This window comes from Sphingobacterium sp. UBA6320 (assembly GCF_002440335.1).
GTDB lineage: Bacteria > Bacteroidota > Bacteroidia > Sphingobacteriales > Sphingobacteriaceae > Sphingobacterium.
Window position 1 is genome coordinate 1 of sequence record NZ_DJTA01000009.1, and the last position, 57671, is coordinate 57671.

Consider the following 57671-nt stretch of genomic DNA (forward strand, 5'->3'; position numbering starts at 1 on the left):
CCAATATTTTGGGGGCAGTCCAGTAGACAGCCTTTCAAATTAAATTTAAGCGTTACTATTTCGTAACAGTCGTCACTGTTGGTGTGTAGATACCAAATGTGATTGCAGATAATAGACCATTTACAAAAGATTGTCTCGTATGTACGGTGTAATTTTCAGCACCTTCAGCCATTGCTTTTGAATCTGAAACTCCAACTGGAGCTAACCCGGCGATCACATAATGGTTCCATTTTGTTACTTGTTGACTTCCTTGTGCACCTTTTCCTACTACACTGGTGTAAGAATAACAAGAGGTTAGCATAGCAGAAACTGTTAAGACAGCTGCGAATTTGAAAAACATTTTCATTTATTTATAATTTAGTAATATATGTAGCTGATTTATTGTATATCTATATAGTTTAATTCCAAATATCGGTAGTCATTAATTTTTGGGATTATAAAATATAAATAGTGCAGCAAGATATTAATTTTAATTAATATTTATTGATAATCGTGATATTGAATTTAAATCTGTTATTCTACTGTAGTTGATAAGCTACAGTGGTCATATGAAGATGAAAGCTCAATTCATTTTTATTTTACTTTAAAATAGCCTATTATTCTTTTCTTATTTCTCTGAATTTTAACACATTTCGATTGTTAAAGTGTAATTATATCTGACATTTTCGGTATCCCACCGATACCGCGTACAAAACATAGATATCCGGATTTTTTGTCTCATCACTGCTCTACTTTTGTAGTAGATATTTCAAACTAGTATAAAATAAAAATGAAAGAGAAAATTTCAGCAGCCCTTACAGCCCGATATAAAGAGCTGGGTTTTGAAGCAAAAGCAATTTCGGAAGTAGCCCATTATTTGGCTAAAAAAGTAATCTATGAAGAAGATATTGATGGTGCGATCCAAGATGTAAAAGGGCTGCTGGAAGTCTTTCAGCGTAATGCAAGTACACCAATTCGATGTGCTGTTATTAATCACAGCAAGTGTATCGGTCAAACTTCCATTTCATGCAAATAATCTAGGCGTTGGAATAGACGGCCATTAATTACAGATAAGCTCTCCGTCAGGGAGGGCTTTTTTTGACAAAAAGAAATGATTATGAAGATAGGACAAAAAGGATTACAACTGATAAAGGATTTCGAGGGTTGGTACAGCAAACCTTATCTCGATCCTATTGGGATACCCACTATAGGTTATGGATTTACCTATTATCTTCCCAGCAGACGGCGGGTCGCCATGCAAGATATTCCACTTACAAGAGAAGAAGGTGATCGGATGTTAACCGATATCCTTACATATTATGAAAATGATGTGCTGAGACTAGTGATGAAACCCCTCAAGCAATCACAATTTGATGCATTGGTATCTTTCACATACAATTTGGGTGCGACAAACTTAGGTAAATCAACATTGTTGAAGAGGATCAATCAAGATCCAAATGATAAGCGTATTGCAGACGAGTTTATGAAATGGGACAAAGCAGGAGGGAAGGTTTTACCTGGTTTGGTACGACGTAGAGCGGCAGAAGCAAAATTATATTTTAGTTAGGCATGATGGAACTATTGGAATTAGTGGAACGATTTGGTACGCCTGTGATCACCGGAATAATTGGTTATTTCGTTGGGCGTCCAAAGCAGCAAGCAGAGGTGGAAGCCACCAATGTCGAAAATGCAGGAAAGGTGATTGATAAATGGGCAGGTTATGCAGATCGCTTGGAGAAGAATATCGAACAGCTACGCGCCGTAATTGAAGATTTAAACGATGCTTTGCGCATTGCAAATGATGAGCATATAGCTTGTGCAAAAACATTAGCGAAGCTACAGGCGGAATATGATGACCTCATGAAACTTTTTAATGAATTACAAATTGAATTAAAGAAAATTAAAAATGAAGATAATAGCAGGAATGATCGTAGTCATACTTTTAGTTAATGGCTGTGGTTTATTTAAAAAAAACACAAAAATAAAGCAATCGGAAATAAATGAAAACATAAGCGCCATACAGCTTGATTTAAAAAAAGAGAATGAAACACTGGTGACAACGGAAACAGATTTGCAATCTTTTGTATGGCTGGATGGAGAGACTATGATACAATTAGAAGGAGAAAATGTTAGGATTGAGAAAGATGGTACCGTCCTTATGGGTAGAGGTAAAGTCCATCAGAAAAGCCGAGAGCAATCCAGTGCAGTGCAGTTGATGAGTAAAGCTACAAAATTGGAACAACATGAAAAGAAACAGACAGCGATTGAAACAAAACAAAAAAACACTTTCGAAAAGAAAGCTTCCAGTCGTGTCAGTAAGCTAGAATCGAGTATGATATTCTGGTTTTGCATCACTCTTTTTATACTAATTTTCAGTTGTGTACTCTGGATCAGGAAAAAGATCAGATAGAAATTGCACGATGTAAAAAAAGACCACTTACCTTTTGTTAAGATGGTCTTTTTTTTGTGTTCATGGACTACGAGTTTTGGACTTCTCGGGTTTTTACTTGCTCCATATTTCTGATATAATTTTGGAGATAAACTCATTTTTAATTGTATATAATGGGTGTTATCGTCTTCCGTTTCAGATTAAAAGTACCTGATGTTTTCGAACGATCACTTAAGGGCTCTATTTACTGTTATACCTCGTATGTATGAGGTAATAATTTGCGATCTGTTTAATTTCTTTTTTAAAATCACTGTACATGTCGTATTGATTACAGGCACAGATAATGGATTTTTGTAGAGTATCGTTACTAATATTCAGGTACGGGATAGTTTCCTTATAGATCGTGCTTTTTACTTTAGTCTTCAACGAAACCAATTTTTCTGGCTGAAAGATTCTGAGTACCACAGAAATAGCTTTGTACCGATGTTGGATGTCTTTATAGTTGATGAATTCACCTTTTATCTGTTCAGGATTGATTCCAACAAATGCGCAATAGCAATCTATTACTGCATGGATTTTGGATAGATCAGGTTCGTATATGCTATTGATCGTTTTGAGTACATCCGGGTGATTTTCTGTTAAAAAGTTCATAATAAAAGAATGATATAGTGTGTTCATGTTTTCAATTGTTAATGGTTTTATAACGCAGTTAGTGGGCTAAAAAGCTTTGGTTATAGTATGTATGCTGATCGCTTTGCTTGTTCAACTAATGCCCGCAATAGGAGGAACATATTTTTTGAAGCTGCTTTCATACAAGGATGTTATTGATTCTTTTCATCTGCTTATTTTTTTTGTGCTGTATACTGTTTTTATCGTTCAATGTAATTATTGAGTTAAACAAAGTTAAACAGAAAAGTTAAACTTCAAAGATTTTTTTAAATTATTTTATACACATATAGCTTTAATATAAATAATATTAAACTTTTTTGTTTATATTTAATATTCTTATAATCAGTGTTTTAAATGATTATTATTGCTTATTGTTTGTTTAGGTTAACTAGATTGTGTAACTTAGCGTCAGGTTGTTATGTTTTTGTGTAACAATTGATTAAATACTATGAAAATCATGGAAACTTACCTAAATAATAATTTTGAGGTATTACGCTTGGAAATGAAAGTGACCAATCGCGAATTTGCGGCTATTTTAGGTGTGCGGGAACAGGTGTATTCGCGCATCAAAAAAGGCGAATATCCCATAGGTTTGACCATGAAAACCCGTATAGAAAATGCATTTCCGCAGGTCAAGTATGATTGGTTGCTTTACAATCGTGGAAATCGTGAAAAGCCCGAATCCTTTGTTCAGTCGGATGCGGTTTCTATGGTCAGTGTAGGAAACGGAAAATCCATCGGTTATTTTTCTGATGAAGTGAAATTTATGGATGAAAATAAAAACAACATCTTTTTTGAAGTTTCCCCTGGCCGCTATTTGATGCAGACCAAATTGGTGACCGAAAAAGCAAAAGCGGGTTACTTATCTGGTTTTTCCGATTCTGAATATATGGATGAGCTGCCCGCACATTTTATCACGGTCAATGAGTTTCATAGGGGTGTATACCGTTCTTTTGAGGTTAGTGGTGATAGTATGACTGACGGTACAGATGCAAGTGTCTTGGATGGCGATATCGTTACTGGACGTTTGATCAAAAGGGAGTTGTGGCTATCTAAATTCCATACCCATAAATATCGCTATTGGGTTATTGTACATCGTTATGAAGGGGTCATTATTAAAGAAATCAGCCATCATGATGTAGAAAAAGGTATCCTTACACTGCATTCCCTGAATGCCGATAAAGTCAAATATCCGGACTTTACCATTACACTCGACGATGTCGATCAGATTTTTAATGTCGTGGATATCAGTCGGTCTTTATAATTCGATATCATAAAATGGCTTATTTATGCACTGAGATCCGATTGATTGTGCTGTAGCTGTTGTTGTATTATAAATAAAAATACATCGATTTTAGAGCTGTCTTGCTTTCTTAAATTAATTATTAAATATGTGGAATAAGCAGCATCTCTATTTTATCAAATAAATATACAGCAGGTGCAAGTTTGGGGTAGTCACTCGTAGATTATATGTTATTTGTAAATTTATTAGTTATAGACGAATGAAAAAAGAGCTGTTTTATAACCTTATCTTACTTTTTATTATCATTCCATAGAGTGGCTTGTAAGCCACAATTTTTGATTTAAAACTTGGATATTTCCGAGCTTTATTTAGTTTTGCGAAGATTTTGAATGAATATAAATCTTTGTGAAAGGAAATGGATTTAGTGATCAATATAAAATTAAATTAACCCCTATAGTATATATGAAAAAAATAGTAACAATTATTGTTCTTTTTGTAACGGTGTTTGTTGCATCTTGTTCAAAAGATGAGGCTTCCATAGATGGATCTGAAAGTATTGTTGGACGTTGGGTTCTGCAAGAGATGCAAGAGTTAAATACAATGAAAAAAGTTCCTTATACCGATGGAATCGAATATTCGTTTAAAGCTGACGGTACCTTCACAGGTATTACAGTCGAAATCGATTTTGACGAAATTGAACCCGTTTGGATAAAAGTCCCAGTTTCGGGTAAGTACAAATTTTCTTCGGATAGACAAGAAATCACAATAACAGAAAATGGTCGTCAACAAGAAGTATTTGATGTCTATACTCTGACAACAAAAAAGATGATTCTACGGGGTAAATATCAAGATTTTGAAGTGCAATCTACATTTACTAAAAAATAGATCAGCGTATCAAATTTTGTATAATTCTTAAATTTCATCAGTTATATTTCTTAAAAAAATCTTAGGTTTACTTCTGCATTAATATGATTTTTGGAGAGGAGACGATTGCTTACGCTAACTTCGATAAACATATCTTTTATTTTGATCATACATATTTAATTTATCTATATCATTGGTTTATATACTTTTGTAGAATAATAGGGGACTATAAAAAGTAAAGTAATTTGAATATCTTGAAGAGAATGTATTGATAAGGCTAAGTACGTGTGACTATTCGAACTTGATCAGATCCGGTTCAAATCGTTTTTCAAATTAGAAAGTGCCTCAAAGTTGGACTACTTTTTAGCTTTGTCCATCCCTTAGTTGTGAAATAGTAAAACCTTTTTACAAATTTGCGAACACTTCTTGTCTAGAAGGGGATGATTATTTAGAAATTTCGATCCTTTATGGTAAAGTAAGGTTTACTATTTCCTAAAGTTGGTTCCCTATTTCGCAAAGTTGGTTCCCTATTTCTCAAAGTTGATTCCCTATTACCTAAAGTTGGTTCCCTATTTCCTAAAGTTGGTCCCCTATTTCCTAAAGTTGGTTCCCTATTTCCTAAAGTTGGTTCCCTATTTCTCAAAGTTGGTTCCCTATTTCTCAAAGTTGGTTCCCTATTTCTCAAAGTTGGTTCCCTATTTCCTAAAGTTGGTTCCCTATTTCTCAAAGTTGGTTCGCTATTTCCCAAAGTTGGTTTGCTCTTTCCCAAAGTTGGTTCGCTGTCACGATAGTTTATTCCGACTTATTTTATCTAATGAGTTATTTACATGTTAGTTGGGTAATTGTTTCTACGCTTTTACCCCACCATATCAAGACTAATACATGTTGTTAAATATCAGTAGATGAGCATTAATTGTCATCGTACTTTTTAGAGGTCGTCTTTATAAGGATTTTTCATATGACCTATTAAAAGTTTAATAGACAAAACGAAGATTATCCTATTTCGTGAAACAAAATTCAAGATTTGTGCTATTTTACTTCTCATTTTTTGCTGTAAATTTGTTGAATTAAAAACAATGAGTTTTTAGAATCGTTATTTATGATGTTGAGACTAGTTATTTTTGTGCTGTCAGTATGGTTTTTTCCTTTGCAATCTTTAGGATCAACCACTCATGCTACAGTACGGAATCTTGCTAGTTCTAGCTCCTTCCAAAGGAGATTTGATCCTGTGGATCAGTTGATCGATCATGCAGACGACAAGCTATCTGACAAGAAAAATTCTCTTTTTCAAGAAATGTATTTTTGGGATATCGATTTCGATCTGGATAAGGATTTTAAATATGACACATTATTTGCCATCTACGATTTAACTGTTCGCTTGTTATTTCCCCATCAGACAGCATATCTGGATACCTATTCATCACAAGCTGATCTTCCGGTCCAATCCCGTAAATTCCTACTTTTTGAGCAGATAAAGATACCTTTTTAATCTGCTATCCTGACGTATATGTTATAGCGTCAAAAACCTGAATCGCTACACACAAAAATCAATTCTATATTATCTAAGATTAAACACTATTATGCACGAGCTTAGTATTGTAAAGGATATCTTCGATACACTGGAAGGCCATTATGGTTCTCGAGTGGAAGATGTTCAACAGATTCAAGTAACCGCAGGTCTGCTGTCAAATGTGCAGCCTGTTCTGATCCAGAATGCTTTTGATGCCTTTATTACTGAGAATAGGGGGTATGCAGATATGGAACTGGAAGTTATCGTTAACGATATCTTAGCATATTGTGATGACTGTCAAAAGAATTTTCCAGTTCATTACCACCGTTTTGTATGTCCCTGCGGACGCTCTTCATCAACAATTGTTCAGGGAAACGAATTGTATATTTCAAAAGTAATTTTTAAACAAGAAAAATAAGAAATTATGTCAACTAACTCATCTAATCCAAAAAGTGCTGGAAACCGCGTCGGTTCAGTACAATGTGATAACACAACATTACATTTATTAAAAGCCAATGATTATGTTGCAAATGCTATCCGCGAACGTTTAAAAGACGTTTGTGTCATTAATGTTTGTTCTTCTCCAGGTTCCGGTAAAACAACTCTGATGCAAGAAACTGGAAAACTACTTGCAAATGATCTTAATATTTCGGTATTGGTCGGTGATCCTGAAACGGAGCGCGATGCGATCAGAATGCGTGAGGTTGGTCTCAATGCCTTGCAGATCGTGACTGGTGGTATGTGTCATATCGAGGCGCAGATGATTTTGCAGGCGCTTGACCATATTGATATCACAGGGACAGATCTCTTATTTATTGAGAACGTCGGTAATTTACTTTGTCCTTCAGCTTTTGATTTAGGCGAAGATTACCGTGTTACATTATTAGCAACAACTGAGGGTGATGATAAACCGAAAAAATATCCACGTATGTTTCTAACGAGTGAATTGATGTTGGTATCAAAATCTGATTTATTGCCCTATGTGCCTTTTTCAGTAGATGCTGTAACGAAAGATGCTCGTGAGGTAAATCCGAATATTGAAGTGATTACTATCAGTACATTAAAGCATGAGGGTATTGAAGAGTGGTGCAACTGGTTGAAAGAAAAAGTGAAGCAAAAAAAAGAATCTAGACTTCAACCGGAAGTAAAATAGGAGCTATGCAAGCAGAGTCTGTATATATTGATGCTGTACTGCCACAGGGAGAGTTTGTTCAGGTTACTGAAGCGCTGCTTCAGCTGGAATGGTTTGAAGTGAATAAAAAAAGATTGACCAGGACAACAACTACTGGGCAAACTATAGTGATGGAATTAGGGAAAGGTAACGAATGGTGTTTTGGAGATGGTCTTTTCCATGACGGTAAATTGATTGCTACTATTGCGATCAAACCAACGTTGACCATTTGTTTTAATCCTGTCAATGCTGTGCAGGCAGCGGACTTTTCTTATTATTTAGGGAATAGGCATTTACCATTGTTTATGGATCCCGAAAGAGAGATGTACCGTGTTCCTTATGATGGTCGTTTATATGAACAGCTGCTGGCAAAATTTCAATCTCAGGTACAGTTGGAAGATGGGATGTTACTGTCAGAAAATCTCGTTAGGCAGTTGATAAAAAAATCAAGAAATGAAAATGAGTTATAAATTATTTTGCCTAGTAATCCTGTTATCAATAGTGACTATTGGTGGGTGTCGTCATGCTACTAAAAATGATCTATCGAAACCGATTAGTGCTACAGATAGTCGTGGAAAAGTAGTCAAGTTACCGGAGGTGGCGAAAAGGGTAGTGGTTTTATTTCCATCTTTACTTGATGAGGTGTATATGCTTCAAGCCGGTGATCAGGTTGTTGGTATTCCACAGCAGGTATATCAAATGGAAGATACTTATACCTTTTTATCAAAACTTGATCCGAGGATAGCCGCTAAAACATTGCCAACACCAACTTATGGGGGGCAGTCCAGTAATGTAGAGCGTATTATTGCTTTACAACCTGATCTGGTGATTACTTTCAATACCGATCAGGATCATATCCAACAATTAGAAGATCTTGATATCCCTGTTTTTACCTGTTCTTCTGCAGATGATAAAAGTATCATGGCTGAATTGCTTGGTATGGGAAAGCTTCTTGGAAAAGAAGAAAGAGCACAGGAAATCGTTGATTATGTTGATGCTGAACTCGATCGCATGCAGGTTCCATCGATTGAGAATGCGAAGTCCGTTTACTATGCTTGGTCAAAAGGTCGTGTGATGTCCACTTCTGGGAAAGGAAGTCTGATTGATATGGCAATCCGCCTTTCTGGGGCTGAAAATGCGTGTCTTTTACCGATGGAAGCGCCAAATATCAGTGCAGAAACGATGTATAAATGGAATCCTGATCTCATTATCTTGTGGAACTCTAAATTGTCAGATGTTTATGATCTGAAAGAGTTAGCAGATCTTCCTGCCGTGAAAAATAAACAGGTTTTCGTCATGTCACCATCGTTTCCTTTTGATCCACATACCGTTAAGTTTTTATTGTTTTCGAAACAAGTGCGTCATTGGAGCTTTCCAAGTTATTCGGAAGGTCAATTGAACACAGAAATGCAGGAAGCTTTTGAAGTCATGTACGGTAAAAAGGGTTTACTATAATCATGAAAAATATAAAAATCATCGTCCTGTTGATCCTATTTCCACTGCTGCTTTTTGTGCTGTCGCTTACCATTGGCTCTACACAACATATCGGTTTGGTCGAATTGTTCCAACGGATGTGTGTGCAATTGGGGTTGATACAAGATCAACATCTACTTGCAGATGGAAGTCTGAATACCATCTTATGGCAGGTGAGATTACCGAGAGTGCTGTTGACTTTTATGGTTGGTGCAGCTTTGGCTTCGTCAGGAGGAGTTCTACAAGCTATTTTCCGTAATCCAATTGTCGATCCGTTTACATTAGGTATTTCTTCGGGATCTGCTTTTGGAGCAGCACTCGCTATGTTGTTCCCGATTATGTCTGTTAATCTCTCCGCCTTTATTTTTGGGGTTTGTGCAGTGGGGCTGACTTATTTGGTTTCGTACTCTGGAGCAAGGACTTCCATTGTAGGGATGGTATTGGCAGGGATGGTGATTTCGGGTGTTTTCACAGCTCTTTTAACCTTACTACAGTATTTAAGTGATCCATATAAACTGCAAGCTATTGTCCAGTGGACAATGGGTAACTTACATACGGCTTCTTGGTCTAAGGTATATCACGCTATCGGACCAATTTCAGTTGGTTTATTTGTGATCGTACTCTATCGATGGAAGTTAAATCTTTTGTCTCTAGGCGATCAGGAAGCTTTAGCTATCGGTGTCAATCCTAGAGTGATCAAATTGATTTTGATCGGAGTAGCCACCATGATAACAGCATCTGCAGTAGCTGCAGTAGGGGTGATCAGTCTTTTTGGGTTGATTGTTCCACATATCAGCCGTATGATATTTGGCCCTAATAACAATATTTCGGTATGGGCTAATATCAGTATCGGTGGTAGTTTTCTACTCTTAATTGATGATTTTTCTCGTGCTGTCATGCCATTTGAGATTCCGATCGGTGTGTTTACCATGATCGTCGGAGCGCCCTTATTTATTTATTTGATGCGTCGAAACGCGATGAACTGGAACTCATGATACCTACGATTGCTACACAACAATTATCTTTCTCATATGGCAACGACGTCATATTGCGCGATGTAAATATCTCTTTTCCAAAGGGAAAATTATCGATCATACTGGGTCGAAATGGCAGTGGGAAATCGACCTTGTTTAATGTGATTGCGGGGTTGGAAAAACAATACAGCGGTCAGGTATTTATAGGTGATGTGGAACGGAAAAAGATCAAGGTCGGTAACAATGATCAGTTGCGCTTGGGTTTTCTCAATCAATTTCATCAAATGACTTTTCCTTATCAAGTGTTTGATGTGATCTTGACAGGAAGGGCTTCTTTTTCGCGGTTCTCACCAAGTCAAGAAGATCGTGAAGCGGTACATGCGATTTTAAAAAAGTTTGATCTGGAGCATTTGAAAGATAAACCGTATACCGAACTGTCTGGTGGAGAACGGCAGCTGATCTTGTTGTGCCGTGTGTTGGTGCAGCAACCTGACGTGCTGATGTTGGATGAACCTACCAATCACTTGGATCTCAACTATCAAATGGCGGTTTTACGAACAGCTAGGGGGCTTGTTAAAGAAGGTACAACAGTTTTATGCATTATGCACGATCCTAATCTAGCTTTTATGTTCGGTGATCAATTTTACCTCATGCGTGATCAAACTGTTCTTGATATTAACGGTCTGGAACGTGAAGAAGTGAAAAATTTGTTGGAAGAAACATATGAATTGCCTTTGTTGAGTTTAGAAAAACAAGGGAAATGGATTTTTGTTCCAATGCTTAATGAAAATCAATAATGAAAAATATTTCAATATATCATGTTGGATCCGAACATGTCGCGGAGGTACTACCCTATGTTCTGAATTTCAGAAGAAAACTATTTCCGATGTTGGATCCGAATCAGGTGCCTAAAGACCTAGCGGTATTTGAATATGTTTACTTACAGAACAGCGCCGGAACTTTTTTACAGGCAAGAACAGAGGATGGTAGATTAATCGGCGTGATCGGTATGCTCAATTACGATTACCGTTTTCCACACGTGGATATTGATGCTAGAAAAACGGTTGAAGTAGCCCGTTTATTTGTAGATCCTCACTATCGTAGGACTGGACTGGGGACAGCGTTGTTTCAAAGCTTACTCGTGGTAGCAAGGGAAAAACAGATCGAAAGACTTTATTTACATACCCATCCATTTTTGGAAGGTGCATATGAATTTTGGATGCGGCAGGGTTTCCGACTGATAGAGTATTGTGATGAATCCGGATTTCCCACTATGCACATGGAGCTGATGGTGAGTGGATTGAAAGATCTTAACGCGTCGGATGAGGATTTGAAACTCGGAAGCATGCCATCAATAGAAGTTTGTAAGCTCGTGAAATAAGGACGATGTGTAGTATAAAAACAAATAATAGATAATTATCTCCCAATGAAATATAATATAATGACCTTGGCTTTTTCAATGGCTACAGGTGCTCTTTTCCCAATGGTTTTGCATGCGCAAAATAGTACTCAACTATTTGGCAAAACATATGATGAGGCAGGAGCTCTTGTCTCTGGAATAACATTGACTGTTAACGGTTCAAAGCAGGTGACAACTTCCAACGAGTCAGGGGAATTTACTTTTGGCGAAGCGATCACTTTTCCAGTCATCATCCATGCTTCTGCAATTGGTTATGTGGATCAAAAAATAACACTTTCGGCGAGTAACTGGAATGTAAAAAAAGGTCTATCTCTTGTCTTGATTAAAGATAATAAAACTTTGGATGAGGTGTTGATTACCGGGAGACGTAACAAATCATATCTCACCAATGATCTGGAATTGGGGGGTAAGTTTTCTGGGAAATTAAAGAATCTACCACAATCTGTTTCTGTTTTAAGTCGAGCGTTTATTGAAGATAAACAGGCTTTTACGACAGGTGCATTGTTTCAAGATCTGGCAGGGGTGACCGAAGCATCTTCTTATGATGACGTGGTTATCCGTGGTTTTAAAAGTGGATATGAAACCGGTGTGCGTTTGGTTAATGGTCTGCGTTCGGGATATGGTTATGGTAACAGTTACTACAATACACCATTGACATTGAACCTGGAAAGTCTCGAAGTCTTGAAAGGTCCGGGAGCTTCTTTGTTTGGTGATGTAGTACCAGGTGGTACGATTAATATGACCACAAAGAAACCTTTGGACACTTTTAAGGGGAATATCGGTTTTGCATCTGGAAGTTTTCAGACGATGCGTACAACACTGGATCTGGGAGGGCCTTTGGATAGTGCTAAGCGTATTTTATACCGTTTCAATGCGGGTTATGAGGACACGAAAACTTTTCGTGATGTCAATCGTCAAAAAAGAATTTTAGTCGCACCATCTTTTACTTTTAAACCAGTAGCTGGTACACAGGTGGACGTTGATGTGGTTTATAATCAATTTAATGGTTATCTCGATCGGGGTATGGGAATTAAAGCAAATGATTTTTATGCTTTACCACGTTCATTTACATTAAGTCAACCTTCGGATTTTTATAATGCGAAGACATTTTCACTGAGCGGTAGGTTGTCCCAACAGCTTACGGAGAATTTAAGCTTTCACTTGAGCTATATGAAATCTGTGTATGAAGAAGATGTCAATGAACATCGGACCTTGAATACATTTGCTGATGCTCCTAAAAATACAATCATGAATATGCGTTTTTTTGATCGTCATGGTAAAGATTATACGGATAATGTCGTTGGTTATTTTAAATGGGATCATGATGGTGCTGTGGTAGATCATCACATCGTAGCGGGAGTTGATTTTGCGGAGTACAGAGGTGATCAGGAAAATCAGTTGCGGGAAGCTAGACAAAAGACGGTTAACGGACAGGTGGTACCTCTGACATTTGATTTGAACAATCCAACTTATACGACACATGATCTAACTTCTTACGTATGGCGAGAGCATGTAGCTTATCCATTTTTAAGTCCTTATAAAACTACAGGAAAATACATACAAGATCAGATGTCGATTGCTGATAAACTTAAAGTTATCGTAGGATTACGTCACGAGCATTATGCTTCCGAGACTATCGACGGGCAGAAGCGTTATCATGCTACACAAAATGCCTGGCTACCTAGAGCGGGATTAACGTACGAATTGAATAAGCAGATCAACTATTTTGCGAGCTATTCTCAGGGTTTCGTCCCGGTAGGTGCAAGTTTTATTCAGAATTACCAAGATTATGGTGCAGATAAACCTTTTATTCCGGAACGCAGTTTTCAATTGGAAACTGGCTTTAAAACTGGTTTTTTTAAAGATCAGTTACAGATGGACCTTTCCTTATTCCGTATAGAACGTCAAAATATGATGATCGCAACGGGTGTGATATTAGATTCTGGATTTTCTGAATATCGTCAATCTGGAAAAGCCATTTCTGAGGGTATTGAACTGGATCTTCGTGGGCAGTTGACCAAAGAATTTCAGATTATGGCAAACTACACTTATAATCATACTGATGTGAAGGCATCATCGATCGCTTCTGAGGTTGGACAATCATTACCGGGAGCTCCTGAAAATATGGCAAGTGCTTGGTTAAAATATGTGTTTTCACAACATGCTTTGAAAGGTCTTGGTTTTGGTGCAGGGGCTTATTATGTGGATAGTCGTCGCATGGATAATAGTATCGGTAAAGATAGTGATGGTCAAGCGATGTGGGGTTACTGGCCTTCTTATACTACCGTGAATGCTGCGGTATATTACCATATCGGTGCATTGAAGATGGCTGTTAATGTCAATAATGTGTTTGATAAGTATTACTTTTTGGGTGGCTTTGATTATACACGTGCCTTTCCTGGAGCACCACGCATCGTGATGGTTTCGTTAGGTTATGCTTTTTAATAAAAAAACAGTTAAATCGTAGTTTAATACATAATATAGACTATTTTATTCAAGATTTGTGCTATTTAAAACTTGTTTTAGTTGGTACTTTTGTCTTGGTAATTAATTTAAAAATGAAAGCAATGTTTCGGAATGTATGGATACTTTTTGTGATGCTGTTCGCTTTGGCTACTGTCAATGGGAATACGCGATTGCATCTAGATGTCGATCAGTACAATCAGCTGGAGTTTTTATCAACACCTAATACTTCAATTCAGCTACCTGAAATCAGTTCCAATAGCCATCATATCGCATTATTTTCAGGTATGCTTGAAGCATGGGAGTGTAGTGATGCGCAAGAGCTCAAGGAAGTTGACCAATTGCTTTATTTTACCATCATTCCTATCTGGCTATCGGCAATGGGAGTCAGGTATGACAAAAAACAGGATTTCAGTTTCCCGACTGAACACATAGGTGTCATCCTCAATCCGAGATACATATTGTTCAAGTGTATCAAAATACCCATCTAATTTATTATCATTTTTTTCTTTTGCTAGGAGTCATGGAGGCTGATTAGGTCTTGTCATGTACTGTCTGGCGCTATCTGCACGTTTTTTTGCTCTAAACATCAAATCAGGATGTTGTGGATCAATGATATATATTTTAATTTTTACATATAAGTTAATATAAAACAGTAATTAAATGCATTTATTACCTAGAGAGACGGAGAAGCTGTTGCTTCATGTAGCTGGTGAACTCGCAAAAAAGCGTATGGCCAGAGGTGTCAAATTAAATTATCCAGAATCTATTGCGTATATCAGCAGTGAACTTATGGAGGGTGCACGTGATGGTCGAACTGTTGCAGAACTGATGCAATATGGAGCCACTTTGTTGACTCGTGAAGATGTGATGCAGGGTGTTCCTGAGATGATCCACGATATACAGATCGAGGCAACTTTTCCTGACGGAACCAAATTGGTGACCGTACATAATCCTATTCGTTAATTTAATAAGAACATTGAAAGTATGATTCCTGGAGAATATTTCATTCAAGATGGTGATATCATCTGTAATGAAGGTAGAGAAGTAACAACGTTGACAGTTGTCAATACGGGAGATAGACCGATTCAGGTGGGCTCTCATTATCATTTTTTTGAGGTCAATAAAATGATGGAATTTGATCGTTCGCTAGCGTTTGGAAAGCGATTGAATATTATCGCGAGTACTGCTGTTCGTTTCGAACCAGGGGAATCCAAAATTGTAGAATTGGTTCCTTATGCTGGTGCAAAAAGAGTATATGGTCACAACGATTTAGTGAATGGCGATACGGAAACAGAAGTAGGGAAAATGAATGCTTTGAAAAAAGCAGATGCAAATGGCTTTAAAAATAAAAAATCATGAGCTTAAAAGTTAGTAGATTAAATTATGCGGCGATATTTGGTCCAACAGGAGGAGATAAAGTTCGCTTAGGGGACACAGAAATCATCATTGAGGTCGAGAAAGATTATGCATACTATGGTGATGAGGCAAAGTTTGGGGGCGGTAAAACTATTCGTGATGGTATGTGTCAATCTTCGGTGCATACGCGTGATGAAGGTACATTGGATTTAGTGATTACAGATGCGATTATCATTGACCACTGGGGTATTGTAAAAGGTGATATCGGGATCAAAGACGGAAAAATCGTTGGTGTAGGTCGTGCTGGTAATCCGGATACGATGGATAATATCACACCAAATATGATTATTGGTGCTTCGACTGAAGTGCATGGTGGTGCTGGATATATTGTCACTCCAGGTGGTATCGATACACATATTCACTATATCAGTCCTACCCAAACAGAAACAGCTTTATACAGTGGTATTACGACTATGATCGGTGGTGGTACTGGCCCTGCTGATGGTACGAATGCGACAACGGTAACACCAGGTAAATGGAATATCCGGAAGATGATGCAAGCAGTGGAGGCTTTACCGATGAACTTTGGTTTCTTCGGTAAAGGTAATGTGGGTACAGAACAACCGATCGTCGAGCAGATCGAAGCGGGTGTACTGGGAGTGAAAATTCATGAGGATTGGGGCGCTACTCCTGCTACTATTGACCGTGCGCTTTCTGTAGCCGATAAATATGATGTGCAGGTAGCGATTCATACCGATACGTTGAATGAAGCTGGATTTTTAGAAGATACGATGGCAGCGATCAATGGTCGTGTCATCCATACTTTTCATACGGAAGGTGCTGGTGGTGGTCACGCACCGGATATCATTAAATCGGCGATGTACCCGAACGTATTGCCTGCGTCTACAAACCCGACTCGTCCGTTTACGAAAAATACGATTGACGAACATCTGGATATGTTGATGGTGTGTCACCATTTAAGTAAAGATATTCCTGAAGATGTTGCTTTTGCGGATTCTCGTATTCGTCCTGAAACGATTGCTGCGGAAGATATTCTACAAGATCGAGGTGTTTTCAGTATCATGAGTTCTGATTCTCAAGCAATGGGCCGTGTGGGTGAGGTGATTCTCAGAACATGGCAAACTGCGGATAAGATGAAGAAACAGACTGGTGCACTTCCAGAAGATGAGGGTACCGGAAATGATAATTTCAGAGTTAGACGTTATGTGGCTAAATATACGATCAATCCTGCCATTGCACATGGTATCTCTAAATACGTGGGTTCAATCGAACAGGGTAAAATAGCGGATATGGTGATCTGGCGCCCAGCTTTGTTTGGGGCTAAACCTGAAATGATCATTAAGGGCGGAATGATTATCGCTTCGAAAATGGGAGATGCTAATGCTTCTATTCCTACTCCTCAGCCCATCATTTTGCGCACGATGTATGGTGGTTATGGTAAAGCATTGACGGAGACTTGTTTCAACTTTGTTTCTAAAATTTCAATTGAAAAAGGAATTAAGGAGGAGTATGGACTAAATAAAACATTACTACCTGTGGAAAACTGTCGGAATATCTCCAAAAAAGATATGATCCACAATGATGCTACTCCAGAAATCATCGTGAATCCAGAAAACTATGAAGTGAGTGTCGATGGTGAGGTGATCAAATGTGAACCGATTGATCAGGTTGCTTTGGGACAATTGTATTTCTTGTTTTAACATGATCGCTAATTTTTATGGTGTGACACTAGGTCACACCATAAATTGTGAATAAATAATAATGAAAAATTTGAAACTATTATTAGCAAGCTGTTTAGCAATAGCATGCTTTTCGATACCATCTGCCTACGCACAAAAAGGTGGTGTTATGCTTTATGGTTCATTCAACTACCATGAAACTGAAGCAGGTCATCAGCTCAGTGCGGCACCACTGGGGATCGGTTATTTTTTTAATGATAATATGAATGTGGGGCTGAACTATGGTTTCAGTACTTCGAAAAATAAGGCATTGGATTTTACTGATCATTTTCATGAGGTCGGACCATTTTACAGCAATACTTGGCCTCTAGGTAAATATTTTAATTTAATCGGTCAGGTTGAGGCTCATTATATATGGGGAAATGAGCATGTTGTTAATGCTGGAGATGTGATGACGGACGGTAGCTATAACGGCTACTTGCTAAGAGCTTATCCTTTGGTGGGTATTAGCTTGGGTAAAGGTTGGGCATTAAAAGCAAAGGTTGCAGAGCTTTCTTATAAGAAGAAGCATAGTAAAGATGTTTCTATACCGAATGATCATGAAATTATCACTGGCATCAATGGTTCTACGGTTGGTCTTGGGATATCAAAAAATCTATTTATTAAGGGATAATAATGATTATTACAGAAATCACAAGAAATATCAAAAACGAGGTGGTCAATAAGCGTTGTGATCTGCTCATGATTGAATGGTACGAATCTACCAAACGTATTCAACGTTTGCGTACGGAGGAGGGTATGGATATCGCCTTTAAATTATTGGGAAACACTTCGCAATTGCATGATGGAGATATTCTGTACGAGGATGCTGACAAAATTGTTGTCATCGCCATCCGTGCTTGTGATGTGATCTGTATAGAAATGTTGAATTTTTTGGAGATTGCTTTTATAAGTTGTGAAATCGGAAACAAGCATTTGCCCTTATTTGTGAAGGGCAACGAATTACTGATTCCTTTTGAGCGAACGATGAAAAGCTGGCTGGATAAGCAAGGTATTTCTTATACACTTGCCTCTCGCCAATTACTGCGTCAGTTGAATGCTCATGTCGATGCAAATTATCATCGTCGGCTCAAATCTTCAACAAAGGGGATCCCTTTATTTATTAAAGCATAAAAAATATGGAAAATAAATTTCTAGGTAAGCTTCTTCATTTGTCAGATCCCACGTTACCGATTGGTGGATTTACACATTCTAATGGATTGGAAACCTATGTGCAAAAGGAGATCGTGCATAATAAAGCTACCGCGGAGTCGTACGTGAGACACAATTTGTGGTATAACTTGAAGTATAATGATGCGGCTTTGATGCGCCTTGCTTATGATGCTACCCGCAATCTTGATATCGATCTGTTGCGGTCTTTGGATGAGGAGTGTACGGCATTGAAGAGTCCGAAGGAAATCCGTGAAGCGAGTAAGAAATTGGGTGTGCGCTTGTATAAGATTTTTTCACGATATCAGCAGCAACCGATATTGATTTCTTGGGGTGAATTGATTAAACAGAAGAAAGTGGATAGTCATTACTGTTTGGTGTATGGTATGTTGGCAGCTTTACTTGACATCCCAATCCGGGAAGCCTTGCATGGCTACTATTATAATGCCGCCATAACGATGGTGACCAATGCTGTAAAATTGGTGCCTCTTGGACAGTTGGATGGTCAGGATATTTTGTTTTATCTGCACGATGATCTGATGACTTTATGTGATGAAACGCTGGAAGTGGATCGTGATCTGATCGGTCTTTGTAATGTTGGATTTGATATCCGCTGTATGCAGCATGAACGGTTGTATACACGGGTTTACATTTCTTAATTAAATATGAACAAATGGAAAATAGAAAATATGTTAAGATAGGTGTGGGTGGTCCAGTTGGATCTGGAAAGACGGCACTGTTGGAGTGTTTATGTAAACGTTTGAAACATGAATTGAATCTAGCGGTTATTACCAATGATATCTACACGAAGGAGGATGCCGAATACATGGCTAAAAACAGTACGTTGTCTCCAGATCGTATTATTGGAGTAGAGACGGGTGGTTGTCCGCATACAGCTATCCGTGAGGATGCGAGCATGAATCTGGAGGCTGTGGAAGAACTTGCTGAGCGCTTTCCAGATCTTGAATTGATCTTGATCGAGAGTGGCGGTGATAATTTGACTTCAACTTACAGTCCTGATCTTGCGGATATCACCATTTTTGTGATCGATGTGGGTGAGGGAGAAAAGATGCCCCGTAAAGGTGGACCGGCGATTACCCGTTCAGATTTATTGCTGATCAATAAAATGGATTTGGCTCCTTATGTTGGTGCTAGTCTGGAGGTGATGGAGCATGATGCTCGTAAGATGCGAAAGGGGGCTCCCTTTTTATTTTCGAATTTGAAAACAGGAACGGGATTGGATGAAATCATTGGATGGATCAAAAAATATGCATTGCTGCATGATGTAGCTGAACCTAATTTATTGCGTTAATATGATCTGTTCTTTAAATATCAACGTTGCCCATCGTGAAGGAAAGTCTTATCTCAAGGATGCTTATGTCACACAGCCTTTTCGTATCGTTCCGGTAGGACAATACAGGAGGGATAAAGGGGCATACTTGATGATTATGAGTTCATCACCGGGGTTACTGGATGGTGATGATCATCGGATCCAAATTAGGATAGATCCTGGTGCTAAATTGCAATTGCAGACCCAAGCGTATCAGCGTCTTTTTCATATGAAAGGTAAATCGGTACAAAAAACAGAAGTGACGCTCGGCGAAGGTGCGGTGTTTTCTTTTGTTCCGCACCCTATTGTTCCTCAAAATTCTTCTCATTTTCTCAGCCATAATATTATCCACATGCAAAAGAACTGTCACCTCATCTTGAGTGATATCGTGACTTGTGGACGGAAACTGTCGGGAGAGGTTTTTGAGTATAATCATTTTCAGAACCTAACCCAATGTTATGTAGATGGCCGACTGATATTGAAAGATAATGTGCTTCTGCAACCCGACAAAATGCCGATACAGGATATCGGGATATTGGAAGGTTTTACCCATCAGGGAACATTTATTTATCTCAATACATCAGGGAAAGCTGTTGGGGACTGGATCGAAAAATTCCATCAGCAGTATGAGCATCTTACGGATATCGAATTTGGAATCAGTGCGCTACAGCAGGATGGGTTTATGATCCGAATATTGGGTTATGGTGCCGAGCAGTTGTTTACTATTTTTCAGGAGATCCAGCAGGAACTGTGGGATGCTGAACTCCTTATTTAATTATTTTAATGGGGCTATATTTTAGTCTTATCTTATCAATTTATCTCAAAATGAGGGATCAAGTTTTAGCTTATATAAAAGCTTTTTTTAGAGGTTTCGGACAGATCATGTTGCAGGCTAATGCTTGGACAGGCATATTATTTATCAGTGCTATTTTATATGACTCGACTTTGATGGGTACGGCTGGTATATTGGCCAATATTGTCGGATTCGCAACAGCGAAAATCTTAAAATACGATGAAGAGCATATCAATAATGGATTATTTGGTTTTAATGCTTCTCTATTTGGTGTCGCTCTGGTTTTCTATTTTGAGGCCAATATCTGGATCTGGATGACATTGATTGTTGGTTCCATGTTGACCACTCTGATGATGGGTTTTGCGCTCAAAAGAAATTTACCTGCTTTTACATTTCCTTTTATAGCAATAACGTGGATTTCACTCTATATCTTGAGTATTCCACAGCTTGCTATGCCTACCGTATCACAACACTTTGTGGATATCCAAGAAATGGATGATTTCTTGATCGAGGGACATGCTTTCGGGCAAGTGATCTTTCAAGGAAGCCTGATTGCGGGATTGATCTTTTTCCTTGGGGTATTTATGAGCAATCCGATGGCTGCACTTTATGCTTTCGCAGCGGTGATCATCAGCATTTACCTATCTCATTATGGTCATGAATCGGAAACGATGATCAGCAACGGAACGTTTAGCTTTAATGCTGTACTCTGTGGTATTGCTTTAAGCGGTACTCGTGTACGGGATGGATTATATGTCCTTATTGCTGTCGTGATTGCTACTTATTGTGATCATGTGCTCGTGCACTATGGCTGGACAACACTGACTTTTCCTTTTGTAGTGGCTATGTGGGCTATGGAACCTGTTAAACGTCTGGATAAATGGATTGTGGGGTGGTTTGAAGAAACGTTTAAAAGCAGATTATCATAAAAATAACAAATGCTAGCTACTATATAAGCTGATCAATGGTGGAGTCGCCATTGGTCAGTTTGTACGGGTATAAAACAGATCAATGTTCATAAAATAAAACTATTTATCGATGAAAAAAACGCTTTATAAAATATTATCCTTACTCTTCCTTGTTATCAGTCCATTTTTATTACTTCATGCTCAGATTAGTCCTCCTGGATTGGGAAAAGCAAAAACGGCCTCCTGGTCTGCCATTGGTCTTAAAAGGCAACTGGATAGTACTGGTACGAAAGAAGCTTTGACTTACCTCGGCCTAGGAACCAAAAGTACACCTGATGATTCCAATCCTTTTCATAAACAAGCTATTTTTGTACTCAATCATGAGGTCTATCACAAATTTGCTAAGAACCAGCAATATAGTTATGCGTTGAGCTATCGTCGTCAGGATGTATATGATGCAGATGCTCCTTATCATGGTGAAGGAGTCGAGCAGGAGTTTCGCTTGTATGGCCGCTATGCTTATACGTTCAGATTCGGTGAGCGCTGGAAATGGAAAAATACAGTTAGACAGGAATTTCGTAAATTCTTTACTGCGGATTTTAAGAAAGCAGAGGAGAATTTTCAATTGCGAACTAGACTTAAAACACAGGTGAATCTGAAGCTTTCGGATAAGAATAAACAGGAACTTGCGTTTAGTGCTGAGGGCTTGTTTGCGGTAAGTAAAATGTATGAGCCGAAAGATGAATGGTCAAAATTTGCTTATAAGGAATCGCGTTTGGCTTTATATTACATGACGGATATCCCGAATACTCCTTTGCACGTGGATGTAGGATATATGAATGATTTAATTAAAGGCTATCGTCAAGCAGACTTTGGTGTTCATTATCTCGCTGTTGATCTGATCTGGAACCTTCCTTATAAAAAGAAACACTAATCGGATAGAAATTTATGTTTTCGATAATCACTGGGTGAATAACCGGTGACTTTCTTGAATAAACGGGTAAAGTAGGAGGGTGATTTATATTTCATTTCAAATGCAATGCCTGCAATATCCCTGGTAGCATCCTGTAGTAATATCTGGCTATGTAGGATACTGATTTCATTGATCCATTGTTTAGGAGGTTTATTGGTTGCTTCTTTCACACATTTGTTAAGGTAGTTTTCCGATATGTGCAATAAGTTGGCATAAAATAAAACATTCTTATGATCGGTGTGAAATTTCTGTACGAATTCTCTAAATCGAAATGCAATATCCAATTGTCTACTCATCGGTGCTTTTACTTCATAATCGGTTTTAATTATTTTTAACAAGACACATTGTAGCATCGATACACAGATTTCCATGACCTTTCCTTCGGTAAAAAGTTCTTCCTCTAAGAGTTCAAGCATTTTTTGGATCCATACAGAAACATGTTCTGAAAGAGGAGTAAAGGGATGTGAATTAAAAAATCGGATATCATTGATACCTAATTCAATATCTGTCACGATTTCATTTTCATAAACGATAAAAAAACCTTCGGCGTCATCAGAGATCGCTAACGTAGCGGTAATATTTCCTTGTTTTACATTAATCACCTGATTTTCTGCTAATGTATAGGATCCTGACTCGAGATGTTGTGTCAAGGTTCCTTTGGTTACAAAAATTAAAAAATTGAAGGTGGTACGGTATGGGATAACGGGCATGAGAATACTCCGTAGGTAATTTTCGATACGGTAGACTTGTATTTTGCTTTCATTGAAGAGATTATGCTCGGTTACATCAGGCAAAAAAAGCTTTTTGTATTCGTAATTGTTGATAATCTTAATCGACGATTTCATAGTGCTATTTCTGTAAAAAACCTTTTCATATGATGTTCATGAAAGAGATGGTGTATGTACAAATATACGATTTAGCGACCTAATTTACAGTGTAATCGTATCGATAAAATTTGTTTTAGTTTGAAGTGCTACGATATAATGGAGATAAAAAAAGCTCCAAATACTTGGAGCTTTTTTCTGTTTATTGTTTTTATTTGAGTTGATATTTTATTTTTTTTGAAAACGCATCATCGCAATATCCCCCATGATCAAAGTCAATGTAGTTCCATTGACATCGAATGAAGTGATTTTGCCTAGTGTGCTGAAATAAACGCTTTCTCCAGAGCCCTCACATGCCATTTTAGTCGATGCTAATGGACCAAAACTAATGTGATTATTTTCGGTTTTAAATGTACCATTGTAATTATTGCAGCTACTATTTCCTGATACTTTCTTTGTACTTAGATCAAATGTGATCGTAGGTTTTTCATTTGGATATAAACCCTTGAATGCAATACGTGGTCCAGAGATATAATCCAGTTCCCAAGTCCCAGCTAATGCTTGTTCGCCTTTTTCAGGTTTGATAAGTGTAAATTTAGCTAAGGTCTTACTACCTTTATTCAGACTCAATATTTCTCCAGCAATGGTGTAGCTATCTACAGCAATAATAGCTTTGGATAAGGATTGTTCGATATCAAATTCCGGACAAGCCATCATGGTAGAGATACCTTGTTCGAATTTAATTTTATTTTTTCCTACGCTATTTACTACTCCACCTAGCGTATTACAACCTGCATTGGCAGCATATCTGTTATCTTCAAATTGTAAGTAGGGAACGCGACCATTTACTTTTGCGGGTACTGTCTTGCCATCTACTTCGATTAATTGCCACTTGTTTCCTTTTAGCTGTATCACCTCTGCTGATGTTTCTTTATTCGTATTATTCTTGTAAATGGAACAACTGCTTAATCCCACGATCAACGTCGCCATGATTAAAATCTGATTGAATTTCATCTTTTATCTTTTTTGATATGTTTGTTTAACAATAGTTAGAACGTTTGGTTTGAACTTATGCTACATTTCATACAAAAAAAGAGGAAACCTGAATAGGTTTCCTCTTTCAATCAGCGATATAAAGTTCGCTATTATTTTTTATTTTGTTGTGCTTGACGCATCGCTTCTTCCATTCTTGATTGGAATGACGATTTTTTTTGCACTTTAGGATTCTTTTTATTGTCTTCTAATTTAGCTAAGATCTTATCATCATTAACCATTGAACGGATGATCAATTGTGTTAAGAAAGTAAGGATTGCACTCAAGAAGTAGTAATAGTTTAAACCTGCAGGGAAACTATTCAAAACGAAGAAGAAAATTAACGGCATAATATAACCGATATATTTCATCTGTCCTGTAGCACCTGAAGTTGCATTGTTATACCAAGTCGTCAATAGTGTAGTTAAGGTCATCAATACACACATTAAAGATACGTGATTCACGCCAAAAATTGGTGAGAATGAGAATAAGGTATCGTATGTCGACATGTCTTTCATAAACAGGAAGCTTTCTCCTCTCAGTTCGAATAAATTCGGGAAGAAGTAGAAAAAGGCAATTGTAAACGGCATCTGTAATACCAATGGAAGACAACCTCCTAATGGATTTACACCAGCTGTTTTATACAATTTCATTTGCTCCTGCTGTAGTAATACGGCATTGTCTTCACCGACCTTAGCTTTGATTTCATCCAATTGTGGTTTCAACACACGCATCTTTGCCATGGATAGGTAAGATTTGTATGTCAATGGTGATAAGACCAGTTTTAACAATAATGTCAGTACTAGGATCACGATACCATAGCTCAGGTGGAAATTGTCCAAGAAATCAAATACAGGTACAGTAATGAATTGGTTGATCCAGCGCATCGGTCCCCATCCCATATTGATGATCTTGTGAAAATCATGTCCCTCTGCTTTCAATGTTTTATATTGATTAGGGCCGAAAAAGAAATTTAACGAATAACTATTATCTTTTTGGGTTGCATAATCAAGGCGTGCTGTTGCGCTATAAAGTTTAACAACGTCGGCTTCGATTGTCGTTTTTACATTTACATCTGCTGTAGAGAAGCCTGTTTTGCTGGAAAGGATGTTGGAGAAATAGTGTTGCTTGAATGCAATCCATTCTACTTTTTCTTTAAGCTCTTTTTCTTCGTCTTTTGCTTCTGATAAATGATCTACATTACCTGCTTCTTTAAAATAGATGGTAGATTTTTGACGTTCAGAATCGATATTTTGTTCTTTCTGTAACAAAATTGTCTCCCAATCTAAAGCAATCGTTTTTTGATCGATCTTGTTTTGAATACCTTTTGTGTTGATATCAAGACCTAGGTTGTAACCATTACCTTTTATCGTATATATATATTCAATATACTGATCAGCTCCATAAGCCAATTGTAATTTAATCGATTTTGAATCTTCACCTGAAACTTTTACATCAGCATCTTCTGATGTGAAAAATAAATCATTGGTATTGATGTTCTCACCAGCGACATTGAATTTTAATCCAAATCTATTGTGGTCACCTTCGAATAATACTAATGGCTGGCCATTAAAATTTGTTTCACCTTTGAGTTGTACAGATTTTACACGACCACCTTTCGAACTTATTTTGGCGATGATTTTATCATTTTCTACGGTAATGATTTTTTCAGTTCCAACTTTTGTTGCTCCAAAAGGAAGTTTCAATGCTGCAGAATCAAGAGGTTTGGCCGCTTGTGCTGCTAGTTGTTGTGTATTCGCTTTTGTCGAGTCTGCCAAAGGCGCTAAACCTTTTTTAACGCGTGCTAACGAATCTTGTAGAACTTGTTCTTTCTTTATTTCTACTTCGGACGGTTTCATCAAATAAAATGAACCGGCTATGATTCCGAACATCAGAAGTAAACCAATAAGGGTATTTCTATCCATTTTTTTAAATTAAACTTACTTAATTGTTTCCTGCTTTTGTATCTTATTTTTCTTATTTGACAAAGCAGCGGCTACAAAGCTAACAAAAAGTGGGTGAGGATTTGCAACAGTTGACTTTAATTCTGGATGAAATTGTCCTGCCACGAAAAAAGGATGGTTTTTCAGCTCTACAATCTCCACTAAACCTGAAGTTGGATTGATACCTGAAGTAATCATACCTGCTGCCTCATATTGCTCCAAATAGTCATTATTGAATTCATAACGGTGACGGTGGCGCTCTGAAATTCTTGTTTTGCCATAAATGGCATATGCTTTTGTTCCTTTTTTGATATCACAGTCATAAGCACCCAAGCGCATGGTACCGCCCATGTTGGTGATATTTTTTTGATCTTCCATCAAATTGATTACTGGATGTGGTGTATCTGGATTCATTTCTGTGCTATTTGCATCTTTTAAACCCAATACATTACGACCAAATTCAATAACTGAACATTGCATACCTAGACATATACCAAAGAAAGGAATATTGTTTTCACGAATATATTTGATAGCCGCTAATTTTCCTTCTAATCCACGTTCTCCAAAACCTGGAGCAACGAGTACACCATCCATTTCTTTTAATTTATCCTGAACATTCTCATCATTCACACTTTCTGCTGCAATGTATTTTAATTTTACTTTACATTCATTGGATGCACCTGCGTGAATAAAACTTTCAACGATAGATTTGTATGCGTCTGGTAACTCCACATATTTACCCACCAAACCGATGTTTACTTCATTTGTCGGATTTTTTAATTTACCTAAGAAAGCCTTCCAGCTATCTAAATCAGGTTCATTTTTGTTCGAAAGTTTCAATTTAGCAAGAACGGTCTTGTCCAATTGCTCTTTCAACATATTTAAAGGAACGTCATAAATAGTTGGTGCATCAATAGATTCAACGACAGCATTGATGTTGACATTGCAAAACAAAGCTAATTTTTTGCGAATCTCTTGTGTCAATTTATGTTCTGTACGACATACTAAAATATCGGGTTGGATACCGTATTCTAATAATGTTTTAACGGAGTGTTGTGTTGGTTTTGTTTTTAACTCACCGGCTGCAGCTAAGTAGGGTACTAATGTTAAGTGTATAACAACAGAATCATGTGTGCCCAATTCCCATCTCAACTGACGAACAGCCTCGATGAATGGTAAAGATTCGATATCCCCTACAGTACCACCTAATTCTGTAATAACAATATCGTAATTTCCTGTTTCACCCAATAAACGCATGCGGTTTTTGATCTCATCTGTAATATGGGGAACAACTTGTACTGTTTTTCCTAAATATTCACCTGCACGTTCTTTTTGGATTACAGATTGATAAATACGTCCTGTAGTCACGTTATTGGCTTGTGAGGTAGGGACATTTAAGAAGCGTTCGTAATAACCTAAATCAAGATCTGTTTCAGCACCATCTTCCGTTACGTAACACTCACCATGTTCATATGGATTTAATGTTCCTGGATCAATGTTAATGTAAGGGTCAAATTTTTGAATCGTAACCTTGTAGCCACGTGCTTGGAGAAGTTTAGCAAGAGAGGATGCAATAATACCCTTCCCTAACGACGAAGTAACGCCGCCCGTAACAAAAATATATTTAGTCATATCAATAATGGATTTCAAAATATAAGGCCTAAAATGGCCTAAATATCTGCTTTATGTACGGGATACAAAGATAAGAATATTTGTGGAAGACAACGTTTTTTTTGTCTTTAATTTTTAAAAATTACTTTTTCTTATCATGCCACTGTTGGATTTATACTTTCTTCTAGTTTAATTTTGATCTGAATTTCATGAAAAAGTCCTCGAAATATTTTTTCGATAGATGTGCTGTAAGAAAGGTTCCTGTTATCACCAAAACATAGAAAATTAGGAAGCTGAGTTGTGAATCGAGTGCCAATAGGTACTTTTTTCCTAAGTGAATAACGGCAAATATCACGATCATATGATACATGTAGATCCCATAGGATATTTTCCCACCATAATCTAGAAATCGACTGCTAAATAAAGATGTTGTGTTTAATTTTACTCCAATATATAGGATAAGGTGAAGAAAGAGGGCATTAAGAATGATATAAGAAAAGACCCAATGCTCAAAAATATCGTATCCAATTAATGCCGTACAGGTATTTCTGAAAAAGAAATATACAAAAAGCAAGGCAAATAAAAGATAATTGACCAGGGCATACTTTTGATACCATGCTTGCAAGTTTAGGGTCGTACGGTATAAGAAATAAGCCCCAAGAGCCCCTATTGCCATAGATTCGAAGGCAAAAGTTTTAATGAGGTGTATGATTAATGGGTCGGTAATGATGTTGTTGAAACAAAGAACCAATAATAGGATCTTGATTAGAAATACGCTTATAATTAAAGCGAGCTTATTATTGATCCATTTAAATAAGGGAGCCCATATCATATAAAACCATTCTTCAACACCGATGGACCATAGAGGTTCCAATAGGTGCGAACCATATTTAAAGGTAACGAGACTGGGTAAAAATAGAATAAACAACAACCAAACTTGTCCTAGGGTATAGGGGAATGCATAGTTGATATGTAAGAACTGAAATAGAAAGGGAAAGATAACGATGCCTATGACAACCAATAAAAAATATAAGGGCCAAATGCGGATCACTCTTTTGAGGTAGAAATTTTTAATAGATATCGTGTTTTTATGATCTTTTTCTTTTAGCAACAAATAACTGATCAAGAAACCACTCAATACGAAGAAAAATTTGACAGCTGTGGTTCCATTTTGAAAAAAACTGAAATGTTCATAGCTAATGAAATCATTTTTTGCACGAATCACTTCTCCATGGTGAAAGATGACAAGCAGTGCTGCAAAAAAACGGAACGCATTTAGATTTGGAAAAAAAGATATATTCTTATACATTGTTGCCGTAAAAATAGTAATATTAGTTTATTTTCAGGTGTTATTTTTGTTCTTACAAATGGGCCTAACAGCCTTTTAAACACGATGTATTTGATATGAACAGCATATTTTTTAGGATTGGGACACCCTTGAACCGTTGAAGGTACACTTTCGTATTTCTAAAGTATACTAGTAAAGATCAAAATTACCTCGGCTATCTAAGGATACCTGAATTTTTTTTGAATGTTTGTCCATAATTTTCATACTATAGCTCTGCTTATCTTTATTTATATCCAAAGTGACTTGAAAATCTTTTAAAGCAGGTAATAGGTATTGATTATACAGCGAAAGTGTAGTCAATTGATCACTATAGCGACGATTTTCTTTTTTAAACAATTGTTGTAAATAATGGATATTCCAAGCTAATTTGGTGACAGCGTAACTATCTGGAAGTGCTGGTTCTTGCTCTTGAGATTGTTCTACAAATTGTAGATATCCCCATCTCTCAGGATAGTGCATATTAATTAAACCGATGGGTGACCATACCCAATTGTCTTCTGGAAGGATTTTATTGTTTTCTTTTTTTCGACTATAACGGTTATTGTTGATGTCATGTTGCCACTGCACGCGCGAAAAGTTGCATAACCAATAATCATCTTTTTTTGGCATCGGAGAGTTTCCGAAGGCGTAGAGTGACTGATGTGGAATGGCAAATTCAACGGACCAGAAAGAATCGATATCGTGTGGATTGTTGAGCGAGCCATGGATATGTACGGCTGATTTTAGGTTTTTTACGTCCCAGTGTGTGATGGCTTGTCCGCCGAAGCGATAAGGTTTTGGTAGCATCAGATCAAAGATCGTATTTAGGGGATTGACTTCTATTTCATAATATTCCGCCTGTTGAAGGTTTGGTTTTAAAAATATTTCAAAGTCATTGTTGAGATAAATAATCTCGTCGTGCTGATCAATATCTCCCCAGATATGTGGCTCATATAATTTTGCATACACATATAGATAAGTGGAGTCCCAAAGCATTTTTACTTCGGTTTTATAGGAAGGTTTTTTAAAGTCACCGCCTTGTATATCTTCAAAATTGTTGATGGTCTTTGCTTTTGTCCAACTTTTTTCATCGTCTTTACCATCAATTGTTAGAGATTCGGTCGTTTTGAGGACTGCATAAGTTTTCGGAATAGATTGTAACGCTAAAAAATCTTGAATAGCGTTTTGAGCATAACTGTTATAAAAACAGCATAAGAATAGGAGACTGAAAATAGATTTGTTCATAATATACTTTTCTGCCCATAAGATAAACTAAAAAGATTTAGCATGAAAATGATTTTTGACATGTAAAGAAAATGTTGCTCATATTTAATGAGCTGCGGTAGTTTAGAGCTTGAATTGATTGGGGTTGAGACAGCGGGTTATACCATCCAAAAAAATAGGTAGACCAGTGGTCGAATGATACCTGATCATGTTTTTTAACCAAAAATGTCTTAGATTGAGTTGAAATAGGAGAAGCTAGAACCTCAGGTGTTACGATGTAAAAGTAGGAAGGGAAGAAAATAAAAAAAGGCATTTGAATTAATTCCAATGCCTTTTTTTATACTTGCGTAGTCGTGATTAGATTCTTTTAGATTTAATACGAGCAGCTTTACCAGTAAGACCACGTAAATAAAATAATTTAGCGCGACGTACTTTACCGTAGCTGTTTACTACAATTTTTTCAATGTTTGGCGAATTTATAGGGAAGATACGTTCCACACCAATGCCATTTGAAATTTTGCGTACAGTGAAAGTTGAATTAACACCTTCGCTGTTCAATTGGATAACCACACCTTGGTAAATTTGGATACGCTCTTTATTTCCCTCGCGAATTTTATAATGAACGCTTATGGTGTCTCCTGCTTTAAATGCGGGAACTTCATTTTTGATTACCGCTTGTTCTTCTACAAATTTTACTAAATCCATGATTTTGAGTAATTAAATACGATTATTAGCCTGTAAAAATCGGAATGCAATATTACAGCTTTTTTTTTACTTTAAGAAATACTTTTTTCAAAAAGATGTAAGCTGCCTTAGTTTGTTGCAAAGATAGAAAAACCCTTTTAATATTTAGACCCCTAGGCTTGGATATATGATAAAAAGTTTTGCACATCCTGATTTTGATCTTTCCACATTTTATTAAATGTGGATATGATATTTTATTTCTCAATAAATCAGCTCTTTAATGAGGGAAGTGAAAAATAGTGTTGATACATTGAAAAATCGCTGTATATTTGCATCACAATAAAAAAAGGTGATACCTTTTCGGGGTGTAGCGTAGCCCGGTATCGCGCCTCGTTTGGGACGAGGAGGTCGTAGGTTCGAATCCTGCCACCCCGACAAAAGCCACTGATTATCAGTGGCTTTTTCTTTTTTAGACATTTTTCGGACAAACTTAATTGTTTTGGGGCAGTTTCAAAAGCTGTTGACCAAGCAAATAATCTAGTAATTCTGAACATCAATACTTCATGTCACCCCCTTCTATAAATAGGCTTCTTGAGATTTTTTATTCTTGCATGGAAAGATTCAACAGATGCATGTCCGATTTTGTTGTCGAAGTAGTTCCGTATGTTCTTGTGGTGTAATGGTATTGTGCTTGCCAAAGCGTTAAGGATTTAAAGCCTGCCTTTTCTACTTTTTTGATCCATCGTGATAATCGGATAAATCTGTGCTTCTTGTCCGTGGTTGTGCTGAATATCCAGGAAAGCTCCTGAGAATGCCTATATGTTTTTTTTAATATTTAGATGATCGTTCCAGCAGCATCGTTACCCTTTTTCCGCTGTTATACTGTCCACCCCTAAGAGCAATGATTATCCCCCCCCAGCTTTCTGATAAAAAAGTATCAATACCAACACTTTCTCCTATTTCTGTTAAAATATGAGCATGAGTTGGTAAAATTCGATGGAAATACTGTCTGTCCAAACACTAATTTTGGTCTATCAGAGTACAACTAATCAATTTAAGAAATACTATAATCGGCCTGATAGATTGGTATTTATATCGTGCTGTCCGTGCAAAATAGATGAAGTGACTGAACCTATGAAGAGCTGAATTACACCTGTTTAATAAATTATGAATATGTATGAAAATCCACCAAAAAAAAACCTATTTGGTATTTTAGTATTGTTGCTATTATTGTGCCAGCAGCTCAATGCGCAACAACAAAGAACGATAACTGGAATCGTTAAAGATGAAAAGGGAAAACCTTTGTCTGATCTGAGTATTGTGGAAAAAGGAATGGGAAATGCCTCCAAATCTGATGCTGATGGTAAGTTTTCCATGAAGCTCAAATCGGCAAATCCGACCTTGGTATTTAGCTATGTTGGCTATCTTAAGCAGGAGAAGCTACTAAGTGCTGGTGAAAATACGCTGCGGATCACGATGCAAGAAGATGGTACTGGGCTAGATGAAGTAGTTGTGATGGGGTATCAGGATGTGCAGCGTCGAAAGACAACCGGAGCGATCGCTACGGTAAAAGGTAAAGATTTTGAAAATACTCCTTATGCAACTTTTGACGCTATGTTACAGGGGCGTGTAGCTGGATTGACGGTATTGAGCACATCGGGCGAGCCAGGGACCAATAACATCGTTAATATACGCGGAACGAGTAACTTGGGATTGGCGGATAATGTCTTGCAGGCACCTTTATATGTGATTGATAATATCATCTACGATGTTAGTGATATTCAAGCAGCATATGGTAATACAAGTCCTTTGCAGGCTATAAACCCCAACGATATTGAGTCGGTCGATATATTAAAAGATGCATCTGCTTCGGCCATCTATGGTGCACGTGCTGCAAATGGAGTCATCATCATTAAAACCAAACGTCCAGCGCATGGTAAGCCTGAGATACGTATCTCTGCATACAACGGCGTTTCAAATCGCCCGGCGATGAAACCGATTACCGTAGGAGCTGCGGAAAGAAGAATGAAGATGAACTTACTGTATAATGGAGGAGCGTATGACTGGTTCAACAACGGATCGATTAGCCAGATGTTGACCGATAGTTTGAATCCTTCCTTTAATAATAATGTCGATTGGCAGGGACTTTTTCTGCAGTCTGCCAATATCAATAATGTGAATATGAGCATTGGCGCGACCATGGAGAAATTTATGTACCGTTTCTCTGCACAACGGTATTATGAGCAAGGGGTGATGATGGGATTTGAAAATGAGAACTTAACTCCTCGCTTGATGTTACAGGCCAATCCGACAGATAACTTCCAATTTGAGACCAATTTATTTGCAGGTTTTACAAAAGCTAAACACGGTTCTGGCGATGATCAGAAATACCCGTTCAGTACTTGGGGATTTCCTTCTTCTTTATATGAAATTACCGATGTTGAAGAACGGATTTATACTGGTCGTTATGATGGAATGATGGATCGCGACAACTCCTTCAGCCTGAATGGTAACTTTGCGGCTACACTTAAAAAATTTCTGATCAATGGGCTTACTTTGCGGTCTCAATTTTCATTCAACGTAAATAACAATACACGCGATCTTTTTCGTCCCAAACTTCTGACGGGAAACCGCAACTTTGCTCAAAATTGGGTTAATCAAAATAAACGATGGGAGTGGGAGACTTATTTCAACTACATCAAAAGTATTCGGAATATTCATAACCTAAGTGCAGTTTTAGGGACTGGTATCGAGCGTAATACCTCCAACAATAATTATATGTATGGATATAGTGATAATGGGGATTATGTGAAGACAGTTACCGGAATTCCTCCAGGATCCGATCTTTATGCTGTAACATCCATCAGTGAACGATCAAGGGTATCATTTTTCGGGCGCTTTGGATATGACTATAAGGATAAATACTTGGTTTCGGCAAGTTACCGTATGGATGCTTCCTCACGCTACAGTAAGGACAATCGGTGGGGTATTTTTCCTTCGATCTCGGCAGGATGGGTACTTTCGGAAGAGCCATTTTTTCAGGAAGTAAAAAATGTGGTGTCATTTTTTAAATTGCGAGGTAGTTATGGGTTGACTGGGCGCGATCCAGGATCGGTATATGCACGTTATAATACGTTGACATTTGATGCCTCCTACAATGGTTCGGTACTGGACAATGGTATCGAAGGTTCGTTATTGTCTTATAATGGTGTGCGAACCACCTATCCCAACTACGGTTCACCAGCGACGTCTGCTACTATTAAATGGGAACGGTCACCACAGCTAAACATTGGTTTTGACATGAATCTATTGCACGATCGGCTGACCGTGACATCTGATTTTTATATACGTGACTCAAAGGATCTGGTCTATGACCTGATGATGCCGATTACATCAGGCTATAGTAGTATCTCGAACAATTTTATTAGTGTCAGAAACAGTGGTGTCGAACTAACGCTTGTATCCCGTAATATGGCACCTGGATCGGCATTCCAGTGGACTACAAACTTCAATATTGCCTATAACAAAAATTACGTGACCAGCTTGCCTGATGGTGGAAAGGAAATACAGGTGGGCCCACCCTGGATGCAACGTGCATTGAATGTTGGCCAGCCTATTTTTCCGTTCAAGGTCTGGGATGTCGATGGAGTATATGCGACTAATGCTGAGGTACCTATAGATCCCCTGACCGGAAGAAGAATTTATCATTTCAATCAAAGTGTTCCTTATCAAGCTGGAGACCCTAGACGTAGGGATGTCAACGGTGACTATGTGATTGATTATAACGATAAGATTGACATGGGAAATCCCAATCCTGATCTTGTGGGTGGATTTATTAACCAGTTTTCTTATAAAAACTTTAGCCTATCTACGCTGATAAGTTTTGTTGTTGGACGTTCTTTATGGAATGGTTATTTATCCGATAAGTTGCAGGATGCAGGATCTTCGTCTTTATATAATACATGGGGAACTAATTCTGCGATTGCTGGGGATTTCAAATCTAGTGATTTTTGGATGAAAGAGGGTGACCAGACCAAGTTTCCGAATTTGTTTCGCAACACGGTGGACAACTGGCATATTGCCAACAGTACTTTTGTAGAAAATGCCAGCTTTGTGCGTTTGAAAAATATACAACTGAGCTATACGTTTCCACAGGCAATGATACAGAAACTTAAATTGAAAATGCTCCGCATGTATGGCGTGGTCGATAATGTGGCAATTAAGTCGTGGTCCTCAGTACCTGATCCTGAAGCTGTACAAGCCAATGGTTATTCAACAGGTAATGGCTATCCGATCCCAAAAAAATGGACGATAGGTTTAGATGTAACGTTTTAATCGTAGTCAACTCCGTCTGACCGATGGAAATAAAATTATTTACAGATGAAAAGAAAAATATTGTTTTTGATGCTGACTTCACTGTTGTATGTGGCATCCAGTTGCTCTAAGTTTTTGGATATTGAGCCTGTCAGCTCTGCTACAGATGAAAACTTTTGGAAGACGCAGGCCGATGCCAACGATGCAACGGCATCAATATATGCACTTTTGCGTAAGGCACTAAATCAGGCGAGTGGAACAGCCTTTTATGCGTATGGTGATCTATTGACTGACGAATTTACCTCTTCTTCGGATCAGGATTTTGCTCCGATTATCAATATGCAGCTGAATACGCCTGTGCCAGCGGGTGAATCCTTTAGGCCTATGTATCCACTACGTCGTTATGACATCTTCTACCAGGTGATCGATCAGGCTAACCGAGTGATCCAGAAACTCCCTGAGATGGATGAAAGCTTGTTTGATGACTTATCAGTACGTGATTATTATATCGGTGAAGCGTATTTTATGCGCGCATTTGCTTATTTCTATATGGCAAGAGTATGGGGAACTGTCCCTATTATAACAGAGTCCGTGGCGCCAATCAATGCAGTCAACCTTGCCGTGAGTCGAGAAAGTGACGTGTTGGACCAGAGCCAAGCAGATCTGACCAAGGCTTTGACCTTGCTTAAATGGGAGAATATTGATAAGAATGATTTTGCGGTACGTGGCAGTATGGGAGCTGCGCTTGCACTGCAGGCACATCTAAGTGCCTGGAGAGGAGAATATCCCGACTGTATCCAAGCTGCAGAATCCGTATTGGAAAGTGGTCTCTATTCTTTTGTGGGTAGAGACAGCATCGGGTACCGGAGCATTTATCAGGGGAAATCTAATGAAGGAATTTTTGAAATCTCACAAAATGGAGTAAATGAGGGTTCGAGGAACGGAATAGGTTATTACACCTTGGCAGGACCTTACTATCGTATCCTGACCGATCCATTCTTTAGAATCAGTCAGGATTATATTAAAAATCTATTCAAAGACACCAAAGACAAGCGTTTTAAAAGTGTATTTGATGTGGAATATAATAGCAACTACGCGCTTTGTACCAAATATGCAAACGTCAGATATTCCAGTACCACTTCCAATGCTAATGCCGTATTTAAAAATAACATGGTGATCTTTCGGTATTCGGATATCAAATTATTGCTGGCCGAGGCTATGGCGGCCATCGGTAATAATGGTGCTGCGGAGACCATCTTGAATGAAATCCGTACACAAGCAGGATTGTCTGCTTACGACAAGGACGAACCACTAATTCAGGCGATCTTTAATGAGCGTGCACGCGAACTATTTTTAGAAGGGCACCGCTATTACGATTTGGTGCGACTATATAAGCATTTTGGTGTGTTTAAATTTCCAGAAGGCAAAATGAACCAATCGCAATTTAATGCAAAAAAATATTTTTGGCCCTTTGATCAAAGCTTGTTAGACGCTAATCCTATGCTTAATCAGACGCCATTCTGGGGAATGGTAAATATGTAATCCACTATCAAAACTTGAAATAAATGAAAACCTTATATCAATTAGCCCTACTGCTGTTCTTTGGCCTGACCATGGTCGCCTGTAAGAAGGCAGCGTACCTTACGGATGACGGGATCCATGTAGCTGAAGTGAATTTGTCTACTTATGACTACCTCGCAGCACATCCCAACGGGATGTTTGACACCTTGCTTTTGGTTATTGACCATTTTAAAATGAAAGATGAGATTAACCAGGCGAAAACATTTTGGGCACCGTCGGATTATTCTGTCAATCGGTATTACAAACAAAAGGCAGACTCTGTGAAGTTTGTGGATGAAAATGCACAATATTCTTTTACCCAATTTTTAAATGAAATTCCTGTTGATTCAGTCCGAGCTTACATCTATAATGATGCAGCCTATAATCTTGAGACAGCAACGACGAGTTACAAGGGGATTAGTAATTCGGGTAATTTTAATGGTTTTGTTTATCATAAACAAAAGCAAGGCAAAGCTGCCTGGTCTTCGCAGCCTGTCTATTACTTGTACTACGTTAAAGTACGGGGCGAGGCAGATCAGATTGGACCTGATGGTACCGTCACGGTCAAAGAAGATGATCAGTCAGATGTGCGTGTACGCTGTCAGACCACAGGTATCAGGACATCCTCCGGTACCATGCTCAACGTATTGGCTAATACCCACACTTTTATTGGTGATTTTGTGCCACGTCTACTTACAGGTCCCAAGATTGTGGAAAATGAGGCTGAAATTACGTTTGATTATGATTTGACTATCAAATATGATGCAGTCAGTTATACAGGAACTGCCGTGGATCTGTTATTGCCGCGTCTGGCCCGTTTTTACGGGATTCAAGCGAATCAGATTTCATCACTTGTGGGCAAAGATATCACTTACTATGCTGTTGAACCCAATGGTACATTAAATCCGAATAGTACCGCGAATGCACCGGGAAATTGGTTTGATTCAAAAGGTCAAACCTGCTTTTGGGGTACGGATGCACGAGTGGTCTCGGAGTTGGCTACTACGGCTGCAACAGGTGTCATGACCTTTAATATCCTGCAATATCCAGGACAAGCTGCCGTGGGTACAACCTATACCATAAAACAAGCGCTCGTGTATAAATCGAAATCAAAAGGCGACCTGAAAGCTGTTTTTGTTTTCCACATTAAGATCAAATAAATTATGAAAAAACGAAGTTTTATACTAGGCATAGCCAGTTTATCCATTTTGGTGTTTCAAGCTTGCAAGAGCGATCAAATTGGTTATTTGAGTGAAAATATGCGCTACAATGTGGCTAATTTACAGGTGAACCAAGGGATGGTTGTGTATACACAGTCTTTGATCGCAAATGGAAGTACAACTCCCTTGACAGTTAATTTACTGAACGTAAGAAATAAAGAAACAGGCGAATTGACAACCGAATTTTTTAAAGAACATGAGATTTCTACTTATTTGTCAGAAATCACGTGGCGAGATACCACGCTCGATCAACTGAACGCCAAGATTGGTAAAGCCAAATATGCAGCGATGACACTCAATACCATTGGGGGAAGGGTTGGTTTTTCGCCAGCCACACAATTTGTTAAACCTGGACAATACAGCATTGATGTGGAGGTAAGTAATATTGCAGGAAGTAGAACATTTAAAAATATCCTCGATTTTAATGTCATAGGAGCAAAAAAAGACTCGGTATTTTTTAAATCTTGTACGAGTTCGGATTATGGTGCGGAAGCCAACTTCTTACCTTATACAGATTATGAAATAACTATTGAACATCAACCTGAAGGGGAAAATAAGATTGTGTACATATGGGAAGATAAAAATGGGAAACCTTTTAATCCAAAAAAAGGAGAGGTCATTAAACGTGGTGACAGACCAACCTTCAAAAATTGGTCTCCTTATTATCCCGAACAAGTCAGCGATACAGCCTTGGTATATCGTTACCCAGACGTTTCGGGTCTAGTGTACCCCATTATGAATGGTACTTACGTTGGTTCAGAATATTGGTCTGGAGACCCAATTTCTTATTATCGAGTGATTGGTACTGCCACTAGTCTGGGGCGTAACCTTAACCCAGTATCCACTATCAAATTTTATAGAAGTGGTACTTACATTGTTCGGTTCAGGTTTTTAACGGTGACGCATAGTTGATCTCTAATTTATTAATAGCACAAATTATGAAAAGTATATTGTATAAAATCTTGATGCTGTTTATTGTTTCTTTTTTGCTGATTTCGCAGGGGTGTAGCAAAAAGATGAATAACCTCAATGAAGAATTGCCTATCCAACCTACGGAGCCTTCTGTTGACAATAATGATTCGTTGAAGATCTATAAACCGAAGGAGTTTGCCGGCATGGATTATAACAATAAGGATAGTAAATGGGCGTATGCGCGAAGTCGTCAGTCGGAGCATTTTATCGTCTTTTGGGGGGCAAGCTATGGGAAAAATGATCCGAATGCCAGTACTGTTCCCGAAGCGTATCGGGTCGATATAGATGATCTTCTTGCCAAAGCTGAACAGTTTTACCAATTGAATATCACAACCCTAAAATTTGCCGAACGTAAAATGAATCGGTCTAATCTAGATAAGTATAAGATGATGATTTTTGTTCATTATACGACCGATTGGATGGCTTATGGAGGTGGTTATGACGATACAATTGGCGCATTATGGATCAATCCAGCGACCTGTAAACCAGTGGGGGCTGTTATTGCACATGAAATTGGCCATAGTTTTCAATATCAGGTGTTTGCAGATCTGAAAGGAGGACATGGTTTTCGATATGGCTTTGGTGGCAAAAATGGTAACGGATTTTGGGAGCAGACGGCACAATGGCAGGCTTATCAAACCTATCCAGATCAGGCTTTTTCAGGACATGATTTTACGGTCTATACCGAAAACTATTATCGTCATATTCATCACGAAAAGTATCGTTATGCTAGCTATTTTATCCATTGGTATTGGGCTAATAAGCATGGAATAGATATGATTGGTCGGATTTGGCGCGAGGCTTTAAAACCAGAAGATCCGGTTCAGGCCTATATGCGTATAACAGGTATTAACGTCAATCAGTTCAACAGTGAAATTTATGAAGCTGCTACCCGTTTTGTGACCTGGGATCTAAATAGTATCAGGGAGTATGGGAAAAATTATATTGGTAAACTGACTACAAAATTTACAAGACAGTCCAATGGAAGTCTTCGCGTTACTTATGATCGTTGTCCAGGTACAACCGGTTACAATGTGATTCCTTTGGATCTACCAGTTGCCGGCACTAAGGTGACGACATCTTTTAAAGGATTGACCAACGTCCCAGGATTTAATACCGTAGATCCTACTCGTGCGGGCTGGAGATATGGTTATGTTGCTTTACTCAAAGATGGTACTCGGGTGTATGGTGAGATGGCACAGGGTGCTGATAATGAGGTGTCGTTTACTGTTCCTGTAAATTGTTCTAACTTGTGGTTTGTCGTTACAGGTGCCCCAACAGTTTACGAGCCACATGCTTGGGATGATGTAGATACCAATGATGAGCAGTGGCCCTATGAGGTCAAATTTACCAATACAACTGCAATAGGATATAATGATGTGATTAGTCAGCCGAAAGATATTACTTTTAATTATGATGTTAGTTTTGCTGCTGATGCGGCCTTATACTCCGGTACAAAAGTAAACGTTAATGCAACTCAACTCGGTGAGGCTTTTGCTATATCTTCAGCAGATCTAGCGGATTTGATGACCAGTGGAAAAATAAAATTTTACGCTGTGGAGTCGAATGGAAGTTTAAATCCAAATAATACGGCCACGGGCTACGGTCATTGGTTTACTGAGAAAGGTAATGTAACCCAATGGGGAGCTGCTTCAGCATTCTTTTCCGAATTTAATGCAGGTACAATCGGATTTTCAATAGGACAGTATCCAGGGGCTTTGACCGCTGGACAAAAATATACTTTCAAGCAAGCCATGGTGTATAATTATAATGGAACAAAGACAGTTCAAGCAACTTTTGTATTTACCCTCAATATCAAATAGCTCTGTTTTTAGTGATAATAACTTGGTTAAGTTTATTTTGTGAAATCATGTTCGTACAGTAAACAATAGTAAAACGCTCCACACCTGTAATAATTTTACAGGGTGGGGCGTTTTTTTAGCCGATTATATGATGAATTTATTTAGGAGCATTTTACTTGCAAAAAATGAGTGAAAATATTATCTTTGCCTTTGTTAAAAAGGTGATACTTTTTCGGGGTGTAGCGTAGCCCGGTATCGCGCCACATTTGGGATGTGGAGGTCGTAGGTTCGAATCCTGCCACCCCGACTAAAACGACAAATGGTGCCATTGGAAGACAAATGGTGCCATTTTTCATTTTAATCCCTTTTTTATTGCTATTACAAGGCTTTCTATAAAAATTCCCTTTAATTAAAGGTCTGATACCTGCTGCTAAAATCTCTACATTGATACAGGGCATATTTGTGGTATCTGTATCTGATAATTTCGATGAACGAATAGATAAAAAGATTTTCCATGCAGAAATTGTGGTGGACAATGATAAGGTTGCTGCTGAAGCCAAAGCCTACAAAAAGATACCCGAAATTTTATCCTTTGTAGATAGCCACGGAGAAGATAAGATGAAACAGGAAATTGAAGCTAACTACAGGCAAATTAAATTGGATGTCGATGTCATTGAAAGTGAACTGGAACGTATTAAGAATGATTCGGATTTACAGCATTTGGTACAGAGTTACAAAGCAAAAAGGATTGGCGGTATTGTCAATCCTTTTTGCTTTCAACATGATTATTTAACTTCGATGGATTAAAGGTTATGCCGGCAATTCAGCTACAGCTTTTCCTTTCATTCCCTCATTAACCAGATAACCAACAAAAGCAGCAAAAGGAGCAATATCCTGATCTACGCTTGCTTTTTCAAGCGCTTGCATATATTCATCTCTTCTTTCCACGGGTATCACTGTCCAAGGATAACCTCCAGAAGCCAACATGGCATTCATTAAGAACCTTCCTATACGTCCGTTACCGTCCATGTAAGGGTGAATGAATACAAATATAAAATGTCCTAAAACAGCCCTAACAGAAGCTTCTGGTTCTTCTTCGAGCATTTCAAACAATATAGGCATAGCATCTCTCATAGCGTCTACGCTAAGTGGAACATGCTTGGAATTACCTATATATACCTGATGGTTACGATAACCGGCAAGATCTGATGCTTTCAGTATTCCAGCAGTTACGCTTGGGTCAAACAGCTCTCTATACCATTTTGAATGATCCATATCTGCTTGTATACCGGCATTTTTACCTTGTAAAACAGCTCTTATACTTTCTTTTACAGACAGGAAAGCTTGATAATAGCCCCTGGCGGCCATCGCATCACGTTGCTTTCGGTCTTCCTCATTTTCTTTGGCATTCCATTCGCCTGAACTTACCTTAGCAATAAGCTCGGGCGTTACTCGGTAACGCTCAATGGATAGTGAGTGGTAAGCATCTGTCAAATATATATCGTCTATATTTTTAATATACAAATCATGATTGGCTGGAATGCCGGGTGAAGCAGGAAAGTTTTTGATCACAACTTCACGCATTTGTGTCCACATCAGGCGTATACGGTTTGCGTAGGGTGACCGTTCACGGGTGGACAACTTTAGGTCCAGTTTGCTTTCAAAAGGGTCTTCTTCACGGATATCATAGTCTGCCTGCTTAAAAGTGTCTATAATTTGATCGGCTATCTTGTCCCTGTCAATATTACGGAAAGCGCCGGCAAGGCGTCCGGCTAAAGTAGTATGTCCGTTCTCTAGAAGTACTGGTAAAAGCTCCGAAGCATCGCGTATCAGCGACAATACTGTACGTGCATCAATAGCATTACGGGTATAGGTGCTGGCAGAACTGTATATTAATGCCGACTGTAGATTGTACATCCGGATACCGTTTGGAGTTACCATAAGCTGATCTGCAGATGGCAGTTCTCCACGCATATTGAACAATGAAGTATTATGTGGCAACGGCGTAGGATTGTTGTTTCCTTGTGGCGAACGAACAAGCAATTGCTGTGGTACCGACTGATTGGCCGCATGTAGCAATAGTGATTGATCGGCAGACAGGCACCAATTATCACCATACTTTCTTTCTAGAAATACAGCAACAAAATTCCAATAAGAGCTATACCAGGCTGTTGTCTCACCATCCTTTTCCTCCGGACTAGTGGTGATATACCATCCTTTAGCTACCTCTCGTATAAAACCATTTTTGGAAAGTATCTCACGGTATTTCCGGTTCGGCATATCATCGGTATGAATGCCTACAATCCCCTTTTCCTGTAGTTCTTGCAAGAATTTTAGGGCTTCTACAAATCTTTCACGTGGTGTTGCCATAACCTTATAAATTTATTAAACACTGCTGTGTTATTTTTATTAAAAACAGATGTGATAAATTTAGTAAATATTGTTGTGGTAATTATATTAAACCGTGTTATTTTTTAAATTAATACAGAGCTTTCGTAAACTTTACAATTTTGTAAAACTCATACTAAATGGAGGCATTTGAGCAACACCCGGAGAAGTTATGAAAGCCAGAGCACCGCCTTTACGGAGCATGTCCGTTCCCTTTGAAAAAAAATAGTTGTGAACACTGCGGGCAGCTTTCGCTCTTGCAAGATCTTTCCCCTAGAATAGGAAAGGTCAAATACTGTAGTATCACCAAATGGAATATTGCTGGTAACCACATCGTAGCTTCCCTTTTCTTTTTGAGGTATCTCTTCAAATCCACATACACGGATCTGAAGTTCTTTTTCGAACGCTCCGCCTAGATCTCTTTTCTAAATCGGTGTGGATTAATTGAAAAAAACAATAAACAAACGATGGGTGATAAGAAAAAAACATTAAATGAGGTTACAGCAGGGGATCTTTCTGAGATTTTTGAAAATTTAAGAAAAGATGGATTTATATTCCGCGCAGATTTTTCGCAAATTTCGAAACGTCTGTTAAAGGAATGTTTATCGATAAATCCATTTTCAGAAGACTTCCAAACGCTGGTTATTTCATATCTCGAACATATAGAATTTGATAAAAAAAGGAAAGATAAATTCGAAGATGAAATTTTCAAAGATTTTCGGAATGAGGAAAGAAAAAGAATATTGGCCGCAATTGAGAATGAAAAAGATTTTCATAAATACATCTGTAAGAACTATTTTGATTTAAAAAGAGAGCCCAAAGAGGAGCTGCTTGAAGCTTTTAATAAGTCGAGTAATCTGTAAGAAATAGACGAAACATTAGAAAAAATCCAAAAAATGATGGATGATATTTCGAAGAGGAATGATTCGGCAGAGCTTCAAGAGAAAAAACCAATTCTATATTACTATCAGGAACATAATGAAAAAGCAAAAGAATGAGATCCTTACTTTTTTAAAGAACGTGTCACGTCCTGATATTACGGTGTTATATATCCGTTACATATTTCCCGTATTATATTTCCGTGATCGATCCATGATGTTATCAATTTAATGTTGTATGCGGCAGAGATCTCAACAATATATTATTCTATAATTGTAGCTTGGTTAAGTGCTCTGAAGCTGTGACTCACGGTAAGCAATTGCTCTTGTATAAAAGTCCTCTACGATATTATAATAAGTATCTGCAAATTCAGAAGAGGATCCGTTTGTATTAATCTGGAATACAAGATCATGAAAAGAGCCGTCCCATTCAAACTCCTTACTTTCAATAAATGCAGGATCAAAGTTTTTTATCACACTGATGTGCGTATTGCAAGGCTTTTCTTTGGTTAATAATAACGCTTTCCCAGTATTTAATAGGGCAGTATAGCAATAATAAATACCTTCGACCCATTCTCTTTGGTTTATAGCCTCTTTAGCCCGATTTAAGGTTTCACGTACTTCTTCAAATACAACACCCACCATATCCATCATCGGAACGGCGCATTCACCAATACCAATTTTAGTTTCGTAAATTTTTTCATTTCCCCAATCCATTAAATGGAATTGGTTAACTTCTTTCAGCTCGCCAAGAGGTTTTAAAAGAGTGTAAAAATGGTTCTTTCCCATTCGATTGTAATAATCGTTAAAGTTTTCATCGTCCTTCATGTTTTCCTGATAATTATTCAGTAGAGATCTTACAGCATCTGGAATACATTTGGATGGAAGTTTAATTATTTTTTCCGCGATGGCACCATTTCCGCTGCTATCCAGGCCTCCGCCTAACAATACCTGCATGGCAGGTAGGATATATTGACCGATCTTCATGGACATTCCGTGAAAACCGATTGATGCGATTGCATGATGTGCGCAACCGTTCATACAGCCAGAGATCTTTACTTTGATTTCCTTCTCAAAAACAATATCACCATATTCTTTTGTCAGCACTTTCTCAAGTTCCTCTGCCAATCCCACTGAACTTGCAATACCGAGATTACAGGTATCCGTTCCCGGACATGCGGTAACATCATATAGAGTATCAAAACCAGGTTCGGCTAAATTTATTGTATCCAGCGCAATAAACAACGATTTTAAAGCCTCGGGTTTTACATATTTTAATAAAATACCTTGATTAACTGTAATGCGCATGTCAGCAGAGGCATGAACACGTGCTATTTTAGCCAGTTTCCGTGCATTTTCGGCATTGATATTACCTGAAGGAAGTTTAATCTGTACAGCACAATAACCTTTTTGTTTCTGTTCATATTGGTTGAGTCTTAACCAACGTTCATATTTTTGAAAATTTACAGGATCTTCAGAGCTCCATGCGGATCGTTCGGGAATCTCAGATGCGGTATAATCGTTCAGGTCAATAGGGAATGTTTTAACAGACAAAGATTCCCATTCGGTTTGAACCAGTTCAAGGAATGGGTCTATACCCATATCCTGGATCAAGTATTTTAGTCTTGCTTTATGCCTTTTGGCACGTTCACCATATCGGTCAAAAATTCGTAAACAGGCTTCTGTGAAAGGAATAATCCTATCTTCTTCCATGAAATCCGTTATTCTATGTGCCATGAAAGGCTGTGCACCCAATCCACCCGCAAGTACAACACGGAAACCACGAACCAACTTTCCATTAATTTCCTTTTGTCTTGGAATAAAACCCAGATCATGGATAAAAGTAAATGCTGAATCTCGGTCAGAAGAAGAGAAGGCAATCTTGAACTTTCTTCCCAAATTCTGACATACAGGATTACGGAGGAAATAGTTGAATACAGCATTCGCATAAGGAGAAACGTCAAAGAGTTCTTCAGGATCGATGCCGGCATAAGGTGAAGCCGTTAAATTACGGATGGTATTTCCACATGCTTCTCTTAAAGTAATACCTTTTTCCTCAAGCTTTGCCCAAAGTTGAGGGGCACTGCTTAGATGTACATAGTGAAGCTGAATGTCCTGTCGTGTAGTAGCATGTAAATTACCACTTCCATAAGCTTCTGATATATCAGCTATCCGTTCAAGTTGTTCAGGTGTAACGCGACCAAATGGCAGCTTGATGCGGATCATGTTGACACCATCCTGTCGCTGTCCATAAATTCCTCGGGCAAGTCTAAATGCCCGAAAACTTTCATCATTGATTTCTCCTTTTTTAAAGAGCTTGATCTTTTGATCAAGTTCTAATATGTCACGTAATGCTTTTTTATCAATATCTTCTGAAATTTCTAGGCTACTATTCATCGTTTATAAGTGTTTGTTATTTCAAAAATAAGTTCTTATAATCCTGATCCGTAGTAATTAATGTGGATTAAATAGTATTTATTACTTAAAGTACATAGAATAGGTAGATTATGTATGAAACAACAATAGTTTTCACGACTATTCTGCATGATTTATTGTAATAGTGTTTCTAAAATGCCTCCGGGAGCAAGTTGCCTCTATTTGTTAAAAAATTTAATGAAATAGAGAAATTGATGATAAAAGGAATGCTTGTGCACTTTTTTATTGGTGGATTGTTGAATAGATAGCCTTTAAATCTATCTGTATTAAGAAGATTATTATATAACTTATTGATTATCGAATTTAGATGCCAAAAGTAGGGGATGTTCTATTCCTTATTTAAATAGGATTTTAATTCTATTTCCATCCAAATTGTGCAGGCATAATGGCCTGAATTACCAAGACATTTATCAATCGTCACAAATCCAATTTTTTCATATAAAGATACAGCCTTTTTTAGTTGTGGGAAACTCTCCAGATATAGTTTAGAATAGCCTAGTTTATTGGCACTTTCAATTGATTTTTGCAATAGTAATCTACCGATGCCCTTTCCTCTTGAATCAGGAGCAAGATAGAATTTCACCAATTCCGCATATCCTGAAGGTAGATCAACAGTGGGGTAAATACCACAACCGCCCAATAACACGTTATTTTGTTCAGCTACCCAGTAAACAGCATTTTCCTGATTAAAAAGAGAAAATAAATCATCTGTTGTAGGATCTGTATATACAGTACCTTCTTTTGTGAGCATAAATTCGTCAAAAGTGTTTCTGATAAGCTTGGCAAGTATCGGATTATCAGTTTTTTCAATGCTGCGTATATTGATTTTTTCCTTCATTTAGTATTGTTGATTTATTATTTTAATAATTTTGAAATATAAGATAAATGAAAATTTTAATGAAGTGTTAGATCTATATTAAATTGTACTTTTTAGGTATTTGTCATTGAGTTAACGCAGGTTACTGCTTTTTATAAACCTATTTGTTGCAATTCCAGTCTGTTTTAAAAAGGACTAATAAAAATGACTTGAATCAGTAAACCCAAAATCCTGTACGATTTCTGAAACAATGCCTCAAGCTGAATCCGTTTTATAAAAAAAATATGGTTAAATGTACAAAAAAAGTAATCTTTTATACAATTTTTCCGTCATTCGGATTTCTAAATTTGCAGTCAAATAATCGAATAAATGTTAACGAAAAATAAGAGCCGACTGGTAATACCAATAATGGCGTTTTCAGCCGGGACAATTGTTGCCAATGTTTATTATAGTCAACCTATCTTAAAGGATATAGCGGATACACTCGGTAAACCCGAAGAATCAGTTGGGAAAATTGCAATGCTGGCTCAATTAGGATATGGTTTAGGAATGTTCTTCTTGCTTCCCTTGGGCGATAAACTCAACAGAAAAAAGTTAATACTATCCATTTGTGTGGCGCAGGTTTTTATGTTATTGTTGATAGCAAATACGCAAAACTTATCACTATTACTGATCCTAAGTTTTATTATTGGAATATGTTCAACACCAGCCCAGATCATCCTTCCAATGGCTGCCACACTTGGGAAAGAAAACCGAGGTAAAAACGTGGGAATTGTTTTTAGCGGGATTCTTTGTGGAATACTCGGATCACGTTTGATCAGTGGATGGCTCACAGATCTATGGGGATGGCAGAGTGTGTTTTTATTTTCAGCTCTACTTGTTTCAATAAGTATTTTATTGCTCTTTTTTCGATTGCCTGAAGTTCCGATTAAATTCAAAGGAAGCTATTTGGGTTTACTAAAATCAACTCTTGCATTGATCGGAAAATATAAAATTCTACGACAAGCTTCCTTACTTGGGGCGTTCACTTTTGGAGTCTTCTGTTCTTTCTGGACCACATTGACATTTCATCTCAGTGGACAACCTTTTAGTTTTCCGGCATCAACGATAGGTCTTTTTGGTATTATCGCAATTGGTGGAGCACTGGTCGCACCATATTTCGGAAAAATGGCAGAAAATGGTCAGGTATTCAAAAATTTATTCCTTACAGTTGGTATGCTGCTTTTAAGTATTCTCGTTATGTGGATATTTCCCCATTCCATATGGGTCTTAATCGTATCCATTTTCTTTTTAGATATTGGCGTGCAGGCTACGCAGATTACAAACTTTACCAGAATCTATTCTTTGGATGAAGCAGCTCACAGCCGGTTAAATACAGTCTATATGACAGCCTATTTTATTGGTGCTGGTATAGGTACATTTTTTGGTCTTTTAAGTTGGTCTTTAGGTGGTTGGGATATGGCATTAACGCAAATGCTGCTATGGAGCTGCGTAGCATTATTGATCGTTTGGTTGTCAAGTAAAAATAAACTTTAATAGTTTCCAAAAAACTTACAGTAAATAATGATTCAGGTAGCTATTATAAATGACATTCGTCGAAACCTGATTGTATTGCATAAAGTTTTTAAAGATAGCAAGAGCAGGACTATCAGACTAATCTCCACTGCGTCTTCTAAATTTATAAAAACTTAATCTTCTGTATACTTCATTGCATTGGAATTAAAATCATAAGAACATTTTGCAGCTCTCTTAATATTAATCGATTTGTTTCTAATAGTTGTCTCATGAGTATGGGGCGGACAGGATTAAACCATATCAACAGTGAAAATACAAAAAATGATCATCCAGATGACTAGGTCGTATAAGTATGGGTATCGTCTGATAAACTGGTGATTGTCTTTTTTTAATAGAAAATTGAGCTCGGTAGGAGCTTTTAGCTTTTTTAACAAATAACAGATACTCTTTTATTAGAAGGAGCATCTGTTATTTGTTAAGTGCTTCTAAAAAATTAATAGCCCGCCGTAAACCGAATCTGGTGGTGTTTAGGGTTCTCAACTTCATCTGCTATAACTACGGCTACATCTTCTACGGAGAGCATATTATTACCTTCATCGTCTAGTACAGGATAGTCTGTAGCTAAACGGTATTTTCCTGTTCTACCAATAGTGATACTTGGATTCATTTGAAGAGCAGGGCTAAAATAGGCCCAATCCAATTCTTTCTCCTCTTTGATAATTTCAAAATAGTCTTTTGTAGCTTTTGCTTTTGGAATAAAATGTAGATCCTGCGGTAAAGTATCAATAATGGCCCTTCCGTCCGCCGTTAGCAAACTTCCACCTCCGCCAATGACGATAAAGCGTTGCACACCTGCTTTTTTTACTGCTTCTTGTATTGCTTTCGAACCTTTCATAAATTCTTCGGCCAAATTGGAGCTTGAGGCAGCAGGACTAAATGCACTTATCACCACATCTGTACCTGTTAGAGCTTGGCTTAATGCATTCACATCTGCAACATCCACCTGTATATACTGAAGATTATTTTTGTCGGACTGATTCCCTTTTCTCGAAATCGCTACGACGTGAAGATTTCTGTCGATTAATTCATTGGTGATGTGGCTACCTACAAATCCGGTAGCACCGATAACAGCTATTTTCATTATTCTTAATTTTATACGTTTAAAAATTATTGATCACAAGTACCATCTGGTTTGCAAACGGCACCTTCTACGACTTCCAGTTTGGTTTGCGGGTTTTCGTTTCTCCACTCTTCAAATGATTTTTGTAGCATATCGAGAAATACTTGAGGATCCTGAGCTCCTGAAACGGCACGTTTTCTATTAAAAACAAAAAATGGAACACCATTTACGCCAATTTTCTCTGCTTCTTGGATATCATTTTTTATAGCGTTTAAATAGGTCTGCTTTTCTAAAGCGCTTTTTAAAGCTGATCCGTCTAAACCTATCGATTTACCTAATTCGACCAAGGTATCCATGTCATCAATGTTTTTTCCATCGGTGAAGTACGCTTTGAACATCAGCTCTTCGGCTTCCACTCCTTTACCATTTGCTTTGGCAAAATGTTGGAACTGGTGCGCTTTTAGAGTATTTACCGGAACTGTTTTGTCAAAGTTGTAGGTCAGACCGACATCTTTTGCCATTTGGGTAGCGTACCCATTCAACTGTTTAGCTTGTTCCAAACTAATTCTTTTTTGATCTACTAACACCTCGTGGATAGTTCTGTCTGGTTGAGTTTGTAAGCCGGGCATAATCTGGAAGCTTTTCCATTCTATCTCTACCTTGTTTTTAGCAGCAAATTCATTCCATGCTGTTTCAAATTTCTTTTTCCCGATATAACAGAAAGGACACATCACATCGCTCCATATTTCTACTTTCATCTTATTATCTGATTTGTGTTCTGAACTTATTTTTCTTTTTGGATTTGCAGTTAACGAGGCATCACTTCCCCACGCCGCAAATAAAAATCCACTGATTACGACGGTTGATGATAACAATCCGATGATTAGTTTTTTATTCATTTCAACGGCCACTTTTCGATTTGTTTTTATTATACAAATATACAATCTGATTACTTACTTTTGTATAGTGCTATACTAAAGTATAGTAAGATGGTTGACAGAAAATAATTAAAATATGGAATTGATCGATATTGACTTAATTCAGAAGTGTCCAGAAACATATCTTTTGGCTGTAAATGACACATTAAATGTACTGGCGGGAAAATGGAAACTGCCTATTATGGCATCCTTGCAATTTGGAAAAAAGCGTTTTAAAGATTTGGAAAAAGAAATTCCTAAAATTACTCCTAGAATGCTTTCAAAAGAATTGAGAGATCTAGAACTTAATGGAATGGTGACCAGAACTGTGCACGATACTTTCCCTGTCACCATAGAATATGAGTTTACAGAGTCGGGAAAATCATTTAAAAATGTCATCGACGCTATGATTGTATGGGGAATTGAGCACAGGAAGAAAGTATTGAAATAGGAATTTAGCCCAAATCTAATGATGCAGGTTAATTGGAACTTATTGTAATGTAACCTTAAAAGTTTTTTTTAAACGTTATAAAGCTACTATGCTTTTGTATAGTAATGTAAAACAATTGGCAATGATCAGCCTATTATTCAATACTTCCTTTTATTAAAGCTTACTGTTATTGTCCGGGGATGATAGATGTGATATTGCTGCCATATGAATTGTGAAAAATTGGGATGTCTTAAAAGCTCTAGTGCGCGTGCTTTTGGCAAAATATGTGAAATAAATCTTCTTCAAACATTTTAGTAAGCGCTGGATAGCTGATCCTGCTATCATGATGACAATTATAGGGTAAAATGGACCGCTAAAGATCTTTTGAGACTAGAAACTAGGTGTATAAGTAAATTAATTTAAAAATGCCTTTATTTATGGAAACTCATATCTGAAATATATTTGGTACAGAAGTGATCGATTTTAAATCTGTATGAAAAAGTTGTGAAGACCTCATAAATTTTACTAGTTTTGTTCCATAAAATTCGCGTCTCGTTTACTCGTTTGAATTGTATTGCAAAGAAGTGATGTGCACCTATATCGTATGCTCATCTTCATTCTGTTTAGCAGCAATAGTATGGATGTTACTATTTGCAAAGTATATAAAAACAAGTAAAGTATAATGAGAATTGCATAGCTATATGATTTAAAGCTATAACGAACTACCTAAAAAAATGTTCATTTAATGACCACTACGTTGTTTACATTCGTGAAACAAACCTTTAATAAACTCACGAATGTGGGGGTTTATCCAGATATGCCATATGTGGAGTCAAGATATACTAAATTGATCAACATATTGAATTGGATTGGAATGTGCTGCATGTTTACCTATGTTATTATCAATTTCACTAATGAACGCTATTTTCTCTCTTTTTTAAATTTGTTAAATGTATGTGATGCTGCTACTGTTATTTTTTTGAATAAATCAAGAAAGTATTTGAGTGCAAGATTAGTGATGGTCGGTTCAAGATTGGTTATTTACACCATCGCCGGATTGTATTTTCATAATGGGGGCGAATACTTTTTAGTGGCTTTATTGATTACAACTAGTCTCATGTTTGATACTAAATGGATCAGATTTTCTTTGTGTTCTTTAATTTTTGTAGCCTGTGCAGCCGTTATTTTGTTTCCACAGCCGCCATTGCTCGGTTCACCAGTGCCCAAAGAGCAGGCTTATGTCAATATGATTGTAGGGATCATGCTGATCGTAGGTGTGGTCACTTATTTTAAGAGTATTCAAAGAAATTATCAACGAGAAGTGGAAAAGCAACGGCAAGCATTATTTTCTCTCAATAAGGACAAGGAAAAGATGTTTTCGATTCTAGCGCATGACATCCGTAGCCCGATGGCTACTTTAGAAAATCTACTGCAGGTCTTTCATCAAGACCTACTGACCGCTAATGAACGTGTTGAAACAATAGGACTACTAAAAAATCAAGTATCTCAACTGGGATCAGTTATTGATAATTTATTGCGATGGAGTGTACGTGGAATGCAGGGTATCCAAACCTTACCAGTTGTTTTTGTTCTCCAACCTTTGTTTAGAGAGATCCTTCAATTTTTTGACTTACTGATCAGGCAGAAACAACTCACGATTCATATCAATGTTCCTGAACGGTTAGCATTAGTAGCAGATTATGATCAAACAGCTGTTATTTTAAGAAATTTATTAAGTAATGCTGTTAAATTCAGTAAAACCGGTGGGCGCATTACGATTACTGCAGTCGATCGGGTTAATGAAATTGATATTCTTATTAAAGACGAGGGTATGGGAATGGATGACCGTCGCATAAATATGCTGTTTACATCATCACAATTTTCCTCCCGAGGGACAGCGGGAGAAAGAGGGTTTGGATTAGGATTGATTTTATGTGCCGAATTTACAAGATTGAATGGTGGTACAATTCATGTAAATAGTAAACCTAATAAAGGTTCCACCTTTACTGTTTCTTTGCCTAAAGGTGAAATTTAGTATTTATCAGCTCTGGTTGCCATGCTGACTATTCTATATCCTCTGCTCGCCCTATGATCTACTTCATGTCCATTGATTTATCACATCAAACCTGCACTAATTTTTAACGATTGAAACTATCCATGGGATAATTCAAGAATACTCTTTTACGCTAAGCTCCAATTGTCCTTAAAGCTTTCTTAATGATGTAATTGGTTTCTTTTGTTTCACTTTCTTTTTTCCAGCGTTGACATACCGAACGCACAAAATTTGCTTGTGTTTTACTGGCATCGTTGAGCCAGTTGCCTACACTATCCTGTACGTATCGCTCCGGATCAGATCGTAGTGGTTCTAAAATTTCCAGTGCTAACTCCGGATTTCGTTTGAGAATATCAATATGTTCGCACCAAACACCTCGTGGTCTTGTCGATTCGCTACTAAATCTTCTTATATTTTTGTCTTCATCTGAAGTCCAACGAGCGAGGATGCTGATACTGGTTATTAAATTGCTTGCGATCTGATGCCGTACTGCCATCCAACTAATTTCCCTTACTCCGAAATGTGTATCTGCAGAAAAAGGTTTAATCTGTTCCAATATTTGATCAATGCTCAGTTGTTGATTTTTACCAATCGTATAAGTTGCCCAACATCGAGCCATATCGGCTTGATGATGAGCTAGTATCTTTAAAAATTGCTGATCACCATTTTTAACTGACTGCTCAAAAAGAATAGTTCCGATAGCTTCATTGATGGTGTTTACCGTTTGTTTTTTCAACTGATCGATGGCTGATATAACTGGATCTAGATAAACTAACCGATTATGTTCATGTAATATATGTGCTAATAAAGAGCGTTGGTCAATAGCCAACCACTCTACGAGATTTGCTGTTTCTATTTCTCCACGATTTAATTGTATTAAAATATCTGGAGTAAGATCTTGAGTTGATCTTGCACCTTTTCTTTTTACTTCCATCATAACTGATCTATAAGGTCTTGAATATTTACTCTGTTCATATAGTTACTGTCAACAAATTGATAGATTATGGTATAGTCTGTGTCAATAATATATACAGCGGGAATGGGTAATTCGTTATGATCATTTTTGTTATAATCAGACAGGGAGATTCCTAGTTTCTCGTAGGTGTCGATTGCATATTTTGGTAGTTGAAATGAAATACCAAGCTGTTTGGCTAACAGATGATTTTGATCGGTCAATAAATCAAAATTCAATTTATGGCTAAGTTCTAATTCTTTATTATTATCCTCAGATTGAGGAGTTATTACCACTAATGTTACATCTTTTTGATGAAAAAGCTCTAAATGATCTTGCAGCGCTTTGAGTTGCAGATTGCAATATGGACACCAAGTGCCGCGAATGAAAGCGACGATTACTTTACCTTTTTTTAGCAGTTCATGTAAATGGATCAATTGATTATTGGTATTTCTTAAATTGAAATCAGGAAATTTATAACCCACTTGTATGCTGTTTTGGTCAATTTTGCTGTTTTTCAAATCTTCAATAGATTGACTAAAAACATTGATAATTTCTGCGGGTAACTGCTTTGCTAAGTTTTGGTTAATTTCTTCTATTTTCTTTGCTAAGTTTGTCATGCGATATGATTTGTTTTTGCAAATATTTAAAAGTAAATTCAGAATGACAATACCGCATATTATTATCCCTATGGGATAAAAAAGTCAATTTCATGAAAACAAAGCAACAAGCGATAATAGAAAAAATATGTCCATTGGAATTTGCTGTAAATACCATAAGTGGAAAATGGAAAATTCCCATTATTTGGCGAATCAATGAAGGGGAGAAGCGTCCAAGTGAAATGTTGAGAGGAATAGTAAGTGTGGACAGACGGGTATTGAATCAACAATTAAAGGAGCTGGAGGGGGATGGAATCTTAAGTAAAAAGAGCTTTAATGAATTGCCTCCTCGTGTTGAATATACGCTTACACCTCTTGGTGAAAAACTGGTGGAAGTGCTGTGGAAATTGAATGCTTGGGGAGAATTGTTAATGGAAGAAAAAGCAAATAATTAAGTCCACTGGATAAGGGTTCTGCTGTAAAATGTAATAGTATAATGATTGATAGTATAATGATTGATGTTTATTTGGTAAAGTTTAAATCACAGGATTTTGATGAATACTTTCAACTTGTAGGTGACGCTCGGGTTATGGAAATGATTACGGAACGAGCGATTCCAATAGAGGAGGCTCAAGTTGATTTTGAGCAACTGATCGATAATAATAAGTTGAATGAGAATTTTGGCAATTTCAAAATCTTAACCCTATCATCAAACGAGTTTGTTGGCCTTGCAAAATTAGCACTTCATGAGGAAGATCAGGTTGAAGCGGAGCTCGGGTATATGATTTTGCCTTACTATTGGGGTAAAGGAATCGCGAGTCAAGTCGCTAGACAATTAATCGAGCATGCGAAACAGCAGCAATCACTGGAAAAGTTAGTAGCCATTATTGATCCGAAAAATATTCCATCGAGAAAGATTCTGATCAATCATGGTTTTGTTTCGAAAGAGTTTAAGGATTTCGATGGATTGCCTGGTGAGATTCTGGAATTGGATTTGCAATGAAGGTGTGCTGAAAATCTCAGAAGTACTCCTATTACGTATTGATTTTTAGGAGCTCTTTACTGTGTGCTCAAGGAGAAAGATCATTATGCAGAAGATAAACCTTACTGCATTTATTTTTACAAAGTTTATAATAATTGAATCTTTCTATTGATTTTCATGTAAAAATTGGTAGATTATATTATCATACATTTAAAGTTTTTAATATGCATACAATATCATCACGTCTTCATACCGCAGGTCTGATCACACTAAAGGATCATAAATTATTGCTTGCTTATAGCAATAATAAAAAAGCATGGTATCTGCCTGGAGGTAAGGTAGATCAAGGAGAGAACTCATTGCAGTCGTTGAAAAGAGAAATAGAAGAGGAACTGATGATCGCGTTAGATCCTGAAAGGTTAAGATTTTATTGCCATATCACAGCTCCAGCATATGGTGAAATTCCTGTGGTGATTATGGAGCAAGATTGTTTTATATATGATCTTCAAGAAGATATCAAACCTAGTAATGAAATCGGAGAAGTTCGTTATTTCTCGCGAGCAGAATATTTAAAAGAACAATTTCAAGTTGTTGGTGTATTGATGGTTTTTGATCAATTGGAGGCTGACCATTTGTTAGGCGCTTAATACTTTACCTTTATTTTTCTGCTGTTTACCGAGTTTTAGCTATTGTTGATCTAAATGTAATAAAATTGATTGTTTACTTGTCTTAATTTTGAATCAGAAAGTTGAAAGAAATATTTGATTGACTAACTGATCACTAAAGAAAACTAAATCTATAAAATAAAGACATTATGAAAACATTAGTAAAAACATTCACAGCAGCAGTATTGGTAGCAATTTCGACCTTGACCATCGCCGCTGAACGTCCGGAAAAAGCAATTAATCTATCTACTGCAGATTTTGCTATCACTCATTATGTAGAAGTGATCACGGAAGGGCAATCGCTTGGACTGGAACAATTATTTGCATCAGATTATAGTCAAAAGGTACATGGCAAAAATATCAAAACAAATAGTAGAGCTGAAGTGATCAGTTTTTTGAAGAAGCAAAAAGGGTATCAGTTAAACTGCAAAACAACAACTTCAATTTTAGAGAAGTCTGCAAACTATATGGTGGCAAAAATCACGATGCAGTTTGAAAATTTTACAAGAATGGAATTGGTTACCTTAATCAATGAAGGCGGTGTCTGGAGAGTTTCTAAATCAATCAATAGTTATTTGTAGGAATTGTTTAATTAAGTATCATATGTTTATGTAGGTCCTGTCGAGAGATAGGACCTTTTTTGTTGAGTTTTTCTTTTCAAATACGATCGTTCGATGTTACATGTATTATAATATGTTCGCTGTGAATACTCCTAAATAAAAATAAAGGAGTGAATTGTCATTTATATAAAGTAACACTTCCTTTTATGAGTTGGAGATTAAACTGTCCGATACTTGTCTTTTTGAGCATACTGCTTAATTGATTTCTTACTTTTTTAAAATCATGGTGAAGTGGACATGGATTTTTTTCCGAGCAATAATCTAATCCCATGCCGCAACCTGTAAAAATCTGTTCGCCATCTATGGCTAATACAATATCAGCAATGGGCTTTTTTAATCCTTCTGGATCAATAAAGAAT

The 57671-nt window shown here is 37.4% G+C and carries 57 protein-coding genes, 2 tRNA genes and 2 pseudogenes (1 of these 61 running past the window's edge); 42 read left to right on the top strand and 19 right to left on the bottom strand.

What is annotated here, in order from left to right; all coding sequences use genetic code 11:
• Positions 1 to 55: 55 nt before the first annotated feature.
• Positions 56 to 340, bottom strand: coding sequence for a Bor family protein (locus tag B3P23_RS05405; protein ID WP_248755738.1), 285 nt, complete (start codon positions 338 to 340; stop codon positions 56 to 58).
• A gap of 429 nt (positions 341 to 769) precedes the next feature.
• Between B3P23_RS05405 and B3P23_RS05410 the strand changes: the two genes are divergently transcribed.
• From B3P23_RS05410 to B3P23_RS05425, 4 genes are all read left to right on the top strand, one after another.
• Positions 770 to 1015, top strand: coding sequence for a hypothetical protein (locus B3P23_RS05410; RefSeq protein WP_293924994.1), 246 nt, complete (start codon positions 770 to 772; stop codon positions 1013 to 1015).
• An 81-nt stretch (positions 1016 to 1096) separates the two neighbouring features.
• Positions 1097 to 1546, top strand: coding sequence for a lysozyme (locus tag B3P23_RS05415; protein WP_045754706.1), 450 nt, complete (start codon positions 1097 to 1099; stop codon positions 1544 to 1546).
• A 2-nt stretch (positions 1547 to 1548) separates the two neighbouring features.
• A complete protein-coding gene (locus tag B3P23_RS05420) occupies positions 1549 to 1929 on the top strand; it encodes a hypothetical protein (protein WP_293924995.1) in 381 nt (126 codons plus the stop codon).
• Complete coding sequence (locus tag B3P23_RS05425; protein ID WP_260948417.1) at positions 1886 to 2389, top strand: hypothetical protein; 504 nt, start codon at positions 1886 to 1888, stop codon at positions 2387 to 2389. The genes B3P23_RS05420 and B3P23_RS05425 overlap by 44 nt, the downstream gene beginning before the upstream one ends.
• A 219-nt stretch (positions 2390 to 2608) precedes the next feature.
• Here B3P23_RS05425 and B3P23_RS05430 read toward each other — a convergent pair whose 3' ends face one another.
• Entirely contained in the window at positions 2609 to 3019 is a 411-nt protein-coding gene (locus tag B3P23_RS05430; RefSeq protein WP_045754709.1) for a hypothetical protein, read from the bottom strand.
• 475 nt (positions 3020 to 3494) lie between these two features.
• Here B3P23_RS05430 and B3P23_RS05435 point away from each other — a divergent pair, with 475 nt between their 5' ends.
• Positions 3495 to 4301 carry an XRE family transcriptional regulator gene (locus B3P23_RS05435; protein WP_293924996.1) on the top strand — a complete coding sequence of 269 codons (807 nt, stop codon included), beginning with the start codon at positions 3495 to 3497 and terminating at the stop codon, positions 4299 to 4301.
• A gap of 441 nt (positions 4302 to 4742) precedes the next feature.
• Entirely contained in the window at positions 4743 to 5165 is a 423-nt protein-coding gene (locus B3P23_RS05440) for a lipocalin family protein (protein ID WP_248755744.1), read from the top strand.
• Positions 5166 to 5592: 427 nt separating this feature from the next.
• Here the strand turns inward: B3P23_RS05440 and B3P23_RS05445 are convergent, their stop codons facing one another.
• Positions 5593 to 5913 (bottom strand): hypothetical protein, encoded by a 321-nt coding sequence (locus B3P23_RS05445; RefSeq protein ID WP_293924997.1) that lies wholly within the window; start codon positions 5911 to 5913, stop codon positions 5593 to 5595.
• Positions 5914 to 6243: 330 nt separating this feature from the next.
• On the opposite strand from B3P23_RS05445, the gene B3P23_RS05450 reads away from it, so the two are divergent.
• The 20 genes and pseudogenes from B3P23_RS05450 (at position 6244) to B3P23_RS05545 (ending at position 22388) form a co-directional block, all read left to right on the top strand.
• The gene (locus B3P23_RS05450; RefSeq protein ID WP_293924998.1) at positions 6244 to 6633 is read left to right on the top strand and encodes a hypothetical protein; all 390 of its coding nucleotides are present in this window, start codon (positions 6244 to 6246) and stop codon (positions 6631 to 6633) included.
• A 91-nt stretch (positions 6634 to 6724) separates the two neighbouring features.
• The gene (locus B3P23_RS05455; protein ID WP_045755029.1) at positions 6725 to 7072 is read left to right on the top strand and encodes a hydrogenase maturation nickel metallochaperone HypA; all 348 of its coding nucleotides are present in this window, start codon (positions 6725 to 6727) and stop codon (positions 7070 to 7072) included.
• A gap of 6 nt (positions 7073 to 7078) precedes the next feature.
• Positions 7079 to 7807, top strand: coding sequence for a hydrogenase nickel incorporation protein HypB (gene hypB, locus B3P23_RS05460; RefSeq protein WP_248755746.1), 729 nt, complete (start codon positions 7079 to 7081; stop codon positions 7805 to 7807).
• 5 nt (positions 7808 to 7812) lie between these two features.
• On the top strand, positions 7813 to 8295 hold the full coding sequence (locus tag B3P23_RS05465; RefSeq protein ID WP_293924999.1) for a hypothetical protein: 483 nt from the start codon (positions 7813 to 7815) through the stop codon (positions 8293 to 8295).
• Positions 8285 to 9280 carry an ABC transporter substrate-binding protein gene (locus B3P23_RS05470; RefSeq protein WP_248755748.1) on the top strand — a complete coding sequence of 332 codons (996 nt, stop codon included), beginning with the start codon at positions 8285 to 8287 and terminating at the stop codon, positions 9278 to 9280. Before B3P23_RS05465 ends, B3P23_RS05470 begins: the two co-directional genes overlap by 11 nt.
• A 2-nt stretch (positions 9281 to 9282) precedes the next feature.
• A complete protein-coding gene (locus B3P23_RS05475) occupies positions 9283 to 10293 on the top strand; it encodes a FecCD family ABC transporter permease (protein WP_045755026.1) in 1011 nt (336 codons plus the stop codon).
• Positions 10290 to 11069 carry an ABC transporter ATP-binding protein gene (locus B3P23_RS05480; RefSeq protein WP_293925000.1) on the top strand — a complete coding sequence of 260 codons (780 nt, stop codon included), beginning with the start codon at positions 10290 to 10292 and terminating at the stop codon, positions 11067 to 11069. The genes B3P23_RS05475 and B3P23_RS05480 overlap by 4 nt, the downstream gene beginning before the upstream one ends.
• On the top strand, positions 11069 to 11653 hold the full coding sequence (locus B3P23_RS05485; protein ID WP_094771384.1) for a GNAT family N-acetyltransferase: 585 nt from the start codon (positions 11069 to 11071) through the stop codon (positions 11651 to 11653). Before B3P23_RS05480 ends, B3P23_RS05485 begins: the two co-directional genes overlap by 1 nt.
• A 45-nt stretch (positions 11654 to 11698) precedes the next feature.
• Positions 11699 to 14137, top strand: coding sequence for a TonB-dependent receptor (locus B3P23_RS05490; protein ID WP_293925001.1), 2439 nt, complete (start codon positions 11699 to 11701; stop codon positions 14135 to 14137).
• A 113-nt stretch (positions 14138 to 14250) separates the two neighbouring features.
• A complete protein-coding gene (locus tag B3P23_RS05495; protein WP_293925002.1) occupies positions 14251 to 14646 on the top strand; it encodes a hypothetical protein in 396 nt (131 codons plus the stop codon).
• Between the two features lie 172 nt (positions 14647 to 14818).
• Positions 14819 to 15121, top strand: coding sequence for an urease subunit gamma (gene ureA / locus B3P23_RS05500; RefSeq protein ID WP_021192450.1), 303 nt, complete (start codon positions 14819 to 14821; stop codon positions 15119 to 15121).
• Between the two features lie 21 nt (positions 15122 to 15142).
• Positions 15143 to 15448 (top strand): annotated as a pseudogene (ureB, locus tag B3P23_RS05505) (urease subunit beta); the annotation flags it as partial.
• A 65-nt stretch (positions 15449 to 15513) separates the two neighbouring features.
• Positions 15514 to 17235, top strand: a complete 1722-nt coding sequence (gene ureC / locus B3P23_RS05510) for an urease subunit alpha (RefSeq protein ID WP_094771386.1) — start codon at positions 15514 to 15516, stop codon at positions 17233 to 17235.
• Between the two features lie 61 nt (positions 17236 to 17296).
• The gene (locus tag B3P23_RS05515) at positions 17297 to 17887 is read left to right on the top strand and encodes a hypothetical protein (protein WP_293925003.1); all 591 of its coding nucleotides are present in this window, start codon (positions 17297 to 17299) and stop codon (positions 17885 to 17887) included.
• Between the two features lie 2 nt (positions 17888 to 17889).
• The gene (locus tag B3P23_RS05520; RefSeq protein ID WP_293925004.1) at positions 17890 to 18387 is read left to right on the top strand and encodes an urease accessory protein UreE; all 498 of its coding nucleotides are present in this window, start codon (positions 17890 to 17892) and stop codon (positions 18385 to 18387) included.
• A gap of 5 nt (positions 18388 to 18392) precedes the next feature.
• On the top strand, positions 18393 to 19082 hold the full coding sequence (locus B3P23_RS05525; RefSeq protein ID WP_045755018.1) for an urease accessory protein UreF: 690 nt from the start codon (positions 18393 to 18395) through the stop codon (positions 19080 to 19082).
• A 14-nt stretch (positions 19083 to 19096) separates the two neighbouring features.
• Positions 19097 to 19735: an urease accessory protein UreG gene (ureG, locus tag B3P23_RS05530; protein ID WP_045755017.1), complete on the top strand. Its 639-nt coding sequence runs from the start codon at positions 19097 to 19099 to the stop codon at positions 19733 to 19735.
• Position 19736: 1 nt separating this feature from the next.
• Complete coding sequence (locus B3P23_RS05535; RefSeq protein WP_293925005.1) at positions 19737 to 20528, top strand: urease accessory protein UreD; 792 nt, start codon at positions 19737 to 19739, stop codon at positions 20526 to 20528.
• A 50-nt stretch (positions 20529 to 20578) separates the two neighbouring features.
• Entirely contained in the window at positions 20579 to 21475 is an 897-nt protein-coding gene (locus B3P23_RS05540; protein WP_293925006.1) for an urea transporter, read from the top strand.
• A gap of 109 nt (positions 21476 to 21584) precedes the next feature.
• Positions 21585 to 22388: a DUF2490 domain-containing protein gene (locus tag B3P23_RS05545; RefSeq protein ID WP_293925007.1), complete on the top strand. Its 804-nt coding sequence runs from the start codon at positions 21585 to 21587 to the stop codon at positions 22386 to 22388.
• Here B3P23_RS05545 and B3P23_RS05550 read toward each other — a convergent pair.
• The 7 genes from B3P23_RS05550 to rplS all read right to left on the bottom strand — a co-directional run bounded on the left by B3P23_RS05550 (position 22385) and on the right by rplS (position 31093).
• Complete coding sequence (locus tag B3P23_RS05550; RefSeq protein WP_094771390.1) at positions 22385 to 23272, bottom strand: helix-turn-helix domain-containing protein; 888 nt, start codon at positions 23270 to 23272, stop codon at positions 22385 to 22387. The two genes, B3P23_RS05545 and B3P23_RS05550, sit on opposite strands and share 4 nt — an antisense overlap.
• A 207-nt stretch (positions 23273 to 23479) precedes the next feature.
• Complete coding sequence (locus B3P23_RS05555) at positions 23480 to 24265, bottom strand: META domain-containing protein (protein WP_293925008.1); 786 nt, start codon at positions 24263 to 24265, stop codon at positions 23480 to 23482.
• A 131-nt stretch (positions 24266 to 24396) separates the two neighbouring features.
• On the bottom strand, positions 24397 to 26208 hold the full coding sequence (yidC, locus tag B3P23_RS05560; protein ID WP_293925009.1) for a membrane protein insertase YidC: 1812 nt from the start codon (positions 26206 to 26208) through the stop codon (positions 24397 to 24399).
• A gap of 15 nt (positions 26209 to 26223) precedes the next feature.
• On the bottom strand, positions 26224 to 27858 hold the full coding sequence (locus tag B3P23_RS05565) for a CTP synthase (RefSeq protein ID WP_045755010.1): 1635 nt from the start codon (positions 27856 to 27858) through the stop codon (positions 26224 to 26226).
• Positions 27859 to 28021: 163 nt separating this feature from the next.
• Positions 28022 to 29146 carry an acyltransferase family protein gene (locus B3P23_RS05570; protein WP_293925010.1) on the bottom strand — a complete coding sequence of 375 codons (1125 nt, stop codon included), beginning with the start codon at positions 29144 to 29146 and terminating at the stop codon, positions 28022 to 28024.
• A 168-nt stretch (positions 29147 to 29314) separates the two neighbouring features.
• Positions 29315 to 30409, bottom strand: coding sequence for a carbohydrate-binding family 9-like protein (locus tag B3P23_RS05575; protein WP_066852724.1), 1095 nt, complete (start codon positions 30407 to 30409; stop codon positions 29315 to 29317).
• 336 nt (positions 30410 to 30745) lie between these two features.
• Positions 30746 to 31093 carry a 50S ribosomal protein L19 gene (gene rplS / locus B3P23_RS05580; protein WP_094771394.1) on the bottom strand — a complete coding sequence of 116 codons (348 nt, stop codon included), beginning with the start codon at positions 31091 to 31093 and terminating at the stop codon, positions 30746 to 30748.
• 340 nt (positions 31094 to 31433) lie between these two features.
• Between rplS and B3P23_RS05585 the strand changes: the two genes are divergently transcribed.
• Positions 31434 to 31507: transfer RNA gene (locus B3P23_RS05585), tRNA-Pro, on the top strand.
• Between the two features lie 131 nt (positions 31508 to 31638).
• Here the strand turns inward: B3P23_RS05585 and B3P23_RS21460 are convergent.
• Positions 31639 to 31770: a transposase gene (locus tag B3P23_RS21460; RefSeq protein WP_411028114.1), complete on the bottom strand. Its 132-nt coding sequence runs from the start codon at positions 31768 to 31770 to the stop codon at positions 31639 to 31641.
• A gap of 469 nt (positions 31771 to 32239) precedes the next feature.
• On the opposite strand from B3P23_RS21460, the gene B3P23_RS05590 reads away from it, so the two are divergent.
• The 7 genes and pseudogenes from B3P23_RS05590 to B3P23_RS05620 form a co-directional block, all read left to right on the top strand.
• Positions 32240 to 35407 (top strand): SusC/RagA family TonB-linked outer membrane protein, encoded by a 3168-nt coding sequence (locus B3P23_RS05590; protein ID WP_293925011.1) that lies wholly within the window; start codon positions 32240 to 32242, stop codon positions 35405 to 35407.
• Positions 35408 to 35452: 45 nt separating this feature from the next.
• Positions 35453 to 36928: a RagB/SusD family nutrient uptake outer membrane protein gene (locus B3P23_RS05595; RefSeq protein ID WP_293925012.1), complete on the top strand. Its 1476-nt coding sequence runs from the start codon at positions 35453 to 35455 to the stop codon at positions 36926 to 36928.
• 23 nt (positions 36929 to 36951) lie between these two features.
• Positions 36952 to 38106: a DUF4859 domain-containing protein gene (locus B3P23_RS05600; protein WP_248755763.1), complete on the top strand. Its 1155-nt coding sequence runs from the start codon at positions 36952 to 36954 to the stop codon at positions 38104 to 38106.
• Positions 38107 to 38109: 3 nt separating this feature from the next.
• The gene (locus tag B3P23_RS05605) at positions 38110 to 39078 is read left to right on the top strand and encodes a hypothetical protein (RefSeq protein ID WP_045753506.1); all 969 of its coding nucleotides are present in this window, start codon (positions 38110 to 38112) and stop codon (positions 39076 to 39078) included.
• A gap of 26 nt (positions 39079 to 39104) precedes the next feature.
• A complete protein-coding gene (locus B3P23_RS05610) occupies positions 39105 to 40961 on the top strand; it encodes a DUF4859 domain-containing protein (protein WP_293925013.1) in 1857 nt (618 codons plus the stop codon).
• 212 nt (positions 40962 to 41173) lie between these two features.
• Positions 41174 to 41247: transfer RNA gene (locus tag B3P23_RS05615), tRNA-Pro, on the top strand.
• 110 nt (positions 41248 to 41357) lie between these two features.
• A pseudogene (locus B3P23_RS05620) lies at positions 41358 to 41669 on the top strand (conjugal transfer protein TraG); the annotation flags it as partial.
• Positions 41670 to 41750: 81 nt separating this feature from the next.
• Here B3P23_RS05620 and B3P23_RS05625 read toward each other — a convergent pair.
• The gene (locus B3P23_RS05625; RefSeq protein WP_045753510.1) at positions 41751 to 43310 is read right to left on the bottom strand and encodes a Fic family protein; all 1560 of its coding nucleotides are present in this window, start codon (positions 43308 to 43310) and stop codon (positions 41751 to 41753) included.
• A 485-nt stretch (positions 43311 to 43795) separates the two neighbouring features.
• Between B3P23_RS05625 and B3P23_RS05630 the strand changes: the two genes are divergently transcribed.
• Complete coding sequence (locus B3P23_RS05630; RefSeq protein WP_293925014.1) at positions 43796 to 44191, top strand: hypothetical protein; 396 nt, start codon at positions 43796 to 43798, stop codon at positions 44189 to 44191.
• Positions 44192 to 44491: 300 nt separating this feature from the next.
• Here the strand turns inward: B3P23_RS05630 and B3P23_RS05635 are convergent, their stop codons facing one another.
• Both B3P23_RS05635 and B3P23_RS05640 read right to left on the bottom strand, forming a co-directional pair.
• Positions 44492 to 46603 carry a nitrite/sulfite reductase gene (locus B3P23_RS05635; protein WP_293925015.1) on the bottom strand — a complete coding sequence of 704 codons (2112 nt, stop codon included), beginning with the start codon at positions 46601 to 46603 and terminating at the stop codon, positions 44492 to 44494.
• A gap of 367 nt (positions 46604 to 46970) precedes the next feature.
• Complete coding sequence (locus tag B3P23_RS05640) at positions 46971 to 47480, bottom strand: GNAT family N-acetyltransferase (RefSeq protein ID WP_045753514.1); 510 nt, start codon at positions 47478 to 47480, stop codon at positions 46971 to 46973.
• Positions 47481 to 47867: 387 nt separating this feature from the next.
• Here B3P23_RS05640 and B3P23_RS05645 point away from each other — a divergent pair, with 387 nt between their 5' ends.
• A complete protein-coding gene (locus B3P23_RS05645) occupies positions 47868 to 48995 on the top strand; it encodes an MFS transporter (RefSeq protein WP_260948471.1) in 1128 nt (375 codons plus the stop codon).
• Between the two features lie 472 nt (positions 48996 to 49467).
• On the opposite strand, the gene B3P23_RS05650 is transcribed toward B3P23_RS05645, so the two are convergent.
• Together B3P23_RS05650 and B3P23_RS05655 are read right to left on the bottom strand one after the other, a co-directional pair.
• Entirely contained in the window at positions 49468 to 50115 is a 648-nt protein-coding gene (locus B3P23_RS05650; protein ID WP_293925016.1) for an NAD(P)-dependent oxidoreductase, read from the bottom strand.
• A 26-nt stretch (positions 50116 to 50141) separates the two neighbouring features.
• Entirely contained in the window at positions 50142 to 50993 is an 852-nt protein-coding gene (locus B3P23_RS05655; RefSeq protein WP_293925017.1) for a DsbA family oxidoreductase, read from the bottom strand.
• A gap of 115 nt (positions 50994 to 51108) precedes the next feature.
• On the opposite strand from B3P23_RS05655, the gene B3P23_RS05660 reads away from it, so the two are divergent.
• Positions 51109 to 51462 (top strand): winged helix-turn-helix transcriptional regulator, encoded by a 354-nt coding sequence (locus B3P23_RS05660; RefSeq protein ID WP_045753517.1) that lies wholly within the window; start codon positions 51109 to 51111, stop codon positions 51460 to 51462.
• A gap of 724 nt (positions 51463 to 52186) precedes the next feature.
• On the top strand, positions 52187 to 53476 hold the full coding sequence (locus B3P23_RS05665; RefSeq protein ID WP_293925018.1) for a sensor histidine kinase: 1290 nt from the start codon (positions 52187 to 52189) through the stop codon (positions 53474 to 53476).
• 151 nt (positions 53477 to 53627) lie between these two features.
• On the opposite strand, the gene B3P23_RS05670 is transcribed toward B3P23_RS05665, so the two are convergent.
• Together B3P23_RS05670 and B3P23_RS05675 are read right to left on the bottom strand one after the other, a co-directional pair.
• Positions 53628 to 54431 carry a DNA alkylation repair protein gene (locus B3P23_RS05670; RefSeq protein ID WP_248755771.1) on the bottom strand — a complete coding sequence of 268 codons (804 nt, stop codon included), beginning with the start codon at positions 54429 to 54431 and terminating at the stop codon, positions 53628 to 53630.
• Positions 54428 to 55066, bottom strand: coding sequence for a peroxiredoxin-like family protein (locus B3P23_RS05675; protein ID WP_293925019.1), 639 nt, complete (start codon positions 55064 to 55066; stop codon positions 54428 to 54430). Before B3P23_RS05675 ends, B3P23_RS05670 begins: the two co-directional genes overlap by 4 nt.
• 92 nt (positions 55067 to 55158) lie before the next feature.
• Here B3P23_RS05675 and B3P23_RS05680 point away from each other — a divergent pair, with 92 nt between their 5' ends.
• The 4 genes from B3P23_RS05680 to B3P23_RS05695 all read left to right on the top strand — a co-directional run bounded on the left by B3P23_RS05680 (position 55159) and on the right by B3P23_RS05695 (position 57273).
• Entirely contained in the window at positions 55159 to 55500 is a 342-nt protein-coding gene (locus B3P23_RS05680) for a winged helix-turn-helix transcriptional regulator (protein ID WP_045753521.1), read from the top strand.
• A gap of 41 nt (positions 55501 to 55541) precedes the next feature.
• Positions 55542 to 56048: a GNAT family N-acetyltransferase gene (locus B3P23_RS05685; RefSeq protein ID WP_293925020.1), complete on the top strand. Its 507-nt coding sequence runs from the start codon at positions 55542 to 55544 to the stop codon at positions 56046 to 56048.
• A 203-nt stretch (positions 56049 to 56251) separates the two neighbouring features.
• Positions 56252 to 56674 carry an NUDIX hydrolase gene (locus B3P23_RS05690; RefSeq protein ID WP_293925021.1) on the top strand — a complete coding sequence of 141 codons (423 nt, stop codon included), beginning with the start codon at positions 56252 to 56254 and terminating at the stop codon, positions 56672 to 56674.
• A 167-nt stretch (positions 56675 to 56841) separates the two neighbouring features.
• The gene (locus B3P23_RS05695) at positions 56842 to 57273 is read left to right on the top strand and encodes a nuclear transport factor 2 family protein (protein ID WP_248755773.1); all 432 of its coding nucleotides are present in this window, start codon (positions 56842 to 56844) and stop codon (positions 57271 to 57273) included.
• Positions 57274 to 57430: 157 nt separating this feature from the next.
• Here B3P23_RS05695 and B3P23_RS05700 read toward each other — a convergent pair whose 3' ends face one another.
• Positions 57431 to 57671: the 3' portion of an RrF2 family transcriptional regulator gene (locus B3P23_RS05700; RefSeq protein WP_045753523.1), read on the bottom strand. 197 nt of this gene lie beyond the right edge of the window; the window shows 241 of its 438 coding nt (coding positions 198–438); its start codon lies beyond the right edge, outside the window; the stop codon is at positions 57431 to 57433.

Excerpts from the sequence above, each read along its gene's own strand:
- B3P23_RS05565 (WP_045755010.1), bottom strand. The coding sequence starts at position 27,858 with ATGACTAAATATATTTTTGTTACGGGCGGCGTTACTTCGTCGTTAGGG.
- B3P23_RS05540 (WP_293925006.1), top strand. The coding sequence starts at position 20,579 with ATGAGGGATCAAGTTTTAGCTTATATAAAAGCTTTTTTTAGAGGTTTC.
- B3P23_RS05680 (WP_045753521.1), top strand. The coding sequence starts at position 55,159 with ATGAAAACAAAGCAACAAGCGATAATAGAAAAAATATGTCCATTGGAA.
- B3P23_RS05610 (WP_293925013.1), top strand. The coding sequence starts at position 39,105 with ATGAAAAGTATATTGTATAAAATCTTGATGCTGTTTATTGTTTCTTTT.
- B3P23_RS05605 (WP_045753506.1), top strand. The coding sequence starts at position 38,110 with ATGAAAAAACGAAGTTTTATACTAGGCATAGCCAGTTTATCCATTTTG.
- ureA (WP_021192450.1), top strand. The coding sequence starts at position 14,819 with ATGCATTTATTACCTAGAGAGACGGAGAAGCTGTTGCTTCATGTAGCT.
- B3P23_RS05570 (WP_293925010.1), bottom strand. The coding sequence starts at position 29,146 with ATGTATAAGAATATATCTTTTTTTCCAAATCTAAATGCGTTCCGTTTT.
- B3P23_RS05640 (WP_045753514.1), bottom strand. The coding sequence starts at position 47,480 with ATGAAGGAAAAAATCAATATACGCAGCATTGAAAAAACTGATAATCCG.
- B3P23_RS05590 (WP_293925011.1), top strand. The coding sequence starts at position 32,240 with ATGAATATGTATGAAAATCCACCAAAAAAAAACCTATTTGGTATTTTA.
- B3P23_RS05535 (WP_293925005.1), top strand. The coding sequence starts at position 19,737 with ATGATCTGTTCTTTAAATATCAACGTTGCCCATCGTGAAGGAAAGTCT.
- B3P23_RS05555 (WP_293925008.1), bottom strand. The coding sequence starts at position 24,265 with ATGAAATTCAATCAGATTTTAATCATGGCGACGTTGATCGTGGGATTA.
- B3P23_RS05645 (WP_260948471.1), top strand. The coding sequence starts at position 47,868 with ATGGCGTTTTCAGCCGGGACAATTGTTGCCAATGTTTATTATAGTCAA.
- B3P23_RS05435 (WP_293924996.1), top strand. The coding sequence starts at position 3,495 with ATGGAAACTTACCTAAATAATAATTTTGAGGTATTACGCTTGGAAATG.
- B3P23_RS05550 (WP_094771390.1), bottom strand. The coding sequence starts at position 23,272 with ATGAAATCGTCGATTAAGATTATCAACAATTACGAATACAAAAAGCTT.
- B3P23_RS05690 (WP_293925021.1), top strand. The coding sequence starts at position 56,252 with ATGCATACAATATCATCACGTCTTCATACCGCAGGTCTGATCACACTA.
- B3P23_RS05470 (WP_248755748.1), top strand. The coding sequence starts at position 8,285 with ATGAGTTATAAATTATTTTGCCTAGTAATCCTGTTATCAATAGTGACT.
- B3P23_RS05420 (WP_293924995.1), top strand. The coding sequence starts at position 1,549 with ATGATGGAACTATTGGAATTAGTGGAACGATTTGGTACGCCTGTGATC.
- B3P23_RS05650 (WP_293925016.1), bottom strand. The coding sequence starts at position 50,115 with ATGAAAATAGCTGTTATCGGTGCTACCGGATTTGTAGGTAGCCACATC.
- B3P23_RS05665 (WP_293925018.1), top strand. The coding sequence starts at position 52,187 with ATGACCACTACGTTGTTTACATTCGTGAAACAAACCTTTAATAAACTC.
- B3P23_RS05490 (WP_293925001.1), top strand. The coding sequence starts at position 11,699 with ATGAAATATAATATAATGACCTTGGCTTTTTCAATGGCTACAGGTGCT.
- B3P23_RS05670 (WP_248755771.1), bottom strand. The coding sequence starts at position 54,431 with ATGATGGAAGTAAAAAGAAAAGGTGCAAGATCAACTCAAGATCTTACT.
- B3P23_RS05480 (WP_293925000.1), top strand. The coding sequence starts at position 10,290 with ATGATACCTACGATTGCTACACAACAATTATCTTTCTCATATGGCAAC.
- B3P23_RS05415 (WP_045754706.1), top strand. The coding sequence starts at position 1,097 with ATGAAGATAGGACAAAAAGGATTACAACTGATAAAGGATTTCGAGGGT.
- B3P23_RS05525 (WP_045755018.1), top strand. The coding sequence starts at position 18,393 with ATGGAAAATAAATTTCTAGGTAAGCTTCTTCATTTGTCAGATCCCACG.
- B3P23_RS05410 (WP_293924994.1), top strand. The coding sequence starts at position 770 with ATGAAAGAGAAAATTTCAGCAGCCCTTACAGCCCGATATAAAGAGCTG.
- B3P23_RS05625 (WP_045753510.1), bottom strand. The coding sequence starts at position 43,310 with ATGGCAACACCACGTGAAAGATTTGTAGAAGCCCTAAAATTCTTGCAA.
- B3P23_RS05600 (WP_248755763.1), top strand. The coding sequence starts at position 36,952 with ATGAAAACCTTATATCAATTAGCCCTACTGCTGTTCTTTGGCCTGACC.
- ureC (WP_094771386.1), top strand. The coding sequence starts at position 15,514 with ATGAGCTTAAAAGTTAGTAGATTAAATTATGCGGCGATATTTGGTCCA.
- ureG (WP_045755017.1), top strand. The coding sequence starts at position 19,097 with ATGGAAAATAGAAAATATGTTAAGATAGGTGTGGGTGGTCCAGTTGGA.
- B3P23_RS05635 (WP_293925015.1), bottom strand. The coding sequence starts at position 46,603 with ATGAATAGTAGCCTAGAAATTTCAGAAGATATTGATAAAAAAGCATTA.
- B3P23_RS05515 (WP_293925003.1), top strand. The coding sequence starts at position 17,297 with ATGAAAAATTTGAAACTATTATTAGCAAGCTGTTTAGCAATAGCATGC.
- B3P23_RS05430 (WP_045754709.1), bottom strand. The coding sequence starts at position 3,019 with ATGAACTTTTTAACAGAAAATCACCCGGATGTACTCAAAACGATCAAT.
- B3P23_RS05545 (WP_293925007.1), top strand. The coding sequence starts at position 21,585 with ATGAAAAAAACGCTTTATAAAATATTATCCTTACTCTTCCTTGTTATC.
- B3P23_RS05425 (WP_260948417.1), top strand. The coding sequence starts at position 1,886 with ATGAAGATAATAGCAGGAATGATCGTAGTCATACTTTTAGTTAATGGC.
- B3P23_RS05520 (WP_293925004.1), top strand. The coding sequence starts at position 17,890 with ATGATTATTACAGAAATCACAAGAAATATCAAAAACGAGGTGGTCAAT.
- yidC (WP_293925009.1), bottom strand. The coding sequence starts at position 26,208 with ATGGATAGAAATACCCTTATTGGTTTACTTCTGATGTTCGGAATCATA.
- B3P23_RS05685 (WP_293925020.1), top strand. The coding sequence starts at position 55,542 with ATGATTGATAGTATAATGATTGATGTTTATTTGGTAAAGTTTAAATCA.
- B3P23_RS05675 (WP_293925019.1), bottom strand. The coding sequence starts at position 55,066 with ATGACAAACTTAGCAAAGAAAATAGAAGAAATTAACCAAAACTTAGCA.
- B3P23_RS05655 (WP_293925017.1), bottom strand. The coding sequence starts at position 50,993 with ATGAATAAAAAACTAATCATCGGATTGTTATCATCAACCGTCGTAATC.
- B3P23_RS05630 (WP_293925014.1), top strand. The coding sequence starts at position 43,796 with ATGGGTGATAAGAAAAAAACATTAAATGAGGTTACAGCAGGGGATCTT.
- hypB (WP_248755746.1), top strand. The coding sequence starts at position 7,079 with ATGTCAACTAACTCATCTAATCCAAAAAGTGCTGGAAACCGCGTCGGT.
- B3P23_RS05485 (WP_094771384.1), top strand. The coding sequence starts at position 11,069 with ATGAAAAATATTTCAATATATCATGTTGGATCCGAACATGTCGCGGAG.
- B3P23_RS05575 (WP_066852724.1), bottom strand. The coding sequence starts at position 30,409 with ATGAACAAATCTATTTTCAGTCTCCTATTCTTATGCTGTTTTTATAAC.
- B3P23_RS05450 (WP_293924998.1), top strand. The coding sequence starts at position 6,244 with ATGATGTTGAGACTAGTTATTTTTGTGCTGTCAGTATGGTTTTTTCCT.
- rplS (WP_094771394.1), bottom strand. The coding sequence starts at position 31,093 with ATGGATTTAGTAAAATTTGTAGAAGAACAAGCGGTAATCAAAAATGAA.
- B3P23_RS05660 (WP_045753517.1), top strand. The coding sequence starts at position 51,109 with ATGGAATTGATCGATATTGACTTAATTCAGAAGTGTCCAGAAACATAT.
- B3P23_RS05405 (WP_248755738.1), bottom strand. The coding sequence starts at position 340 with ATGTTTTTCAAATTCGCAGCTGTCTTAACAGTTTCTGCTATGCTAACC.
- B3P23_RS05495 (WP_293925002.1), top strand. The coding sequence starts at position 14,251 with ATGAAAGCAATGTTTCGGAATGTATGGATACTTTTTGTGATGCTGTTC.
- B3P23_RS05455 (WP_045755029.1), top strand. The coding sequence starts at position 6,725 with ATGCACGAGCTTAGTATTGTAAAGGATATCTTCGATACACTGGAAGGC.
- B3P23_RS05595 (WP_293925012.1), top strand. The coding sequence starts at position 35,453 with ATGAAAAGAAAAATATTGTTTTTGATGCTGACTTCACTGTTGTATGTG.
- B3P23_RS05465 (WP_293924999.1), top strand. The coding sequence starts at position 7,813 with ATGCAAGCAGAGTCTGTATATATTGATGCTGTACTGCCACAGGGAGAG.
- B3P23_RS05475 (WP_045755026.1), top strand. The coding sequence starts at position 9,283 with ATGAAAAATATAAAAATCATCGTCCTGTTGATCCTATTTCCACTGCTG.
- B3P23_RS05695 (WP_248755773.1), top strand. The coding sequence starts at position 56,842 with ATGAAAACATTAGTAAAAACATTCACAGCAGCAGTATTGGTAGCAATT.
- B3P23_RS05440 (WP_248755744.1), top strand. The coding sequence starts at position 4,743 with ATGAAAAAAATAGTAACAATTATTGTTCTTTTTGTAACGGTGTTTGTT.